49 protein-coding genes, 1 tRNA gene and 1 pseudogene are annotated in these 49641 nt (G+C 69.5%); 24 read left to right on the top strand and 27 right to left on the bottom strand.

Going from position 1 to position 49641, the window contains the following annotated elements:
- The coding region (locus GUI43_RS34705) for a WYL domain-containing protein (protein WP_249037846.1) at window positions 1-337 on the top strand (337 nt) is incomplete at its 5' end.
- Between the two features lie 24 nt (window positions 338-361).
- On the opposite strand, the gene GUI43_RS25275 is transcribed toward GUI43_RS34705, so the two are convergent.
- Window positions 362-598 carry a hypothetical protein gene (locus tag GUI43_RS25275; RefSeq protein WP_091395293.1) on the bottom strand — a complete coding sequence of 79 codons (237 nt, stop codon included), beginning with the start codon at window positions 596-598 and terminating at the stop codon, window positions 362-364.
- Window positions 599-694: 96 nt separating this feature from the next.
- Window positions 695-1573, bottom strand: a complete 879-nt coding sequence (locus GUI43_RS25270; protein WP_112602139.1) for a L,D-transpeptidase family protein — start codon at window positions 1571-1573, stop codon at window positions 695-697.
- Between the two features lie 172 nt (window positions 1574-1745).
- Between GUI43_RS25270 and GUI43_RS25265 the strand changes: the two genes are divergently transcribed.
- Window positions 1746-3425: a DNA repair helicase XPB gene (locus tag GUI43_RS25265; RefSeq protein WP_112699948.1), complete on the top strand. Its 1680-nt coding sequence runs from the start codon at window positions 1746-1748 to the stop codon at window positions 3423-3425.
- A 177-nt stretch (window positions 3426-3602) separates the two neighbouring features.
- Here GUI43_RS25265 and GUI43_RS35175 read toward each other — a convergent pair whose 3' ends face one another.
- From GUI43_RS35175 to GUI43_RS25245, 4 genes are all read right to left on the bottom strand, one after another.
- The gene (locus GUI43_RS35175) at window positions 3603-4643 is read right to left on the bottom strand and encodes a HEPN domain-containing protein (protein WP_112699947.1); all 1041 of its coding nucleotides are present in this window, start codon (window positions 4641-4643) and stop codon (window positions 3603-3605) included.
- Window positions 4644-4651: 8 nt separating this feature from the next.
- Window positions 4652-5956: a DUF262 domain-containing protein gene (locus GUI43_RS25255; protein ID WP_211326759.1), complete on the bottom strand. Its 1305-nt coding sequence runs from the start codon at window positions 5954-5956 to the stop codon at window positions 4652-4654.
- Between the two features lie 47 nt (window positions 5957-6003).
- A complete protein-coding gene (locus GUI43_RS25250) occupies window positions 6004-7137 on the bottom strand; it encodes a DNA methyltransferase (protein WP_211326758.1) in 1134 nt (377 codons plus the stop codon).
- Window positions 7138-7209: 72 nt separating this feature from the next.
- Window positions 7210-7416 (bottom strand): winged helix-turn-helix domain-containing protein, encoded by a 207-nt coding sequence (locus GUI43_RS25245; protein ID WP_112699945.1) that lies wholly within the window; start codon window positions 7414-7416, stop codon window positions 7210-7212.
- Between the two features lie 487 nt (window positions 7417-7903).
- On the opposite strand from GUI43_RS25245, the gene GUI43_RS25240 reads away from it, so the two are divergent.
- Complete coding sequence (locus GUI43_RS25240) at window positions 7904-8161, top strand: hypothetical protein (RefSeq protein ID WP_112699944.1); 258 nt, start codon at window positions 7904-7906, stop codon at window positions 8159-8161.
- Between the two features lie 10 nt (window positions 8162-8171).
- Here GUI43_RS25240 and GUI43_RS25235 read toward each other — a convergent pair whose 3' ends face one another.
- Window positions 8172-8744, bottom strand: coding sequence for a TetR/AcrR family transcriptional regulator (locus tag GUI43_RS25235; RefSeq protein WP_112699943.1), 573 nt, complete (start codon window positions 8742-8744; stop codon window positions 8172-8174).
- 89 nt (window positions 8745-8833) lie between these two features.
- On the opposite strand from GUI43_RS25235, the gene GUI43_RS25230 reads away from it, so the two are divergent.
- Window positions 8834-9205: a DUF4267 domain-containing protein gene (locus tag GUI43_RS25230; RefSeq protein WP_112699942.1), complete on the top strand. Its 372-nt coding sequence runs from the start codon at window positions 8834-8836 to the stop codon at window positions 9203-9205.
- A 551-nt stretch (window positions 9206-9756) separates the two neighbouring features.
- On the top strand, window positions 9757-13851 hold the full coding sequence (locus GUI43_RS25220) for a P-loop NTPase family protein (protein ID WP_146765953.1): 4095 nt from the start codon (window positions 9757-9759) through the stop codon (window positions 13849-13851).
- 83 nt (window positions 13852-13934) lie between these two features.
- Here GUI43_RS25220 and GUI43_RS25215 read toward each other — a convergent pair whose 3' ends face one another.
- From GUI43_RS25215 to GUI43_RS25205, 3 genes are all read right to left on the bottom strand, one after another.
- On the bottom strand, window positions 13935-14657 hold the full coding sequence (locus GUI43_RS25215) for a hypothetical protein (protein ID WP_112699940.1): 723 nt from the start codon (window positions 14655-14657) through the stop codon (window positions 13935-13937).
- A gap of 159 nt (window positions 14658-14816) precedes the next feature.
- Window positions 14817-15779 carry a zinc metalloprotease gene (locus GUI43_RS25210; protein WP_112699939.1) on the bottom strand — a complete coding sequence of 321 codons (963 nt, stop codon included), beginning with the start codon at window positions 15777-15779 and terminating at the stop codon, window positions 14817-14819.
- Window positions 15780-15938: 159 nt separating this feature from the next.
- Window positions 15939-16691: a TIGR03089 family protein gene (locus GUI43_RS25205; RefSeq protein ID WP_112699938.1), complete on the bottom strand. Its 753-nt coding sequence runs from the start codon at window positions 16689-16691 to the stop codon at window positions 15939-15941.
- 141 nt (window positions 16692-16832) lie between these two features.
- Here GUI43_RS25205 and GUI43_RS25200 point away from each other — a divergent pair, with 141 nt between their 5' ends.
- Window positions 16833-17936, top strand: coding sequence for a hypothetical protein (locus GUI43_RS25200; RefSeq protein WP_112699937.1), 1104 nt, complete (start codon window positions 16833-16835; stop codon window positions 17934-17936).
- On the opposite strand, the gene GUI43_RS25195 is transcribed toward GUI43_RS25200, so the two are convergent.
- The gene (locus GUI43_RS25195) at window positions 17899-18267 is read right to left on the bottom strand and encodes a MerR family transcriptional regulator (RefSeq protein ID WP_112585860.1); all 369 of its coding nucleotides are present in this window, start codon (window positions 18265-18267) and stop codon (window positions 17899-17901) included. The two genes, GUI43_RS25200 and GUI43_RS25195, sit on opposite strands and share 38 nt — an antisense overlap.
- A gap of 58 nt (window positions 18268-18325) precedes the next feature.
- Here GUI43_RS25195 and GUI43_RS25190 point away from each other — a divergent pair, with 58 nt between their 5' ends.
- The gene (locus tag GUI43_RS25190) at window positions 18326-19225 is read left to right on the top strand and encodes an NAD(P)-dependent oxidoreductase (RefSeq protein WP_112699936.1); all 900 of its coding nucleotides are present in this window, start codon (window positions 18326-18328) and stop codon (window positions 19223-19225) included.
- Between the two features lie 103 nt (window positions 19226-19328).
- On the opposite strand, the gene ligD (GUI43_RS25185) is transcribed toward GUI43_RS25190, so the two are convergent.
- Both ligD (GUI43_RS25185) and ligD (GUI43_RS25180) read right to left on the bottom strand, forming a co-directional pair.
- Window positions 19329-20240: a non-homologous end-joining DNA ligase gene (gene ligD, locus GUI43_RS25185; protein WP_112699935.1), complete on the bottom strand. Its 912-nt coding sequence runs from the start codon at window positions 20238-20240 to the stop codon at window positions 19329-19331.
- Window positions 20230-21171, bottom strand: a complete 942-nt coding sequence (gene ligD / locus GUI43_RS25180; RefSeq protein WP_112602127.1) for a non-homologous end-joining DNA ligase — start codon at window positions 21169-21171, stop codon at window positions 20230-20232. Before ligD (GUI43_RS25180) ends, ligD (GUI43_RS25185) begins: the two co-directional genes overlap by 11 nt.
- Window positions 21172-21256: 85 nt before the next feature.
- Here ligD (GUI43_RS25180) and ku point away from each other — a divergent pair, with 85 nt between their 5' ends.
- From ku to GUI43_RS25150, 6 genes are all read left to right on the top strand, one after another.
- Entirely contained in the window at window positions 21257-22285 is a 1029-nt protein-coding gene (gene ku, locus GUI43_RS25175; RefSeq protein WP_112699934.1) for a non-homologous end joining protein Ku, read from the top strand.
- Window positions 22286-22359: 74 nt separating this feature from the next.
- Window positions 22360-22998 carry a DUF4241 domain-containing protein gene (locus GUI43_RS25170; RefSeq protein ID WP_112699933.1) on the top strand — a complete coding sequence of 213 codons (639 nt, stop codon included), beginning with the start codon at window positions 22360-22362 and terminating at the stop codon, window positions 22996-22998.
- Between the two features lie 146 nt (window positions 22999-23144).
- Complete coding sequence (locus tag GUI43_RS25165) at window positions 23145-23816, top strand: FKBP-type peptidyl-prolyl cis-trans isomerase (RefSeq protein WP_112585811.1); 672 nt, start codon at window positions 23145-23147, stop codon at window positions 23814-23816.
- Window positions 23817-24005: 189 nt separating this feature from the next.
- Window positions 24006-24833: an SCO6745 family protein gene (locus GUI43_RS25160; protein ID WP_112585858.1), complete on the top strand. Its 828-nt coding sequence runs from the start codon at window positions 24006-24008 to the stop codon at window positions 24831-24833.
- Between the two features lie 32 nt (window positions 24834-24865).
- Window positions 24866-25519 carry an HAD family hydrolase gene (locus GUI43_RS25155; protein ID WP_112602124.1) on the top strand — a complete coding sequence of 218 codons (654 nt, stop codon included), beginning with the start codon at window positions 24866-24868 and terminating at the stop codon, window positions 25517-25519.
- Window positions 25520-25547: 28 nt separating this feature from the next.
- On the top strand, window positions 25548-26558 hold the full coding sequence (locus GUI43_RS25150; protein WP_112699932.1) for an NADPH:quinone reductase: 1011 nt from the start codon (window positions 25548-25550) through the stop codon (window positions 26556-26558).
- Window positions 26559-26741: 183 nt separating this feature from the next.
- Here GUI43_RS25150 and GUI43_RS25145 read toward each other — a convergent pair whose 3' ends face one another.
- Window positions 26742-28376: a fatty acid--CoA ligase gene (locus GUI43_RS25145; RefSeq protein ID WP_181562630.1), complete on the bottom strand. Its 1635-nt coding sequence runs from the start codon at window positions 28374-28376 to the stop codon at window positions 26742-26744.
- Window positions 28377-28447: 71 nt separating this feature from the next.
- Here GUI43_RS25145 and GUI43_RS25140 point away from each other — a divergent pair, with 71 nt between their 5' ends.
- A complete protein-coding gene (locus GUI43_RS25140) occupies window positions 28448-28939 on the top strand; it encodes an NUDIX domain-containing protein (protein WP_030334282.1) in 492 nt (163 codons plus the stop codon).
- Between the two features lie 35 nt (window positions 28940-28974).
- Here GUI43_RS25140 and GUI43_RS25135 read toward each other — a convergent pair whose 3' ends face one another.
- A complete protein-coding gene (locus tag GUI43_RS25135) occupies window positions 28975-30009 on the bottom strand; it encodes an aldo/keto reductase (protein WP_112699930.1) in 1035 nt (344 codons plus the stop codon).
- 125 nt (window positions 30010-30134) lie between these two features.
- On the opposite strand from GUI43_RS25135, the gene GUI43_RS25130 reads away from it, so the two are divergent.
- Complete coding sequence (locus GUI43_RS25130) at window positions 30135-30767, top strand: TetR/AcrR family transcriptional regulator (RefSeq protein WP_112585801.1); 633 nt, start codon at window positions 30135-30137, stop codon at window positions 30765-30767.
- 64 nt (window positions 30768-30831) lie between these two features.
- On the opposite strand, the gene GUI43_RS25125 is transcribed toward GUI43_RS25130, so the two are convergent.
- A complete protein-coding gene (locus tag GUI43_RS25125) occupies window positions 30832-32508 on the bottom strand; it encodes an MDR family MFS transporter (protein ID WP_112585799.1) in 1677 nt (558 codons plus the stop codon).
- A gap of 170 nt (window positions 32509-32678) precedes the next feature.
- Window positions 32679-33221, bottom strand: a complete 543-nt coding sequence (locus GUI43_RS25120; RefSeq protein ID WP_112677663.1) for a type 1 glutamine amidotransferase domain-containing protein — start codon at window positions 33219-33221, stop codon at window positions 32679-32681.
- Window positions 33222-33412: 191 nt separating this feature from the next.
- Between GUI43_RS25120 and rfaE2 the strand changes: the two genes are divergently transcribed.
- Window positions 33413-35248: a D-glycero-beta-D-manno-heptose 1-phosphate adenylyltransferase gene (gene rfaE2, locus GUI43_RS25115; RefSeq protein WP_112699929.1), complete on the top strand. Its 1836-nt coding sequence runs from the start codon at window positions 33413-33415 to the stop codon at window positions 35246-35248.
- Entirely contained in the window at window positions 35245-36123 is an 879-nt protein-coding gene (locus GUI43_RS25110) for a glycosyltransferase family 2 protein (protein WP_112585793.1), read from the top strand. The genes rfaE2 and GUI43_RS25110 overlap by 4 nt, the downstream gene beginning before the upstream one ends.
- Window position 36124: 1 nt before the next feature.
- Here the strand turns inward: GUI43_RS25110 and GUI43_RS25105 are convergent, their stop codons facing one another.
- From GUI43_RS25105 to GUI43_RS25095, 3 genes are read right to left on the bottom strand one after another with little or no spacing between them, the layout of a single operon-like run.
- The gene (locus GUI43_RS25105; RefSeq protein WP_112602119.1) at window positions 36125-37231 is read right to left on the bottom strand and encodes a glycosyltransferase family 9 protein; all 1107 of its coding nucleotides are present in this window, start codon (window positions 37229-37231) and stop codon (window positions 36125-36127) included.
- Between the two features lie 8 nt (window positions 37232-37239).
- Window positions 37240-37791, bottom strand: a complete 552-nt coding sequence (locus tag GUI43_RS25100; protein ID WP_112585789.1) for an Hsp20/alpha crystallin family protein — start codon at window positions 37789-37791, stop codon at window positions 37240-37242.
- On the bottom strand, window positions 37791-38294 hold the full coding sequence (locus GUI43_RS25095; RefSeq protein ID WP_091395370.1) for a DUF2231 domain-containing protein: 504 nt from the start codon (window positions 38292-38294) through the stop codon (window positions 37791-37793). The genes GUI43_RS25100 and GUI43_RS25095 overlap by 1 nt, the downstream gene beginning before the upstream one ends.
- Window positions 38295-38460: 166 nt before the next feature.
- Between GUI43_RS25095 and GUI43_RS25090 the strand changes: the two genes are divergently transcribed.
- Both GUI43_RS25090 and GUI43_RS25085 read left to right on the top strand, forming a co-directional pair.
- Window positions 38461-39078: a pyridoxamine 5'-phosphate oxidase family protein gene (locus tag GUI43_RS25090; protein ID WP_112585787.1), complete on the top strand. Its 618-nt coding sequence runs from the start codon at window positions 38461-38463 to the stop codon at window positions 39076-39078.
- A 104-nt stretch (window positions 39079-39182) separates the two neighbouring features.
- Window positions 39183-40067 carry a class I SAM-dependent methyltransferase gene (locus tag GUI43_RS25085; protein ID WP_112699928.1) on the top strand — a complete coding sequence of 295 codons (885 nt, stop codon included), beginning with the start codon at window positions 39183-39185 and terminating at the stop codon, window positions 40065-40067.
- Window positions 40068-40149: 82 nt separating this feature from the next.
- Here GUI43_RS25085 and GUI43_RS25080 read toward each other — a convergent pair whose 3' ends face one another.
- Together GUI43_RS25080 and GUI43_RS25075 are read right to left on the bottom strand one after the other, a co-directional pair.
- Window positions 40150-40701 (bottom strand): DUF4240 domain-containing protein, encoded by a 552-nt coding sequence (locus GUI43_RS25080; protein WP_244220431.1) that lies wholly within the window; start codon window positions 40699-40701, stop codon window positions 40150-40152.
- A gap of 31 nt (window positions 40702-40732) precedes the next feature.
- Entirely contained in the window at window positions 40733-41140 is a 408-nt protein-coding gene (locus GUI43_RS25075; protein WP_112699927.1) for a VOC family protein, read from the bottom strand.
- 71 nt (window positions 41141-41211) lie between these two features.
- On the opposite strand from GUI43_RS25075, the gene GUI43_RS25070 reads away from it, so the two are divergent.
- Complete coding sequence (locus GUI43_RS25070; protein WP_112699926.1) at window positions 41212-41856, top strand: class I SAM-dependent DNA methyltransferase; 645 nt, start codon at window positions 41212-41214, stop codon at window positions 41854-41856.
- A gap of 84 nt (window positions 41857-41940) precedes the next feature.
- A complete protein-coding gene (locus GUI43_RS25065; protein ID WP_112699925.1) occupies window positions 41941-42816 on the top strand; it encodes a patatin-like phospholipase family protein in 876 nt (291 codons plus the stop codon).
- A 596-nt stretch (window positions 42817-43412) separates the two neighbouring features.
- Here GUI43_RS25065 and GUI43_RS25060 read toward each other — a convergent pair.
- On the bottom strand, window positions 43413-44252 hold the full coding sequence (locus GUI43_RS25060; protein WP_146762999.1) for a hypothetical protein: 840 nt from the start codon (window positions 44250-44252) through the stop codon (window positions 43413-43415).
- Window positions 44253-44344: 92 nt separating this feature from the next.
- Window positions 44345-44719, bottom strand: coding sequence for a PadR family transcriptional regulator (locus GUI43_RS25055; protein WP_112699923.1), 375 nt, complete (start codon window positions 44717-44719; stop codon window positions 44345-44347).
- Between the two features lie 80 nt (window positions 44720-44799).
- Here GUI43_RS25055 and GUI43_RS33990 point away from each other — a divergent pair, with 80 nt between their 5' ends.
- On the top strand, window positions 44800-44940 hold the full coding sequence (locus GUI43_RS33990) for a hypothetical protein (protein ID WP_170158785.1): 141 nt from the start codon (window positions 44800-44802) through the stop codon (window positions 44938-44940).
- Window positions 44941-44970: 30 nt separating this feature from the next.
- Window positions 44971-45363 (top strand): annotated as a pseudogene (locus GUI43_RS34335) (tyrosine-type recombinase/integrase); the annotation flags it as partial.
- 186 nt (window positions 45364-45549) lie between these two features.
- Here the strand turns inward: GUI43_RS34335 and GUI43_RS25045 are convergent.
- Window positions 45550-45623 (bottom strand) — tRNA-Thr (locus tag GUI43_RS25045).
- A 144-nt stretch (window positions 45624-45767) separates the two neighbouring features.
- Between GUI43_RS25045 and GUI43_RS25040 the strand changes: the two genes are divergently transcribed.
- Window positions 45768-47522: a metallophosphoesterase family protein gene (locus GUI43_RS25040; RefSeq protein ID WP_346265202.1), complete on the top strand. Its 1755-nt coding sequence runs from the start codon at window positions 45768-45770 to the stop codon at window positions 47520-47522.
- A 133-nt stretch (window positions 47523-47655) separates the two neighbouring features.
- Here the strand turns inward: GUI43_RS25040 and GUI43_RS25035 are convergent, their stop codons facing one another.
- Complete coding sequence (locus tag GUI43_RS25035; protein ID WP_112585777.1) at window positions 47656-48495, bottom strand: PSP1 domain-containing protein; 840 nt, start codon at window positions 48493-48495, stop codon at window positions 47656-47658.
- Window positions 48496-48862: 367 nt separating this feature from the next.
- A complete protein-coding gene (locus GUI43_RS25030; RefSeq protein WP_112602142.1) occupies window positions 48863-49543 on the bottom strand; it encodes a hypothetical protein in 681 nt (226 codons plus the stop codon).
- Window positions 49544-49641: the final 98 nt, after the last annotated feature.

The raw sequence follows: 49641 nt of genomic DNA, 5'->3' as shown, positions 1-49641 counted from the left end.
CGGTGCCCGGGTGAACCTGCCCGTCGGGGTGCTCTCCGGCGGTGAGCGGCTGCGCGCCACCCTCGCCTGTGTGCTCTTGCGCGGCGGTGCGCCGGGGCTGGGCGGCGGCCCGGTGCCGGCGCACACCCACAGCGAGGCCCTGGCGGTGCTCCAGCAGGCGGTCCGGGACAAGGCGCTGGTCTGGGTGGGTTACGTCGACGCGCACGGGGCGACGGCGTCACGCCTGCTCAAGCCGGTCTCGATCGGTGCCGGCTACCTGCGGGCCGAGGACGAACGGACCGAGATGCTGCACACGTTCGCGCTGCACCGGATCACCGCGGCGGTGGTGGCGGACTGACCTCCACCGCGCGGGCGCCGTCGGTCAGCGGCGGCTGCGGCGTACGGTGCCGACCACCGAGATGATCAGCAGCAGCGCGAAGCCTGCGCCGGCGGATTCCCCGACAGAGTCCACGAAGCCCTGTTGGAGCACCAGCCAGCCGAAGAGGAACCACCCGAGGAGGAGCGTCGCCGCGACGGCGTACGCGATCACCGTTGCTCGGGACACCTCGTCGGGTGGTGCGTGCTCGTGCTCCGCGATCACGTCACGGTCGACCGTCATGCCCAGCCTCCCCGCCGGTCCGGCACTGGACTCCAAGGGTGACACTCGTTAGTCCGGTCGGACAGGGGGTTACCGCCGCGATTCGTTCCGTGTCACTCAGGTGCCGGGACGCCGGCCGATCAGCACCACCCGGGTGCCGACCTTGCCGAGCTCCCACATCCGGACGGCGTCGGCGTGCAGCAGGTTGACGCACCCGTGCGAGCCGATCGACTTGTCGTGCAGGTAGGTGGTGGTCTCGTGGAAGCCCATCCCCTGGGTGAAGTGCTGCCAGTACGGCAGCCACACCTCGTACGGGTTGGACCACTCCTTGGGGTTGCGGTAGTTGACTGCGTACGTGCCGGCCGGGGTGCGGTAGCCGGACATGCCGGTGCGGGTCACCGTCGGTGCCATGATCACCTTGCCGCCGCGGAGCGCCCAGACGGTCTGCCGGGTCAGGTCCACGCAGAACGTGGTGCCGGTGCCGGCCTTGCAGCGGGTCGTGTCGGTGGTGGCGAGGCGCTGGGCCACGTCGAGGGTGGTGGGTCCGGCGCGACCCTCGACGGGGCGAATGCCGTACCTCTTCTGGAACTTCTTGATAGCCGCGCAGTCGGCGGCGGACTGCCGGCCGTCCACGGTCACCGCCCCGAACCCGCCCAACCGGGCCAGGTGGGTCTCCACCGCCCGCTGGTGCTGCCCCTGGGGGCAGCCGGCGACGGTCGGCGTACCGGTGCCGGGGGTTTTCGTGGGTGCCGGGCGGGTCGGCTTCGGCGTGGGTTTCCGGGAGGGTTTCGGGGTGGGCGAGGCCGGGGTGGGCCGGCCGTGCTGGTCGGGCCCGGGTGTGTCGCCCGCCCCCGTTGCCTGTTCCGCGGCACCGGCTGGGGCGGCTCCCCCGCCACCACTCCCGCCGGACTGCGGATCGAACGCGCACGCTCCCGCGCCGACCAGCACGACCACCACGAGGGCAACCAGCCGGGAAGTGATCCGGACATGCTTCATGTGCCCTCCCCAGACAGTCGTCCCTTTACTAGACGTTCGTGAGTGCCGTCACGGTTGCGCCCGGTGAGCATCTTTCTTCCGCCGTCCCGCATCGTGCAACACTGGATGGTCGGCCAGCAGCGGGTATGCGACCCGTTCGGGCCGGTCGGCCAACCGAGGAGAGGACGCTGGCGTGAGCGGTGGACCACTGATCGTGCAGTCGGACAAGACCCTGCTGCTGGAGATCGACCACCCCGACGCGCAGGCCTGCCGGATGGCGATCGCGCCGTTCGCGGAGCTGGAACGCTCGCCGGAGCACGTGCACACCTACCGGCTGACCCCGCTGGGTCTGTGGAACGCCCGCGCGGCGGGCCACGACGCCGAGGGTGTCGTGGATTCGCTGCTCAAGTACTCGCGTTACCCGGTGCCGCACGCGCTGCTGGTGGACGTGGCCGAGACGATGGACCGGTACGGCCGGCTTCAGCTCGCCAACGACCCGGCGTACGGGCTGGTGCTGCGCGCACTGGACCGGCTGGTGCTGATCGAGGTGGCCAAGAGCAAGAAGCTCGCCGGGATGCTCGGCGACAAGATCGACGACGACACCATCCGGGTGCACCCGTCCGAGCGTGGCCGGCTCAAGCAGGCGCTGCTCAAGCTGGGTTGGCCGGCGGAGGACCTGGCCGGTTACGTCGACGGTGAGGCGCACCCGATCGAGCTGGCCGAGGCCGGCAAGGACGGGCGCAAGCCGTGGACGCTGCGGTCGTACCAGCGGGAGGCCGTCGAGGCGTTCTGGGCCGGCGGGTCGGGTGTGGTGGTGCTGCCCTGCGGCGCCGGCAAGACCCTGGTCGGCGCGGCGGCGATGGCCGAGGCGAAGGCGACCACCCTGATCCTGGTCACCAACACGGTCGCCGGCCGGCAGTGGAAGCGGGAGTTGATCGCCCGTACCTCGCTGACCGAGGAGGAGATCGGCGAGTACTCCGGCGAGCGCAAGGAGATCCGCCCGGTCACCATCGCCACGTACCAGGTGCTCACCTCGCGGCGCGGCGGCGCGTTCACCCACCTGGACCTCTTCGGGGCCCGCGACTGGGGCCTGGTCGTCTACGACGAGGTGCACCTGCTGCCCGCGCCGATCTTCCGGTTCACCGCGGACCTCCAGGCCCGCCGCCGGCTGGGCCTGACTGCGACTCTGGTACGCGAGGACGGCCGCGAGGGTGACGTGTTCAGCCTGATCGGGCCCAAGCGGTACGACGCGCCGTGGAAGGACATCGAGTCGCAGGGCTGGATCGCACCGGCCGAGTGCACCGAGGTCCGGGTGACGCTGACCGACGCCGAGCGGATGTCGTACGCGACGGCGGAGGCGGAGGAGCGCTACCGGATGGCGGCGACCGCCCGCACCAAGCTGCCGGTGGTCAAGGCGCTGGTCGACCGGCACCCGGACGACCAGGTGCTGGTGATCGGGGCGTACATCGACCAGCTGCACCAGCTCGGCGAGTACCTCGACGCGCCGATCATCCAGGGCTCGACCACCAACAAGGAGCGGGAACGGCTGTTCGACGCGTTCCGCACCGGTGAGATCCGCACCCTGGTCATCTCCAAGGTCGGCAACTTCTCCATCGACCTGCCCGAGGCGGCGGTGGCGATCCAGGTGTCGGGGACGTTCGGGTCACGCCAGGAGGAGGCGCAGCGGCTCGGTCGGGTGCTCCGGCCGAAGGCCGACGGCCGGCAGGCGCACTTCTACACCGTGGTGTCCCGGGACACGATCGACACCGAGTACGCGGCACACCGGCAGCGCTTCCTCGCCGAGCAGGGCTACGCGTACACGATCGTCGACGCCGACGACGTCCTCGGCCCGAAGCTACCGACCGTTGACTAACCGAACCAGCCCATGTCACTCCGGACCCGCAGGTGTTGAGGCAGCGCGGCACTGAAATAGCTTCCGCCACGCTCGGACCTGATAGCGAACACCACCCAGCCAATAGGAAGTTCTAACCGTCGCTTTCATGCGGCGACTTAGGAGCAGGGCAGACCTAACGACCGAGCGGATTCGTTGTCAAATTGCCCCGAACGGCCCTTGGCTCCCAAAGATTCCGTCAGGAGGGGAGGCTAGATCAGAATTGGGAGATTGCCAAAGGTGGAGGACGCTAGCCTTTCTTGGGACCGCGAAGTTAAGGAGCAGGCCGGCTTCTTCTCCAGCGGGCGCTCCCGCTACCCGCTTGTCCGCAACTCGGACTTCCAGTACGTGCCCCCACCGCATCGACCTCATACTAGGTGCCAACACGCAGGCTCCCTCAGAAATCGATAGGTTAAGAGACGGAATAACAACTACCCTACGGTTCTGATAGTACTCGGACGGGGTGCCTAGGGGGGCGCTATCACCGTTCCTGATCGACGCGTCTAGAAGCGGGCCAGCGAGACTTGCGATTAGCCCCAATGCAATCGCTTCTACATAGCTAACTTTTGCTAGCAGATGCTCATAAGAAAGAATTTCGTCAGGGATTGCCCGATGCGCGACCTCGTTCCGCCGCTCGACTAAGTCATCCAGCTCGTTCTTGAGGACTCCCATCAGCGTGCTCTCGCTCACATCTGGTGTGAGTGACATCCACTTTCTAACCGAATCCGAGTCCCGGATCTTGCTCAGCAGGTCCGGGATCGCCCACTGGAAGAGTTCTACCAACGATTCCAGGCGAAGGTTCGAATTATGGAGGGCAATCAACTCAAGCCGCAAATCAATAGAAGAGGTCGACTCGTCCAGGCACGACGCAAGGCTCTTGGCAACGTCTAGCTCAGTCACATCCCGGTATCTTCCGACCCCGAGGCTCTGTCCCAATAAAGCTGAAGCGTTGCGAACATAACGGCGACGCAGGCCTGAAATTTGCTCTGCGGAGCAGTTGGTCGGTTCCGCTAGTAGCATCTGGCCAAATCGGAATGCGACTCTCTCAGCGAAGTTCTCAAAGGACGAATATAGGGCGGACACACATGCAATGTAGGCGAATCTACGCTGGTCCGAGCTTTGCCTCTGCTCAGAGCTACTCGCAAGAAATCGTCGAATTCGTCCGAGGTCGGTTGCCAATTCGTTATATTGTAAGATCATGAGGTGACCTAACTCGGGCTAGCGCTCAGAGCTGAACTTAATGCGTCGATGGCGTGCCGGTTGCGCCGATTCGCATCCGCCGTATTCGTCCTACGTCCGCCGAAGATAGCGGCGTGGTTATTGTACATATCGCTAATTGCTGATTGAACCGCCTCAGGATTGTCCAGCAGGGCAGATTTTTGTTCCCTATTTAACGCCGAGCTCGCATACATGAGTGCGTCGTAGGCAATCTTACTGAAGTGGCGCTTGCTTCCCTTAACTTGGAAGGCTGTTGCTCCACCAATTCGGTACCAGAAATCAATGTTGTCCAAGAAGAGCTGTTTGTACTCCGCCAGGGTCACTTTATCGAGCCTGTTCCCCCTCACCAGAAACTCATCCAAGAAGTCTGAGATGCGGTTCAACCCCTGAGAGAATTTAGAAAGGTGCCGGTAAGCGTAGAACCGGAGCACAATCTCTACATCTTCCATCGACTCGAACATTTTGCGGCCCATCCGCGTGACCTCAACGCCTTCTGAGTCCCGCTCAGACATGACCGGCTCCGAGTCGTCCGACTCCTCGGCGTCATCCACAGATGAAGCCTCAACATCGAGGGGGGTGCCTAGCATTATGCGCAGCTCGGTGGTTCGAGACAATTCGAGGCAGAGGTCATTCAGTGGACCGTTGTAGACCGCATTGCGCGTCTCCTGCCCACTGAGCCGTACGCCGCCCGAGTTCAGTCTCTCAAAGACTAACTTCTTCAAAAAAGCAGCCTGCTCTTCAGTGGCAGCAGTCTCGTTCAGCAGGATGATCGACGATAGATATCGCCGATCAATTCCATCGCGAATCGAACTAGGTAGTGTGGAGTAAGTTCGACCGTTGAGTTCCGGCCAGTGCTGGAGGCCCGTCAATTCGAGCGAATTGTCATAGAAATCCATCAACGCAGTTAACCGCTGACGGCCGTCCATCACCTCGAAGCGGGCCAACTCGTACTCGTAGAGAAAGACGGGAGGTACCGGAACGTTCATCAAGAAAGACTCGATAAGCCTCGATTTGCGTCCGTTGTCCCAACGATGACGACGTTGGTATTCAGGGTCCCTCTTATACTTGGCCTCCCTGTTACCGGACCCTGTTACGAAGGTGTCCGTGAACATAGCCAGAATCTGGTTCAGAGGGTAGCGAGCCTGCTCGACGACAATACGGACGCCTTCTTTAACGTACCGCGTATTTAGCTCCGCATCAGAGACGCGCGGCCACTCCACCGGCTTTAAAGCATCGATGGCCTCCCCTGGGAGCAAGGCGACCTGTAGCGCGATCCGACTTTCCCGAGAGTCCACCCGTTGGTCCTGTCCGTGAGTGCTTCATGCTGGCAATGTCTGCTCGTTCATCTGCGCTCGGGCCCGGCCAGTTCGGCAACAACGTCAATCTCATCTATGGCAGTTCCAGCCTTACCGAACTGCTCAGCCTGGCGGGCTCGTTTGGGCGAGATTCCAGCCGCGTGGACCTCCTTAACGTCCCATCCGGCATCAGCTTTAAGTATCGAAGAAATGATCATTTGCTCGGGATCGGTGCGCGCGGAAGGTATAGCGCCGAAACGGATCGCCAGCCGGGCGCCTTGATGACAACGGCGTGCAACTGCAGCCCAAACATCCGCTAGAGCCTGAACAAAAGCAGCTTGATTCGGCTGCCGGGCAATCTGCCCGGTAGTGTTATAAGGAATATCTGGAAGACCGCTAAGAAACCACGATCGCAGCCACTGATCGGGCACATAGGTACGCATGCCGTAGTAAGGCGGGGAGGTGACGACTAGATCGAACTTCTGACGCAATCCTTGGAGGGTCTCAACAGAATCACCATGGTATACATGACCACCCTGGGTGGTCGGGGTTGACTTCAGAAGCCGGTCGGCCCGCCGCGCGATGACATCCAAAGCAGGGATGCGCACCGGCTCCATTGCGCGCGTTTTCCAGAACTTCACTGCATATGCAGGCTTTGAAGCGTAGGTTCGCGGCATCTGATTTGATAGGTAGGACGGCAGGCCCTTATTACGAGGACCGTGCAAGATGCCTAGTAAAACTGCGCGCAACATTGCCGCCGTTGGCGAGTTCATCGTCATTAGACTCGTGCGCAGAGTAACAATTTCGCGAAGCGTTACACCTTCGTAGCACCATTGCCAAAACTCACCCTCAGGCACTTCTCCCTGGAGGCCGCCATCAAGAATTTTCTTAGCTAAACGAACCACTGCACCAGAGGTAACCTGGGTAATCTTCGCTTGCGCGATGGCAACGGCAACGGGATTGATATCTATTCCTACCGATGGCAGTCCTGCAAGTCGTGCAGCATAAAGTGTCGTACCTCTACCGCAAAAAGGGTCTAAAACGCGCGTTGCTTCGGGCTTCGCAGCGAGTTGCGAAAGCGGGAAGTCGAGCGGAAACATTGTGTAGTACGGGCATATAACATTCAGTCGCAGTGCGTCCTCGGGCCATTTTTGGGCATAGTCCGCCACCGTCGCGTTCACGTGCACGACTCTACAGGCGGCCGCAGCCGAGTAAAGAGGACGCCTTGCTCCGGGCAGCTTGGCAGGCCCGGATCAGCGGCGCACCTCAACGACGAAGACGCCGCGACCAGGACGGCCGACCAACACGCCCTGTTTCCGCAGCTTCGCCACCGCACGACTGATCGTGGACTGCGAGACGTCATACTCGTCTGCCAGTGCGCGCCCGGACGGGAGCTGGGACCCAGGCGGATAGGTCCTGTCCTTGATCTTCTTCAAGAGATCGTCGAGCAGCTCGTCCATTGTGGGCGGGATCGGCACCTGGAGCCCCTTGCAGTCGGTTGGCCCGCCCAGTATTGATCAGCCGTTCCGACGCAGGCAACGTATGTAGCACGAGTGACATAGGTGGGTAGATGACTCGGAGACGTTCTTGACATAGGTGGTTCAGTATCGGTAGCGTCGCTCTCGGTGATGCGATGCTGCTGCGGTCGGTTGGCGCCTCTCGTACTGGTCTCGCACCGCCGCCGAGATCCGACCCGTCGAGACTCCATACGCCGCGCTCCCCCGGCGCGGCCCTGCTGCCGTACCTCCGGAACGGCCGCGGGACGGGCGGTCTCCGCCGAGCGCAACCGGCGGAGACCGCCCTCCACGTCGATTCCATCCGACGGAGGGCAGTCACCGTGCGCAACCTGATCCTTCGGCTGGCGAGCCGACGCGACGAACCATGGCCGACGAGAAGGCGGGACGAGTCGCCGCGGCCAGGGCAGCTCCTCGAACGGCGCCGCTACCAATGAGCGACCGTTGGGTGATCCACCTGCCGATCACCGCACCTGACCTGCTGCGCGCCCGGATCTTCGCGCGTACCGCCGCTCGGGTGTTGGTCCGGCTCAGCGCGCGGGTCGAGCCGGGCGGGGTGACGGTCTCGGCGGAGGACCAGCAGGGCGTACGACATTGGGTTTTCTGTGATCGACCACTGCCCGGCGGCGCCCGGTGCGCCCTTCCCACCGACCACCTCGCGCCGTGCGCGCGACGACCAGGTCAGCCCTGACCGACGACGCTCACCGGGAGAAGCGGTCCACCAGCACCGCCAGCCGGCGGTCGTGGCCGGGGCGGCGGAGCCGGCCGCTGCGCATCAGCGTGACCAGCCCGTGCAGGCCGCTCCAGAACGTCTCGGTGAACGTCTCCAGGTCGTTGTCCCCGGCGACCGGGCGCACCGTCTCGGCCAGTTCGGCGAAGCCTCGGGCCAGGTCCGTCGGGACGTCCTGGGTGGCGAACGGCAGGTCCACGGCGAGGGTGAACATCGCGTCGTAGATCGCGGGACGTTGCTGGGCGAACGCGACGTATGCCGCCGCGACGTCGGCGACCGCCTGCCGGGGACTGGCGGCCGAGGTCCGGGCCGCGGCGAGGGCGTTGGCCAGTTCGGCGAAGCCCTCGACGGCCACCGCCGCCATGATGGCGTCCTTGCCCTTGAAGTGGCTGTAGAGGACGGGCTGGCTGTACTCGATCTCGGCGGCGAGCCGGCGGGTGGTCACCGCGTCCCAGCCTTCCGCCAACGCCAGGTCGCGTGCCGCGGCGATGATCGCCTGCTCCCGTTCCGCCCGCTCGCGCTCCCGGCGCCCCTGTGTCGACATGACAGCAATCCTAGCACCGCTAGCGTTCCTGTCGACGCTCTGCTAGCGTCGCTCTCACATCTAGCAGCGCTAGGAATTGGAGCAGACTCATGCTGGCACCCCTCGCCTACGGGCTCGCCGTCGTACTCAGCCTCTTCGTCGCCTTCATCGGCGCGCGGTTCCTGCTGGTGCCCCAGGCTGCGGCCGCCGGATACGGCGTGCCGGCCAGGCCGGACGGTGACCCCGCCTACCTGACGGTCAAGGGGCTGAAAGACCTCACCTTCGGGCTGCTCGGCCTCGCCCTGATCGCCTTCACGACCGCCGACGCGGTCGCGTGGTTCATGCTTGTCGTCGCGCTCGTCCCGCTGGGCGACACCCTCATCGTGCTGCGGAACGGCGGGACGAAGGCCGTCGCCTTCGGCATCCACTTCGCCACCGCCCTCGTCGTCCTCCTGAACGCCGCCCTGCTGTTCGCCCTGTAACCGACCCGGCCCCAAACCTGACCCCGCCCGTGTTGATCAAGAGGTTTCCGTCATCGATCGGCCTGCTGACGACGCAAACCTCTTGATCAACGCAGTCGGTGGCGGGTGCGCGTGGGACAGGCCCGTCGGATCCTGTCCATTTGATGTCGAGGAGCGCATGATGTGAGGGTGACTGCGCGGCGGGTAGCCCTCCTGGTGACGTGTCTGGTGGTAGGAGCGCTCGGAGCAACCTTCGCGTTGAACCAGTGGGACCAGGCAGATCGAATCGCTACCGTGGCGTCGGCCCTGGCCGCCGTAGCGGCGCTAGGTGTGGCGGTGTGGGCGGCGTTGCCGGGCAATAGCCCAGGCCACCGTGCCGGCAACACCGGCAGGGCCACCGCGCGTGGGCTGGGCAGCCGAGCGAACAGTGGGGTGACGGGCTCGTCCACGATCGCAGGGCCAGCAGTAGCGGATCGCACCGGTGACGCTCAGGCCAGCAATGGCGGCAGCGCCAACAGCGGCCTGAACCTTCACCCCTGACATCGAGGCCCTGCGCGGCGGAAGGGCTCGCGGTGAGCTTGAGACGATTGCCCGACGCATTGGCCCGCGAGACCGGCAACGCGACAGCTCACGGCGGCGGATTCGCCAACACCGGCGTGATCAAGGGGTCAGTCACCATCGCTTCGCGGCCTGTTGCCCGGTCGGCCTACCGCCAGCAGGTGCACCGCGTCGCCCCGTCGGATCTACTGGACCGGGAACAGGAACTGGCCGAGCTCACGGCGTTTTGCACGCTGCCTGATGCCGCCAACTACCGGTGGTGGCGTGCGGACGCGTGGGCTGGCAAGTCGGCGTTGATGTCCTGGTTCGTTCTGCACCCGCCGAACGGGATACGACTCGTCTCGTTCTTCATCACGGCCCGATGGGCCGGACAGAGCGACAGGGTCGCCTTCACGGACGTGGTCATCGAGCAACTGGCCGAACTGCTTGGTGAGCCCATGCCGGCCCACTACACGGACGCGACTCGCGACCAGAGCTTTCTCGATCTACTCGACCGTGCAGCCGAGGCCTGCCAGACACGAGGTGAGCGGCTGATCCTGCTCATCGACGGCTTGGATGAGGATCGCGGATCGGACGCCCACAGCATCGCCGCACTGCTGCCCGCAACGCCGCCGGCCGGAATGCGCATCGTCGTTTCTGGTCGGCCGAACCCCCCGATCCCCACCGACGTGCCGGACAGGCATCCGTTACGCGATCCCCGGATTGTTCGACTACTGAACAGATCGCCGCAGGCGGAGGTGAACAGGGCAGACATGCTGCGGGAGTTGGCCCGGCTGCTGTCGGGCGCTCCAGCCGAACAGGACCTGCTAGGTCTTCTCACGGCCGCCGGGGGCGGCCTCAGCGCCAACGACCTTGCCGAGTTGACCGGCTGGCCGGAATGGCAGGTTGCGGACCACCTCAGTACCGTCGCCGGTCGCTCGTTCACTCAACGTCCGAGCCGCTGGCAGCCCAACACGGGACCCGACTTGTACGTACTCGGTCACGAAGAACTGCAGAATGCCGCAGTCGAGCGCCTTGGCCAGGCGCGACTGCGGGGCTACCGGCAGCGTCTACACGTCTGGGCCGAGACCTTTCGCGAGCAACGATGGCCGGCCGGTACCCCCGAATATCTGCTGCGTGGCTACTACCGGATGCTGCTTGCCACCGGCGATGTATCCAGGATGATCGCCTGCGCCGTGGACCCTCACCGACACGACCGGATGCTCGACATCACCGGGGGCGACACTGCTGCCCTCACTGAAATCACCACCGCTCAGGACGTCATTCTCGCCCAGCCCGAGCCTGACCTGGTGGTCATGGCTCGCCTTGCGATTCACCGAGACAACCTCGCGGAACGCAACGCCACCATTCCGACCGTGCTACCCGCGGTCTGGGCATCCCTCGGCCAGCCTGTTCGGGCCGAGGCATTGGCACGCTCCATCGACCAACCCGGTCGGCGGGCGTTGGCGTTGGCTGACCTCGCGATGACGGTCGCCAACGATGGCGACATCGAGCGGGCTGGCGTGCTGGCCGACCGCGCCGAGGCGCTGATTCACTCCGTCGCTGATCCGCACCGGCGGGTGCAGGTATGGATCGCCCTGGCCGGGGCAGTTGCCCAGGCAGGCGACGCTGAGCGGGTTGGCAGGCTGGCTGACCGCGTCGAGGAGCTGGTTCGCGCGGCCGACCGCGCTGACTGGCAGGCGTGGGCGCTGACTGGCCTGGTCGTGGCGGTGGCCGGAGCAGGCGACACCGCGCGGGCTGGCGGGCTGGCTGACCGCGTCGAGGAGCTGGTTCGCGCGATTGACAGTGCGGAGAGGCGTGCGCGGGCGTTGGCCGGACTGGCGGCGGCAGTGGCAGCGGCGGGCGACAGTCATCGCTCCTACACCCTGGCCTGCTCGATTGGTCTACCTGAGCCGAGGGCGCGCGCATTGATCGCCGTGGTGAGGGCGGTGGCCGCAACGGGCGACGGCGAGCGGGCTGGTGCGTTGACTGATCAGGCCGAGGATCTGATTCGCTCGCTTCCTGATCCACACCAGCGGGCGCAGGTATGGATCGTCCTCGCCGGGGCAGTCGCCCAGGCAGGCGACGCCAAGCGGGCTGGGGCGCTGGTCGAGGGTGCTGGGAACCTGATTCATTCGATGGACCCGACTGACCGAGCGCAGGCGTTGATTGGCATGGTCGCGGCAGCTGGCGGAGCTTACGACTCCGAGCGGACGATTGTGCTGGCCGACCGGGCCGAGAGGGCAGTCAACTCGATGGTTCGCCCGGACAGAAAAGCGTGGGCGCTCAGTGAGTTGGCGAGGGCTGTCGCGGAGGCTGGCGACGCGGAGCGTGCCGTTGCGCTGGCTAACCACGCCGAGGAACTGGCTCGTTCGGTCAGCGACCCGGACCGGCGGGGGCGGACGTTGGCCGCTCTGGCCCCGGCGCTGGCTGCGGCCGGCGACTTCGATCGGGCAGAGACACTGGTGCGATCGATCAGCGGTGGAAGGCTGGAGGCAGAAGCCTGGGCATCCCTGGTGCGAGTGATGGCTGCGGCAGGCGAAATCGAGCGGGCCGAAGGGCTGGTGCGTTCGATCAGCGGCCGTGACCGCCAGGAGCGGGCACTATGTGCGCTCGCGCCGGCGATGGCCACGGCGGGCGACATTGAGCGGGCAGAGATGTTGGTCCGTTCGATCGCGAACCGCGACCGACAGGAGCAGGCGCTGTCTGCGCTGGTGCCGGCGATGGCCACAGCGGGCGACATTGAGCGGGCGGAGAGCCTGGCTGGTTCGATCACCAACCAGAGTTGCAGGGAGTGGGCCCTGAGCGCGCTTGTGCCGGCGATGGCCGCAGCGGGCGACATTGAGCGGGCAGAGATGTTGGCCCGCTCAATTGGTCGCCGTCAGGGGCGGGCCAGAGCGATGACCGCGATCGAGGAGACGGCGGCAGGCATGGCGGAGACCGCGGCCGCCGACGGCAACACGAAGCGGGCGGAGGCGATCATCCGATCGATCAGGAGCCCCGACCGGCAGGCGTCAGTGGTGACCGCTCTTGCCCGACGGATCGCTGCGGCTGGCCAGATCGAACAGGCAGAAGCGTTGGTGCGGTCCGTTCAGCGTCCCAAGCAGCAGGCCGAGGCGCTCAGCGCAATGGCGGAGGCGGTGGCTGCAGGGGGCGACGCGGAGCGAGCGGAAGCGTTGGTCTCGTCGATTGACCGCCTCGACTGGCAGTTGCCGGCGTTGGCGGCTCTGGTAACGACGGTCGCCAACGCTGGTGATCCAGAGAAGGCGGGCGCCCTGGCCGACCGGGCGGAAGAGTTGGCTCGGTCGATCAACCATCTGGACCGGCGTGCCCGGGCGATGGGCGTGCTGGTTGCGGCGGTTGCTGGGACCGGTGACATCGATCGGGCCACCAGGCTCGCCCAAATGATCGACAACCCGGAGAGCCGGGCGAGAGCCTGGACCGCAATCGTGATGTCGACGGCCGGGGCAGGGCGGACCGAGCCCGTCCGGGCGCTTGCTCACCGGGCCGAGGAGCTGGTCCACCTCATTGAACGTCCGGACAGCCGGGCGCGGGCGTTGGCACGGCTGGCAGTGGCAATGGCGGTGGTCGGCGACGCTGAGCGGGCCCGTGCGCTGGCCGACCAAGCCGAGGAAACGGTTCGTTCAATCAGCAACCGGGACCAGCGTGCACAGGTCTCCTTCACGCTCGCGGAGATGGTTGTGGCAGGCGGCAAGGTCGAGTGGGCGCAGAAGCTGGTCCGTTCGAATGGTCGCCCGGATCTGCAGGCGTCCATCTTGGCCGCGTTGGCAAGGACGGCGATGGAAGCCGGGAACGTCGAGTCGGCCAAGGAGTTGGCCCAGTCGATACGGAATCAGGAGCGGCAGGCGTCGGTGCTGACCGGGCTCGCCAAGACAGCGATGGCCAGCGGCGACACCGAGAGTGCCGAGAAATTGGCCCGCTCGATCGGAAATTCGGAGCGACAGGCAGCGGCGCTGGCCACGTTGGCAGAAATGGACCCTGCCCGTGGACGGATGCTCATCGTGTGGGCGTTCCGTCTAGGAAGCTGGACTACTCCGTTGAGGGCTCTGGTTCACGTCCAGCCAGCTGCACTGACGGCGATCGCTGACGAATTCCTGGACCTCGCCTGAAGGACCAGAAGTGGCGCCGAGCCCAAGTCACCACAAGGAGCGGACGCGAGTCGATCAAGGTGGAAGGCGTGCGGCGGGACGCGCTACGACGTGGGGGGTGGGCAGCGGTCGGGGAGGGTGACCTCGCCGGGGCGGTGCTCGAAGGTGTCCATGGTGAACCATTCGTCCAGCTCCGGGTCGAAGAGGTTCTGCAGACCGAACTGCAACACCTGCCACCACCGGCTCGGGTCGTGCTGGTCAACGTAGATGTCGCCGAGCGCGATCGGGAACCGGAAGAACTCCCCCGGCACTGTGGAACCGCCGACGACCCCCACCCGCCAGTGGTCCACGTGCCTGTCCTTCTCACCTTGCAGGATCTCCGGCCCCACGTAGCGAGCGGTCTTCAACTTGTCGTTGAAGATCTGCCGGTTGAAGAACCCCGGGATTTTGCTGCACGCGCGGGGCGGAAACAGCGGAATGTTCGGCCACCTGTAGGTGAGCGTGTAGAGCGTGTTCTCGTAGATCAGGTTCGTGAACCAGATCGGATGGTCCGGGCCGCCAGCGGTCATCTGGCTGTTGCCGTCGCGGCCCTGCCAGGAGAACGGCACGTCGATGCCGAGGTCCCGCACGATGTACCGGCCGGTGCCCTGAAAGTCGGCGGGGAGCAGCGGTGGGCGCGGCTCGCGCGGCTCGGGAACTGTCGGGTTGTCGGCCTGGGCCGCGCGGGGCGGTGGCGCTGCCGCCGGGCCGGGCGCGACCACACCGAGGGCGAACAGTCCACCGGCGACCACCGCCACCAGTGTCCGACGTGTACGCCCCGACGCCATGTGTCCTCCGCCGATGAAAGTGCCAGATGCCTTCGGCGAAGCGTAGGAGCAGGCAGAACGTGAGGATCGGCGGAACGAGCGGGCTCCACCGGAAGGGTGAAGCGATCGGGGCCGGCGGTTCGCCGCAGAGCGACCCGCCGGCCCCCGACCTCCAGTGGGCTATCCGGCCCCGCCGGCGCGGAACGCCACCCAGGCGTCGCTCATCCGGTCGGCCTGCCCGGCGGTGAACATGTTCATGCAGGAGTCCTGCGTGTAGTCCATGAAGTTGTGGATCGGGTCGAGCCCGGGCGCGGTGCAGGAGTCCGCGCCCACCGGGCAGTCGAACTGCGGCGCCGCCTCGCGCGGGGTGTCCGCGACGAAGTCGCCGGAGGCGGAGCAGCCGTGCGCGAAGGTGTGCTCCAGCATCAGCCAGTGCCCGACCTCGTGCGTCAGCGTGTCACCCAGGGCGTACTTGCCGGCCGTACCGCCCGGCATCGACTCGTCGAGCATCACCACGCCGTCGATGTAGTCGCGCCCGTTGTTGTAGCCCTTCGGGAAGTACGCCCAGCCGAGCAGCCCGCCGCCGATGTTGGCCGCGTACACGTTCAGGGTCTCCGAGTCGCCGGTGTACAGCGCCTTCTTCATGTCCCGCTCGTTCTTGCCCGGCACGACCGTGTACCAGGCGCTGTTCACCGTCCACGTCGTGTCGACGAGCGAGAACCGGAACGGAGTGTTGGCGGCGTCTCCAGCCGTGCGGCCCGCGAACGAGTCGTTGAGCACCGTCATCTGCGCGGCGATCAGGGTGTTCCACCTGGTCGTCTCGGCTGCGGTGAGCGGATGGTCGGAGATCATGTGGAAGACCGTCGGCACTGTGACACTGCCGTTCGGCAGGCGCGGCGCGTCCTTGATCACGCCGTAGGCGTTGGCTTCGTTAGTGGAGTACAGCTCCGGTTCCTGGGCGGTGGCGCCCTCGGCCAGTCGGGCGGCGCTGTGCGCGTCGGCGCCTGGCTCACACGCGGTGACGCCCGAGGAGGCGGTCGCTGGCGCGGCCGTGGCGAGCGCCCCGGAGGCACCGCCGGACGCCAGGAACGTCGCGGCGGTGGCGGTGAGGACCGCCAGTCGGAAGGTTTGTCTTCTGCGCATCGGTGCACCTTTCGATGAGGGAGGCGGTGCGGGGTCGATGACGTCGCTGTTCGGGTATGAGAACACGCCGACGGCATCGACAAAAGACCCTCTGAACAGGGCAGATGGCGATGTAACGGAACCGGACCGACCAGCGCTGTTTGGGCGCTCCGGCGGAGGTCAGAGAACCCGGGTCACCTGTTCGGCGGCGACCACCGCGTCCCGCCGCGCCGGGTCAAGGTTGGCGCTGATGACCACTGACGCGCCGGCCGAGAGCGGCGCGAGCAACCACTTCAGCGGCTGCTCGGTCTCGGCGGCGTCGACCAGCAGCCGGTCGCCGGCGCGCAGGTCCAGCATCGTGGCGAACTCCTGGGCGAGCGCACCCCACTGACCGTAGGTGGTGCCGTCCGCCGTGGCCGGGTCGGACGGGTGGATGGCGGTGTGGTCGGGCGCGCCGTCGCCGTGCCGAAGCACCTCGGCGGACCAGTCCAACCAGCCCAACGGCACGTCGTCCAGCCGCCCCGGCCCGGTGCCGACGAGATAGCGGTGCGGCGCGTCCGGCACGTCCTCCAGCCAGTCGTCCTGCCGCTCCGGCGTCACGAAGACCGCATCGAACGGCCGGTCGCCGCCCGGTTCGAGCACCGCCAGGCCCGCGGTGGCGCGCGGTCGGAACGACACCGCCAGGCCCGAGGCCCAGGCGCCCAACAACACCGCTGCGGTACGCCAGTGCGGCGGCAGCAGGACCGCTACGCGGCTGCCGGGGCCGAGACCGCAGCCGTCCCGCAGCAGGCTCGCGCTGCGTGCCGCCCACTGGCCGACCTGCTGTGCGGTCAGGTCGACGCGCTCGCCGGTCGCCTCGTCGCGGTAGCTGAGCAGCGGACGCTCGGCCTCGACGGGCCGGGCCGCCAGGTCGGCCGTGACGGTTGGCTGCATCTCCACGCTCCCCGGGTCGACGTCGGCACCACAGTACTCAACGACTTTGGTCGCACCGGTCGTCGGCCGATGGCCGTATCGGCTGACCGGGTGGCCCGCGCACGGTGCAGGGAACCCCCGAAACGCCGCCGAGGAGCGCCCATGCCGACCGGACCCGAACCCGTCACCGCCGACCCTCCCGCCGCCCGTCTGCCTCTGCGCCGACGGCTTCTGCCGGTCATCGCGTTGCTGCTGCTCGCGCCGTGGGCGGCCGAGTGCTCGTGGGGTGGCTTCGCCATCGACGATTTCCTCCCGGTGCTGATCTTCCTGGGCCCGATGTACGGCGGCGCGGCGATCCTCATCCGGGAGACCGCCCGGCACCTCGGCGCGGGCTGGCCGACCATAGTGCTGCTCGCCGCCGCGTTCGGCGTACTCCAGGCCGGGCTGGTCGACCAGTCGTTGTTCAACCCCGACTTCCTCGACGACACCCAGTACGCCGACACCCGTGCCGCCGCCGAGGCGACGCTGGTGCCGGGGCTCGAATTCAGCCTCCGGCAGGCGTTCGACTACGTGGGCAACCACATCGTGCTGACCATCTGCGCGCCGATCGTGCTCATCGAGTCGTTCCTCGGGCCGGAGCGGCGGCTGCGGCCCTGGCTGAGCCGGCCCGGGTTGGTGGTGGTCGCCGTGGTCTACCTGCTCGGCAGCCTGCTGGTCTTCACCTCCTCGGAGGGCCGGAAGAATTTCCTGGCCAGCCCGCTTCAGCTCGCCTTCGCCGGCACGGTGATCATCGTCCTCATCGGTGCCGCTCTGCTTCCCTGCTGGCGGAAGCCACGGCCGCGGCCCACCGATCCGTCGAGCGTCGGGGCGACCCGGCGCTCCCGTAGGGCACCCCACCCGCTCTGGGTGGGTCTGCTGGTCGTCGTCGTCCGCTTCGGCGCTGACCTGACACCTGGTTGGCCGGGGGTGGCCATCGCGCTGACGCTCGCCGCCGCCGCCGGAGGGCTGATCGCGTACTGGTCGTCGCGCAGCGGTTGGGGGGAGCGGCACGTGCTCGTTGCGGGCACTGCGGGCCTGGTCACCGCCGCGGCGTTCGCGTACCTGGTGCCGCCGTACTCCCCGGCGAGCCCGGCGGCGGCCCTGGCCGGCGACATCGCGGTCAGCGTCGTCACCGTGGCCCTGGTGGGTGGCGCCTGGTGGCGGCTGGCCGCGCCTCACCGGACGGTGATCAGGGCTGGTCGCGGGCCCCAGAGCCGGCCTGGATGAGCCGGTCCAGGACAGCACGAGCGGCGGCGAGCCGGTCGATGGACGTGGTGATCCGGTTGCGCTCCACCGCGAGCGCGTCGAGGAGTTCGGGGCAGGTGGGGGCCAGCACGGTCACGTCATCGGGGATGCAGGGAAGGATCTCGGCGATCGCCGTGGTGTTCAAACCGGCGGACAGCAACAGTTGGATGTGCCGCACCGTGCCCACCGCCTGCGGCTCGTAGTGGCGGTAGCCGCTCGCGAGACGGGCCGGTCGCAACAGCCCCTGCTCCTCGTAGTAGCGCAGGGCCCGTGGGGTGGTGCCGGCCTGCCGCGCCAGTTCACTGATCCGCACACCCAGAGCAGACCAGCGCTTGACCTTCACGTCAACGGCAAGGTTTAGCGTCGTCGCTGTGACTCACCGCAATCATGAGGACAACCAGTCCGCCACCGTCGCCGTCCTGGGGCTCGGCCCGATGGGTCGGGCGCTGGCCGCCGCGTCGCTCGCCGCCGGTCACCCCACCGTGGTCTGGAACCGCACACCCGGCCGGGCGGCCGCGCTCGTGGCCGCCGGAGCGGTGCTCGCTCCGACGGTGGCCGATGCGGCACGCCGGGCATCGGTCGTCATCGCCTGCGTCATCAACTACCGGGCAGCTCGCGCCGTCCTGTCGGGCCTCGAAAGCCCGCCGAGAGGACCACTCGTCAACCTCGGCAGCGGGCATGCAGCCGAGGCGCGGGGCATGGCGACCTGGGCCGCTCAGCGGGGCATCAACTACCTGGACGGTGCCATCCTGACGCCCGCGCCAACCATCGGGACTCCGGCCGCGACGATTCTCTACAGCGGTCCGCGGGCCCTCTTCGACGACAGCCTTCCGTCGTTGGAGAGCTTCGGCGGCTCCAGCGTCTACCTCGGTTCGGACGCCGGCACGGCAGCAGCGTACGAAATGGCGTTGCTCGACCTGTTCACCATGTCCGTCGGCGGACTCGCGCACGCCTTCGCCCTGGCCCGCACCGAGGGCATCCCGCCGGCCGCGTTCGCCCGTTTCGCCAGAGGAATCGGTGGCCTGTTGCCCGACATGGCCGACCGGTTCGCCGAGCAACTCACGTCCGGAACCTTCACCGCCGACGTTTCCAGCATCGCGTCGGCGGGCTCGGCGGTCACCCACGTCGTCGACGCCGCCGCCGCGCGCGGCGTCGAGACCGCACCGCTGCGTGCCGTGCAATCGATCATCGACCGGGCCGTCGCGGCAGGCCACGGCGGCGACAGCTACGCCCGGCTCGCCGAATCGCTCGTGCCAGCCGATCAGGCGTAGGACGAGTAATTCCCAACCCTGGCTGGGGCGGTGGGCAGCCAAAGCGGATGGCCAGCGCCCTTCGCCGCAACCCCAGCCCCGTCTTGAGTCAGGACTTACTCGTTCAGTCCGGCAGTTCGGGCCCACCGTCGAGCAGTGCGGCCAGCAGGTCCCCGTCCTCCTCGACCCGGGCCAGGACCTCGGCGGCGGTGAACTGGCGGACGGCCGGCTTTCGGCCCCGCGCGCCGGCCTCGACCTCGTCCCAGGTCAGCGGCGTCGACACCGACGGCACCGACTGGGCCCGCAGCGAGTACGGCGCGACTGTGGTCTTCGCCGCGTTGTTCTGGCTCCAGTCGATGAAGACCTTGCCCGGTCGGAGGTTCTTCGCCATCTTCGACACGATCAGCTTCGGGTGGGCCTTCTCCAACTCCTGGGCGATCCGCCGGGCGTAGTCGGAGACGAGGTCGGACGGCTGGGTGCCGGCGATCGGGCAGCAGAGCTGCATGCCCTTCTTGCCGGAGGTCTTCGGGTACGACTCGATGCCGTCGTCCGCGAGCCGGTCGCGCATCAGCACCGCCACCGGGCAGCACTCGGCGAGCCCGGCCGGCGGCCCCGGGTCCAGGTCGACGACCATCATGTCCGGGTGTTCGCCGACCTTCCACTGCGGTGTGTGCAGCTCCAACGCGGCCAGGTTGGCCAGCCAGACCAGGGTGGGCAGGTCGTCGGCGACCACGTAGTCGATCGTCTCCCGGCCCTTCGTCGACCCGGGCGCCGGCAGGTTTTCCACCCGCACCCAGTCCGGGGTCGCGGCAGGCGTGTTCTTCTCGAAGAACGACTTGTCGTCCACCCCGTTGGGGAAGCGGATCCGGGTGAGCGGTCGGTCGCGCAGGTGCGGCAGCAGCACCGGGGAGATCCGGGTGTAGTAGTCGATCACCTCGCCCTTGGTGAACCCGGCCGCCGGGTAGAGCACCTTGTCCAGGTTGGACAGCTCCAGCGCGCGACCCTCGACGTCCACCCGTAGCCGTTCACCCGGCATCGTCGACCTCCTCCGGAGGCTTGTCCGGGCGCAACCTCAGCACCCGGGGGAAGCGCAGCCGGCCGTCGGGGGTGCGCTGGCCGTACTTCACCTCCACCACCACCTGGGGTGTTACCCAGATGGCACCCCGCGCATCCTCGCGCGGCACACCCGGCGCGAACGGTGACACACCGGAGCGCAGCGGCTCCAGCTCGGCGAGGAGCTGCCGCTCGATGGCCGCGCCGATCCCGCCGCCGACCCGACCCCGGTAGATCAGTCGGCCGTCCGGGCCGGGCACCCCGACCAGCAGCCCGCCGATCCGGCGGGCTCCCGGCCGCCAACCGCCGATGACGAAGTCACCGGTCACCTCCAGCTTGACCTTCACCCAGTCCGGCGAGCGCACCCCCGGGCGGTAGACGGCCCCGATCCGCTTGGCCATCACCCCCTCCAAACCGTGCTCTCCGGCCGCCTCGTAGGTGGCCGGCCCGTCGGCGAACATCGGCGGCACCGCCCACCGGAGGCCACCGAGCGCAAGCGCGTCGAGGGCCTCCCGGCGGCGCTCGTACGGCCAGCCGGTCAGGTCGTCGCCGTTGAGCCGGAGCAGGTCGAAGATCATGTACGTCACCGGCATGACCGCCGCCAACCGGGCCGCCTTGGCCCGGTCCCGGACGTGCATCCGCTCGGCCAGCGCGGTGAACGACGGCTGCCCGCCCTGGCCGAGCAGCACCACCTCACCGTCGAGCAGCGCGTCGTCGACCTGCTCGGGCAGGGTGGCCAACTCCGGGTACGCGGCGGTGATCTCCACGCCGGAACGGGCATACAGGTGCTGACCGCCACCTGAGATGTCGGCCAGAGCGCGGACGCCGTCCCACTTGAACTCGTAGGCCCAGCCGTCACCCGCCGGGAGCGGCCCGGTCATCGCGAGCATCGGCTTGAGCGGCGCGCCGGGCACGACCCGACTGTAGTAGCAGCCCGAACACCTCGCGTCCGGTTCTTTCGGATGCGAGCATGGTCGATACCGGGGAAGGGAGCGCAGGATGCGTGCCATCTGGAAGGGAGCCGTGTCGTTCGGGCTCGTCTCGATCGGGGTGAAGCTCTACTCCGCGACCGAGGAGAAGGACATTCGGTTCCACCAGGTGCACCGCGAGGACGGCGGCCGGATCCGCTACAAGCGCACCTGCTCGGTCTGCGGCGAAGAGGTCACCTACGACGACATCGCCAAGGGCTACGACATCGGCGGCGGCGAAATGGTGATCCTCACCGACGAGGACTTCGCCGACCTGCCGCTGACCAGCTCCCGTGCCATCGACGTGCTGGAGTTCGTGCCGGCCGAACAGGTCGACCCGATCCTCTACAACAAGGCGTACTTTCTCGAGCCGGAGGGCGCGGCGACCAAGCCGTACGTGCTGCTGCGCGACGCGCTCATCGACTCGGAGCGGGTGGCCATCGTCAAGGTGGCGCTGCGCCAGCGGGAGCAGCTGGCCACGCTGCGGGTCCGCGAGGGTGTGCTGCTGCTCAACACCATGCTCTGGCCGGACGAGATCCGTACCCCGGACTTCGGTTTCCTCGACGAGGACCTCAAGGTGCGCCCGCCGGAGCTGGCCATGGCCAGCTCACTGATCGACTCGATGACCGGCGAGTTCGAGCCGGACGTCTTCACCGACGACTACCGGGCCGCGTTGCAGGAGGTCATCGACGCCAAGGTGGAGGGTCGGGAGGTCGTCCAGCCCGAGGAGGTCGAGGAGGCACCGGCCGCGGCGGTGGACCTGATGGCGGCGTTGAAGGCCTCGGTGGAGCGCGCCAAGGCGGCTCGCGGCGAGCAGCCGGCCCGCGGCGGCGGTGGCGGCGGCGAGCCGACGCCCATCTCGTCGGCCCGGTCGGCGCAGAAGGCAGCCGAGAAGAAGGCGGCCAAGGCACCCGCGAAGAAGACCGCGGCGAAGAAGACGGCCGAGAAGAAGACGGCCGAGCCCGCGAAGAAGACCGCCGCCAAGAAGACCGCCGCGAAGAAGGCGGAGCCGGCGAAGAAGACCGCCGCGCGCAAGACCGCACCCCGCAAGAGCGCCTGACCGTACGGCAGCGGCGGCGGTGTCCGCCTCGCCGGGTACGCTCCGCCGGCCGCTGGCGACCGGAGGAGCCCCCCATGCCGTACACCCCTGATCTGGACCGGTTACTGACACCCGGCGCCCGCTTCACCGACCAGCACGGCGGATACCTGATCGAGGCCCACCCGGCGGGCGACGTCGTGCTGCCCACCGGCCAGGTGGTCGGGTGTGACCCGCTGGTCTGCCCGGAGGCCGAGCCGTTCACGGTCACGGTGCCGCCGGGGCGGTATGCCGCCCGCGCCTGGGTGGCCGTGGTGCTCCGGGAGGACGCCGAGGTGGACCGGCGGATGGCCGCGTTTCAGCTGGTGATCTCCGATGAGCCGACCACCCACTGGGAGCCGGCCGTCGCGGGCGACCAGGACGTCGCCACGCTCGGCGCGGACGACTACTTCGGCTACGGGGTGGACGCCGGCGTCGGCACCCTCGCCGACCCGACCGCGCTCGCCGTCCTGGAGAGCTGGGACTCCGACCGGGTCGAGGAGGTCTTCATCCCGACCGAGCTGCCCTCGTCCCCGGTCCCGGGGCTGATCAGCGCCGTGTTGGACGAGGCCAGCGGCGCCAACGTCGTCACCGTGTCCACGGGCTGGGGCGACGGCTGCTACGGCACCTGGATCGGCCGTGCCGCCGACGGCCGGGTCACCTCCTTCGTGACCGACTTCATGGTCGTCCCGGAATAACCGCCCGGGAAAGCCCCGGAACTGTCGCACTGGGCGATCCGAGGCGTCCGCGGCGGGCACGGTAGGCCGCGGTGCGGGTACCGTGTGCGTCGGCTTTCCCCCCGGCACCGGGTGCCGGCCACACTTCGCAGCAGGGAGTCGACGACGTGAGCGAGCGGACGCAGCAGACGGGCCCGGACCAGAGCCCGGCAACCAAGTCGGGGCGCCGCCTGGCCGCCCAGTTGGCGGAGAAGAAGGCCGCCGACGCGAGGCGCAAGCGCAACGCGTGGGCCAGCGGCCTCGCCGCCGTCGCCGTGGTCGGGGTGCTGATCGGCGTCTTCGTGACGATCGGTGGGGGCGACGACAAGCCCAAGACCCAGGCCGACGCGACCCCGTCCGCCTCCGCCCCAGCCCCCGACGAGGCCGGCGCGCCCCCCGCTCCGCAGCTGCCCGAGGGCGCCGACCCGGCGCTGGGCACCAAGCCGGCGGTGACACCGGGCACTGGCGACCTCAAGAAGCTCACTGTCACCCCGCTGATCAAGGGCAAGGGCCCGGCCGTGCAGAAGGGCCAGAACATCACCACCAACTACGTGGGGGTGTTCTACAAGGACGGCAAGGAGTTCGACTCCTCCTGGAAGGCCGGGCAGCCGGCCACCTTCCCGATCGGCGTCGGCCAGGTCATCCCCGGCTGGGACCAGGGTCTGGTCGGCGTGACAGTGGGCAGCCGGGTGCAGCTCGACATCCCGGGCGAGCTGGCGTACGGCAACGACGAGGCCGCCGCCGGTGGACGTCCGACCGGGCCGCTGCGCTTCGTGGTGGACGTGCTCGCCGCCCAGTGACCTGTCCGGGTCGTCCCGGTTGTCGCCGGGACGCGATGGAGTTGTTCACATGGGGCTTCCGGCCCGTCACCCTGCGGCAGTAGGTTCGGCGTCACCCCGGGCGGTTCGCCGCCCGGGGTGAGCATCCGGAACCGGGACGCGGAGGTGCATGTGACGGCGCTGGACGAGCCTGGGCGGACCGCCCGGTCGATGTGGGCGTACTTCGAGCCGGTGCACACTGTCACCTACCTGCACCCCCGGGCCCGGGCCGCGTACGAGGCGGTCGGGCTGCGCGGCTACTGGCGCGGTTACTTCGCCGGCCGGGCCGCGCCGCTGGGAGCCGCCGAGGCGGCCCCGGTGATCGCCGCCTTCTTCAACTTCGCGCCGCCGATGGTGGCCCGCGCGCTGCCTGCGGTGTGGCGGTTGGCCACCCCGCAGGAGGCGCTGCGCGCCCGTCTGACCGGTGCCGTGCAGGCGCTCGCCGAGCTGACCTACGAGCTTCCGGAGTCGCACCTCGTGGAGGCCGCCGACCTGCTGGAGCGGGCCGCCGCGGCGGCGCAGACCGCCGGCCGGGTGCTCGGCGCTGCCAACGCGGCCCTCCCGGCGGGTGAATACCCGCTGGCGCGACTTTGGCAGGCCGCCACCACGCTGCGCGAGCACCGGGGGGACGGGCACGTGGCGGCGCTGGTGGCCGCCGGCCTCGACCCGGTGGAGACGCTCACCGGGCGGGTCGCGCTGGACGGTTCGCCGCCGCAGTACCTGCTGGGCCGGGGCTGGTCCGAGGAGCAGTGGCAGGCCGCCCGCGAGCGGCTCACCGAGCGGGGCTGGCTGACCGGGGACGGCGCGGCCACCGACCACGCCCGGGCCGAGTTCCAGGCCATCGAGGACGCCACCGACCGGGCCGCCGCGCACCCGTGGCAGGCGCTCGGCGCCCACGACACGGACCGGCTCCGGGAGCTGCTGGAGCCGATCGCCCGGTCCGGTCACACCCTGCTCCCCGAGGGCAGCCCGCTCGGTCTGCCCGCGTTGCCCGGCTGACCGGGCACCCACCGGTCGGGCAGGATGGGCCCGTGACTGATGCGGTGGTCTTCGACCTGGACGGCGTGATCGTGGATTCCGAGCCGGTGTGGGAGGAGGTCCGTCGGGCGTACGTGGCGGCCCACGGCGGGGCGTGGCAACCGGACACGCAACGCCGGCTCATGGGGATGAGCACCGGTGAGTGGGCCCGCTACCTCAGCGGAGAGCTGGGCGTCGACCGCACCGCCGAGCAGGTCGCCGTCGAGGTGGTCGAGGAGATGACCCGACGCTACCGGGACCACGTACCCCTCATCGACGGCGCCGACCAGGTCGTCCGCCGGCTGGCCGCGCGGTGGCCGCTCGGGTTGGCCAGTTCGTCGCCGACGCGGCTGATCGAGGCGGCGCTGGCGGCGACCGGCCTGACCGACGCGTTCGGCGCGACCCTCTCCACCGAGCAGACCGAGCGGGGCAAGCCCGCACCGGACGTGTACCTGAGCGTGGCGCAGCGTCTCGGCGTCGACCCGACCCGCTGTGTGGCGGTGGAGGACTCGTCCAACGGGGTGCGCTCCGCCGCGGCGGCGGGGATGCGGGTGGTGGCGGTGCCGCACGGCTCGTACCCGCTCGATCCGGACGCCGCCGGGCTGGCGGTGGCCACGCTGAACGCGATCGGTGAGCTGACCCCGGAGCTGGTGGATCAGCTGGGTTGACCCGGGTCGAGCCGGGTAGAGACCACGGATGAAGGCCATCGTGTACGAGCGCAACGGCGACCCTTCGGTGCTCGATCTGGTCGATCGCCCGGTGCCGGAGCCGGGTGCGGGCGAGGTATTGGTGCGGATGGCGGTCTCCGGGGTGAACCCGACCGACTGGAAGTCCCGCCGCAACGCCCCGCCGAACGGGTGGCAGATCCCCGGGCAGGACGGCGCGGGGGTGGTCGAGGCGGTCGGCGATGGGGTCGACCCCGACCTGATCGGTGAGCGGGTGTGGATCTGGGAGGCTGCCTGGCAGCGACAGTGGGGCACGACGGCGGAGTACACGCTGGTGCCGGTCCGGCAGGCGGTACGCCTCGGCGCCGCTCCGTTCGAGCTGGGCGCCGCGCTGGGCATCCCGTTCCTCACCGCGCACCGCTGTCTGACCGCTGGCGAGTTCATGCCGGACACGCTGCGGGCCGGCGCGCTGGCGGATCACACGGTGCTGGTGCAGGGCGGCGCGGGAGCGGTCGGCAATGCCGCGATCCAGCTCGCCCGTTGGGCCGACGCCACGGTGATCGCCACTGTGAGCAGCGCGGAGAAGGCCCAGCTCGCGGCCTCGGCCGGTGCCTCCTTCGTGATCAACTATCGGGAGCAGGACGTGGTCAAGGAGGTCCACAAGATCGCCCCCGACGGGGTCCACACGGTCGTTGAGGTCTCCCCCGCCCGCAACGCCTCGGTCGACGCACGGGTGCTGCGGCACGGCGGCGCGGTCTGCATGTACGCCGACAACGGCGGGGACGAGGTGAGCATCCCGATCCGGGCGATGATGGCGCCGAACGCCCGCTGGCAGTTCGTCCTGGTCTACACGGAGCCGAAGTCGGCCAAGGCGCAGGGCGTGAAGGACGTGGCGGCGGCGGCCAGCCAGGGTGGCATCCGGGTCGGCGCGGACGCCGGTCTGCCGCTGCACTACTACCCACTGGCGGAGGCGGCCGCGGCGCATCAGGCGGTGGAGGACTCGACTGTGGGCAAGGTGCTCATCAGCACCAGCGACGCCTGATCGGGTCGCCGACCACCCGATTTCCCCGTCAGCAGGACAGAAGCGAATAACTTTCGCAACAATGACGGTGCGGGTCACCCCGCGTGGAGCGGGCGGCCCCGGCGCGGTGCGAACGCCGGGGCCGCCCCTGGGGAGGGTTCAGGAGTACTCCCACCCCAACAGGCGACAGTGCCGGGGAAAACGTTACGGGGCTGTCAGCTCCCGGACACTCAGCTCGCCCCCGGCGTACCGCGAACGGACGACCTTCTTGTCGAACTTGCCGACGCTCGTCTTCGGCACCGTGTCGATGAACGCCCAGCGCTCGGGCAACTGCCAGCGCGCCACCGACCCGGCCAGGAAGTCCCGCAACTCCTCGGCGGTCACCGAAGCGCCCTCCCGGACCACCACGGTGGCCAGCGGGCGTTCGTCCCATCGCTCGTCCGGGACCCCCACCACGCACGCCTCCAGCACCGCCGGGTGGGCCATCAGCGCGTTCTCCAACTCCACCGACGAGATCCACTCACCACCGGACTTGATCACGTCCTTGGCGCGGTCGGTCAGGTTGATGTACCCGTCCGGCGAGAGGGTGCCCACGTCGCCGGTACGCAGCCAGCCGTCGCGGAACTTCTCCTCGTCCGGGGCGCCGTCACCGACGTACCGGGCGGTCACCCACGGCCCTCGGACCTCCAGCTCACCCACTGCCGTGCCGTCGGCGGGCATCGGGTCGCCCGACGGGCCGACGATCCGCGCCTGCACTCCCGCCGGCACCCGCCCCTGGGTGTAGCGGTAGCGCCAGGCCTGCTCACCGGTCGCACCGGCGGGCGGACGCGAGACCGACCCCAGCGGGGACATCTCGGTCATCCCCCAGGCGTGGATGACATCGATTCCGTGCCGCTCGTCGAATGCGTGCATCAGCGCCGGCGGGCACGCCGAGCCGCCGACGATCACCTCACCGAGCGAGGAGGTGTCCACGTCGTGGGTGTCCAGGTAGGCCAGCAGGTCGGTCCAGATGGTCGGCACCGCACCGGCCAGGGTGGGCCGCTCGGCGGCGATCATCTCGGCGATCGGCGCGGCCTGGAGGAACCGGTCCGGCATGATCAGCGACGCGCCGGAGAGGAAGGCCGCGTAGGGCAGGCCCCAGGACATGGCGTGGAACATCGGCACGATGGCCAACTCGCGGTCGGTCGGGCCGAGGCCGAAACCCTCCGGCATGCAGACCTGCAACGAGTGCAGATAGATCGACCGGTGCGAGTAGGCCACGCCCTTCGGGTTGCCGGTGGTGCCCGAGGTGTAGCAGAGGGCGGCGGCGTCGCGCTCGTCCACCTCGGGCCAGTCGTACGTGTCGGGCCGGTCGGCGAGCAACGCGTCCCAGTGGTGCACAGTGATCCGGTCGCCGGCCGCCGCCACCAGCGGCGCCGGGTCACCACCGCCGACCACCACGACGTGCCGCACAGTGGTCAGCTCACCGATCACCCGGGCCAGCAGCGGGATGAGCGTGCTGTCGACAAGGACCACCCGGTCCTCGGCGTGGTTGGCGATGTAGACGACCTGGTCGGGGAAGAGCCGGATGTTGAGCGTGTGCAGCACCGCGCCCATGCTCGGCACCGCGAAGTAGGCGACCAGGTGCTCGTTGTTGTTCCACATGAAGGTCGCGACCCGCTCGTCGCCGGTCACCCCACACTCGTCGCGCAGCCCGTGTGCCAGCCGGGCGGCGGCCCGGCCCACCTCGGCGTACGTCATCCGGCGGGGTTCGGCGCCCGTCCAGGTGACCACCTCGGCCGTGCCGTGCACCAGTGCACCGTGGTCGAGGATCCGGGAGATCTGCAGAGGGGCGTCCATCATCGTGCTACGCATGGGTAACAAGCTAGTGTCGGCGGTCACACGTTGGGAACCCCCGTAAGTTGTCGCAGGTGAGCATCTCCTGGGCCGACTCATACGTGGGGCAGTTGCGCGCGCTCGCCGGGGACCGGACGCTGATGTTCGTCGGCGCCCGTGCCGTGGTCAACGACGACGCCGGACGCATTCTGCTGATCAAACGCTCGGACAACGGCCAGTGGGCCATGCCGGCCGGCGCGATGGAACTGGGCGAGTCGATCGCCGACTGCGCCGTACGCGAGGTCCGTGAGGAGACCGGGCTGCGCGCGCTGCGGGTCTGCGCGTTCGCCCTCTACACCGGCCCGGACCGGACGAGCACAAACATGTACGGCCACACGTACCAGGTGTTCACGACGGCGTTCAAGGTGGAGGAGTGGGACGGGCAGTTGGCCCGGGTCACCGACGAGACCACGGACGCCGGCTTCTTCGCCCGCGACCGGTTTCCCGCCCCACTCTCCACCTCGGTCATCGAGACCCTTGCCGACCTGGACGTCTTCGAGCAGACGAACCGGCTCATCCTCAAGTAGGGCGGCCCCGGGGCCACCGGCCCCGGGGCCGTGCCTCACTGCGGCAGGCGGAGCCCGGCGAAGAACCCTTCCTGGATCCAGTTCGGGTACGCGACCGGCAGCTTGGTGGCCTCGTCCAGCTCGGTGAGGTCCTGCTCGGTCAGCGTGAGATCCGAGGCGGCGATGTTGTCGACCAACTGCTCGTGCTTGCGGGCACCGACGATCACGCTGGTCACGGCCGGTCGGGACAGCAGCCAGGCGACCGCCACCCGGGCCGGGCTCACCTCGTGCCGCTCGGCGACACCCTTGAGCACGTCGACCACGCCGAAGGCGTGCTCCGGGTCGAACGGGGTGAAGCTGGCGTACCCGGGCTGGGCGCTCCGCGCGCCACTGTCGGCGACGGCACCGTCCCGGCTGACCTTGCCGGAGAGGAAACCACCGGCGAGCGGGCTCCAGACGGTCAGCCCGACACCCTCGTTGAGCGCCATCGGCACCACGTCGCGCTCCACGTCCCGGCCCAGCAGCGAGTAGTACTCCTGCACCGAGACGAACCCGGCCAACTTCTCCCGGGCGGAGATACCCAGCGCCTTGGAGATCTGCCAGGCGGCGAAGTTGGCGGCGCCGATGTAGCGCACCTTGCCCTGCCGGACCGCGTCGTCGAGCGCGCGCAGCATCTCCTCCATGGGAGTGATCTGGTCGAAGTTGTGGATCTGGTACAGATCGATGTGATCGGTGCCCAGCCGGCGCAGGCTGTCCTCCAGGTTCTGCATGATGTGCAGCCGGGAGGTGCCGACGTCGTTCGGGCCGGGGCCCGTCCGGGAGTGCACCTTCGTCGCCAGTACGACGTCGCGACGCCGCTTGCCGAGCGCCTTGCCGAGCAGCTCCTCGCTCTCGCCGTCGCTGTAGCCGTCGGCGGTGTCGACGAAGTTGACGCCCGCGTCCAGCGCGGTGTCCACCAGCCGCTGCACCTCGGGCAGCGCCAGCCCACCCAGGGTGCCCCAGAGCGGGTGCCCGCTGCCGCCGAAGGTCATCGCGCCGAGCGAGATCTCCGAGACGTACACCCCGGTGGTGCCCAGCAGTCGGTACTTCACGTGTGTTGCTCCTCGTGGTGGGTCGGAGGCCGAGGTCAGGCACTCCGTGGTCACTATGTCGGACACTGTGTCCGGCAACGAGCGTACGTCGCCGAGCCGACCCCCGGCCACCTAGGATTCCGGCTATGCCCTCGATCACCCGCCGCCGCCCGCGCAACCCCGACGGACGCGCGGCCGTCGAAGCGCGGGTGCTGGCGGCCACCGAACGGCTCCTGAAGGAGGGGATCCGCTTCACCGACCTCGGCGTGCAGCGGATCGCCGCCGAGGCCGGCGTGGCGCGGTCGACCTTCTACACCCACTTCCGGGACAAGACCGAGCTGCTCATGCGCCTCGCCGGCACCATGCGGGAGAGTTCGTTCGACCGCACCGGCGAGTGGGACCCGGGCGGCCCCGGCGACCCGCTCACGCGGCTGACCGAGGCCTTCGCCGACGTGATCCGGATATACCGGACATACGCCCCGGTGCTGGCCGCGGTCAGCGAGGTCGCCGCGTACGACGAGGCGGTCCGGGAGTACTGGGCGGCCGGGCTGGAGCAGTTCGTGGCCCGCACCGTGGACGCGCTCCGGATCGAGCAGCAGGCCGGACGTACCCCCGCCGACCTGGACGTGACGACGGCCAGCCGGCTGATCGTGGTCGGCGGCGACCGCTTCCTCGCCGACCACGTCAGCACGACCTCGGCCGACCCCGAGACCGACGCGGCAGCCGCCCGGGAGTTGGCCGCGACCTGGTGGTACGGCGCCTACCGCCGCCCCGCCTGACCACCTGGACCCGGCCGACACCGACCGCCCCGGGGCGGTCCCGGGGCGGTCGGTGTCGAGACGCTCAGATCATCGTCTGCGACTTGGCCTCCATGTCGGCGGCGGCCTCCTCCTTCGACTCGCGGGTCAACGGCTTGCCGCCCGGAGCCGGGGCCTCCCCGCCGAGCGGGTCGGCACCACCGGTGGCACCCTGCGGGCCGGCACCCCGAAGCTGCGTGTTGGGCAGCGTCAGGGTGACCACCACCGCCACGATCGCGATCAGGCCGGCGGTCAGGAAGACCATGTCCAGCGCGTCGACGAAGGCGCCCTGGATGGCCGCACGGACCGGCCCCGGCAGGGCCAGGATGGTGGCCGGATCGTTGATCGAGATGTTGGCGCCGCCACTCGCCGCCACCGCGGCCTGCTCCTGCGGCGGGAGCTGCGCGATCGCGCCGGGCAACCGGTCGGCGAGTCCGCTGGTCAGCCGGGACGAGAGCACAGTGCCGAGAATCGCCACCCCGAACGAACCGCCAAGCGACCGGAAGAAGGTCGCCGAGGAGGTGCCAGCACCCAGGTCGCGTACCGAGACCGCGTTCTGCACAGCCAGGATCAGCGACTGCATACACAGACCCAGCCCGACGCCGATCACCACCATGTACCCGAACGCCACCCAGAGTGAGGTGGCCACCTCCAACTGGGTGAAGAGGAACATGCCGACCAGGAGGGTCGCCGAACCGGCCACCGGGAACCACTTGTAGCGGCCGATCCGGGTCATCGCGCGGCCGGTCAGGATGGAGGTGATGATGATGCCGGCCATCATCGGCAGCATCAGCAGACCGCTACGGGTCGGCGAGGCGCCCTTCACGATCTGCAGATACAGCGGAATGAAGATGATCGAACCGAACATCACCAGACCGATGATGAGCAGGGCCGAGTTGGCCAGCGCGAAGGTGGCGCTCCGGAACAGCCGCAGCGGCAGGATCGGCTCGGCCACCCGGGCCTCCTGGAGGACGAAGAGCACCCCCAGCACCACGCCGGCCACGAAGAGCCCGATGATCACTCCGGAACCCCAGGCGTACTCGTTGCCACCCCAGCTCAGCGCGAGCAGCAGCGAACTCACCCCGGCCACCAGCAGGCCGGCACCGAGCCAGTCGATCGAGTGGTCCCGACGTTCGAACGGGATCAACCGCATCACGTGGTAGCAGACGACGATGGCCAGGATCGCCAGCGGCACGTTGATGTAGAAGATCCACCGCCAGTCGGTCTCCGCAAAGTAACCGCCCACCAGCGGCCCGGCGACCGACGAGATCCCGAAGACCGCGCCGAACAGGCCCTGGTACCGACCACGCTCCCGGGGTGACACCACGTCCGAGATGATGGTGAACGCGAGCGTCAGCAGACCACCGGCGCCGAGACCCTGGATACCCCGGGTGACGATCAGCTGGGTCATGTTCTGCGACAGCCCGGCCAGCAACGACCCGAGCAGGAACGTGCCGATCGAGAAGAGGAAGACCGGCCGACGCCCGTACAGGTCGGCCATCTTGCCGTAGAGCGGCGTCGACGCGGTCGAGGCGAGCAGGTACGCGGTGACCACCCAGGAGTAGTGGTTGATCCCGCCCAACTCGCCCACGATGGTCGGCAGCGCCGTACCGACGATGGTCTGGTCGAGTGCGGCCAGCAGCATGCCGGTCATCAGGCCCAACATGAGCAGCCGGATCTGCTGACGGTTCAGCACCGGCGCATCTGAGGCTTCGGTGGTCATGTGGCCTTCTATCCCGCGAGCCGCAGAACATGCGCCGAACCACCAAAAAACCAACCCGGTACCGCACCCGCTCCGCGCTCCCGCCTCCTGGCGTTGATCAAGAGGTTTGCGTCATGACGCACCGCGTTCCTGACGCAAACCTCTTGATCACCGGGAAAGGGCTGGGGGCGTTAGGGGGTGGTGAAGGTTTTGGTGATTGCTGCGCAGAAGGCGGGGAGATCGTCGGGTTTGCGGCTGCTGGTCAGGTTGCCGTCGGTGACGCACTCCTCGTCCACCCAGGTGGCTCCGGCGTTGGTCAGGTCGGTACGCAGTGTCGGCCAGGAGGTGATCCGCCGGCCCCGCACCACGTCCGCCTCGATCAGCGTCCACGGGCCGTGACAGATCACGCCGACGGGCTTGCCAGCGTCGAAGAACGCCTTCACGAACCGCACCGCGTCCGGGTCGCCCCGCAGGAAGTCCGGGTTCGCCACCCCTCCGGGCAGCACCAGCGCGTCGTAGCCGGCGGCGTCGGCCTTGTCGACTGTGACGTCCACGTCGTACGTCTTGGAGTGGTCCAGGTGGTTGAAGGACTGGATGGAACCGGGCTTCAGCGAGACCAGCTCGGCCGTCGCGCCAGCGTTCTCGACCGCCTCGCGTGGCTGGACGTACTCGACCTCCTCGACGCCGTCGGCGGCCAGGAAGGCGATCCGCTTGCCCTGCAATGTCGCTGCCATCTCGGTACATCTCCTTTCCGAGGGGTACCTCAATCCCCTTCCCGCCCTCGAACGCCCGAAACAGGTCGGACAGGTTCGGACAGGTTCGGACCGGTGAGGACCGGTCAGGAGCCGCCGAAGACCGCCTGACCAGCGGCGGGACCGGTCGGCGCGCAGGTTTGTCCGCCAGACCGCTGGGGACCCCGGGAGGCATGGCAGGAGCAGCAGCGGAGCAGCGCCGGTTCGCCACCGTCGTGGAGAGCTGGCTCGGACGCCCAGTCCTGATCGTCGGTGACGCCATGTTGGACGAATGGCGGTTCGCCGACTCCGACCGGCTCTGCCGGGAGGCGCCCGCCCCGGTCCTCACCCTGCGCCGGCGGATCTCCGCCGCCGGTGGGGCCGCGAACACCGCCGTCAACGTCGCCGCCCTCGGCGGCCGGGCGGTGCTGGTGGCACCGGTCGGCGCCGACGTCGCAGGGGACGAACTGCACGACTGCCTGGACCGCGCGAGCGTCTGGGACCGCACTGTCAACCAGCCCGGGCGACCCACACCGGTCAAGCGGCGGATGTTGGCCGGCAACCAGATCCTGCTGCGTGAGGACTCCGGCGACCCGGAGGACGCGCTGGACCACGACGGGGTGAGCCGGCTGCTCACCGCCCTGAGCTGCGCCACCGAGGAGTTGCGCGCCGCCGCCGGTGGGGAGGCGCCGACCCTGGTGGTCTGCGACTACGGCCTGGGCGCGCTGCCCGCGCCGGTCCGCGCGTGGCTGGTTGAGAACCGCCAGCGGTACGCCACTGTCGCGCTGGACGCCCACGACCTGGCCGACTGGCGGGGCCTCGCGCCGACAGTGGTCACCCCCAGCTTCGCCGAGGCGACCCGGCTGTTGGCCCGCGCGGGCGGTACGACCCGACCGACCGGCGGGACCGAACTGCACCTGGAACACCCGGACGGCGACCCGGTCGACGGACCGTCCGAGATGACCGTCGGCGCGGCCCCGGGGGCGGTACGCGCCGACGACACCGCCGCCGAGCTGACCCGGGCCGACCGCCCGGGGCCGCTCGGCGAGCCCACCCCGGGTGAGGGACGGGTCGCCCTCACCGGTGACGGGCTCAGCGTCACCGGCACCGGCGTCACAGTGAACACCCGGGCCGGAGAGGGCGTCGACCGGGCCGTCCTGGCCAGGTCACGGCTGGCCGAACTGCGTGCGCACACCGGTGCCGACGTGGTGGCGGTGACCCTGGACACCGAGGGCGCGGTGGTCGGCGGCGCCGACGGGGAGCCACGACGCAGCCACAGCACTCCGGTGCCGGCAAGCCACGCCGTGGGTGCCGGCGACGCGTACCTGGCGGCGATGACGTTGGCCCTGGCGGCCGACGCGCCCCTGCCCACCGCCGCCCAACTCGCCCAACTCGCGGCCACCATCACCGTCTCGGACACCGGCACCTGCGTCTGCCGACGGGACGACCTGCTCGCCGCGCTGGACCAGCCAACCGAGACCACGAGCCACCCCGCGCTGGTCAGCGGCGACGAGTTGGACGCGATCGTCGCCGAGTACCGCGAGGCGGGACGGTCGGTGGTCTTCACCAACGGCTGCTTCGACGTGCTACATCGCGGGCACGTGCGCTACCTGGAGCAGGCCCGCGCGTTGGGCGACCTACTCATCGTGGCGGTCAACTCGGACGGCAGCGTACGACGGCTGAAGGGCCCGGACCGGCCGGTCAACCCGGTCGAGGACCGGGGTGCCCTGCTCGCCGCACTCGCCTGCGTTGACCACGTGGTGGTCTTCGAGGAGGACTCACCGGCCGCGCTGATCGAGGCGGTCCGACCGGACGTGTACGTCAAGGGCGGCGACTATCCGCCGGAGCTGGTGCCGGAGGCGCCGCTGGTGCGCCGGCTCGGCGGCCAGGTGCGCACCCTGGGGTACGTGCCGGACCGGTCCACCTCCGCGATCATCGAGCGGATCCGGTCGCACAGCCAGGACCCGTCGCCGCACACCAACGACCGGGAGCCCGACCCGTCGCTGCGCACCCGCACCCAGGCGTCGTGAACCGCCCCCTCGACCTCGGCACCCCGGAGGAGTTCCGCGCCGACCGGCTGGTCGACGTGCTGATTCCGACCCGGAACCGGCCCGCCGAGCTGGCCGTCACCCTGGGCGGGCTCGCCGCCCAGGACGGGGTACCCGGCTTCGGCGTGGTCGTCAGCGACCAGTCCGACGGGGACCCGGCGTACACGCATCCCGCCGCGGCAACCATGGTCCGGGCGCTGCGCCACCGGGGCCACCCGGTGCTGCTGACCCGCCGGCTGCCTCGACGGGGGTTGGCCGAACACCGGGCGTACCTGCTCGCCGCCTCGGCCGCCCGGTACGTCCTCAGCCTCGACGACGACATCTGGCTGGAACCGGGTGCGATGCACCGACTGGTCACCGCGATCGGTGAGCTGGGCTGCGGGTTCGTCGGCAACGGTGTACACGGGCTCTCGTACACCGACGACGTACGGCCGGAATCGCACGGCCACTACGAGGAGTGGGCCGGCCCGCCCACACCGGAGCGGATCCGACCCGACACCCCGGAGTGGAACCGGGCCCGGATCCACTCGGCCGCGAACCTGCTGCACATCACCGAGCAGTTGGCGCTGCCGCCGGGCGCGTGGCGGGCGTACAAGGTCTCCTGGATCGGCGGGTGCGTGCTCTACGACCGGGCCAAGCTCGTCGACGCCGGCGGCTTCGACTTCTGGCGTCGGGTGCAGGAGAAGCACCAGGGCGAGGACGTGGCCGCGCAGCTCGCCGTGTTGTCCCGCCACGGCGGCGCGGGCATCCTGCCCAGCGGCGCGTACCACCTGGAGTCCCCCACCACGGTCACCGACCGGGACGTGGAGGCTTGGGAGGTCGTCCTCGCCGACGAGGACACCCCGCAGCCGGCCTGACCTACGGGGTGAGCAACTCCCGGGCGGCTTCCAGCACCTCGATCACCGGTACGTCGGTCACGAACGAGTCCCGGTGCGGGCACTCACCGTCGCCGGGCCGGTGCGGATAGATGCCCGGTGTGCAGTCGACCCCGCAGACCGGGCAGTGCACGGTCCACGAGCTGATCGGTCGGTGCCGACCCCGCAGCGGGCTGGCCCCGTTGATCAGGTTGCCGACCCAGAAGATGCCCACAGTGGGCGCGCCCACCGCGGCGGCCAGGTGCAGCGGGCCGGTGTCGTTCGAGACGACCAACGCGCAGTCGGCGTAGCAACCGACCAGCCCGCCCAGGCTGAGCGTGCCCACCTGTGGGCGCACCGGCACCTGCGCCGCAGCGACGACCCGGTCCACCACCTCCTGCTCGGAGGGCGTGCCGGTGACCAGCACCTCGTAGCCGTCCTCGTGCAGCGCACGGGCCACCTCGGCGAAGCGCTCGGCGGGCCAGCGGCGGCGGGTGTCGGTGGCACCCGGATGCAACGCCACCCGGGGGCGGCTTGCCGGGCCGAGCACCTGGGCGGCCTCGGCCCGGTCGGCGTCGGTCACCGCCAGCGTCGGCGTGATGGTGGTGGCCGGCGCTCCCGCCAGCGCCACCACCTCCAGGTAGCGGATCACCTCATGCTGGTAGTAGACGTAGCGCAGCCACCGGTCCAGCGGCGGCGCGTCGTCGGTGCGCAGGCCGACGGTCAACCGGGCACCGAGCCGACCGATCAGCGGGTTGGAGTTGGCACCCCCGCCGTGGATCTGCACCGCCAGGTCGAATTCCGCACCGGCGGCAGCGGCCACGAAGTCGTCCATCGACGACTCCGGCTCGCCCGGCTCCGGCGTACGGATGCCGGCTGCCGGCGGCACCACCAGCACCCGGTCCACCGGGCCGGGCCGGTCGCGCCAGAGCTTCGCGTGCCACGGCGCCCCGAGCAGCACGATCTCCGCCGAGGGGTACGCGCTGCGCAACGCGTCCAACGCCGGCAGGGCGAAGATGAAGTCACCGAGCGCGTTGGCGCGCAGCACGGCGATCCGCCGCACGTCGGGAAGGCGCTCGGCGGTCGGACCGAGCACGGACGGGGTGACCACCCGACCCGCTACGGCCGGTCGATCTCGCCAGCGGTGTCCGGGCGGTGCAGCTCCCGGTCCGCTGCGGGATCGGCTGGCATCGGCGTACCCGTGGAGAGGTCGCCGGAGCGCGGCCCGGTGCGGCCGACGGTGATGGTGCGCGGCGCGGGCCGGGTCGCCCGTGGCAGCCGGACCCGGAGCAGGCCGTGGTCCATCACCGCGTCGATGGTGTCCGGGTCGACCCGCGCCGGCAGGTTGACCCGGTACTCGAAGCCGCGCGTCTCGAAGCCGCCGGGGATGCCCTGGTCGGCGTTGACCTCTGCCTCGGACCGGGCCCGCACGCACAACTCCCGGTCGTCCAACTCGACGGCCACCTCCTCCGGCGCCACTCCGGGCAGCCGGACGACGACCTCCCAGCCGTCCGAGGTCTCGGTCAACTCGACGTCGGACGTCCCGCCGCGACCACCCACCAGGCGACTCAACTCGGAGCGCAGCGACTGCAACTCCCCCATCGGGTCCCAGCCCTGCTGCCGGCTGCCGCGCCACCCCCGGCCGAAGCCGCCAAACTGCTGCTCGCTCATCACACCTCTCCGATCCGCTGGGTGGCCGCCGGCGGCCGTAGTGAGCTGGGCGCGTCCAGGCCGGCGTCACTGTCGACGCCCACACCGAGCCGGTCGACCAACTCACCACCGAGCCAGGCGCTGATGCCGAGAATCGCCAGCGCGACCACCTCGATGGCGACGAGTGCCCCGCCGGCGGCCCGGGAATCCGCGTTGAGCCGCACCGCCCACACGGCGGCGAAGAGCAGGATCACCGCGACGTTGGCGCCCGCGTGCAGCAGACCCACCCGCTTGGCGCGGGTGCCGGTCGGGATCGCCAGCAGGTCGAACGAGCCGGCCGCCGCGGCGAGCAGGCCGCCGATCAGGCCGACGGTGATGTTCCAGTACGCGACCTCGCCGAGGAAGTCGGGACCGCCGACGGTGTCCACCACGTCGAACAGCACCGCCGTGGCCAGCAGCGCGACCGGGAACATCACCAGCATCGGATGGACCGGGTGGCCCAGTACCTTGAGTCGGCTCTCCATCTCCCGGCCTCCACTGGTCGGCGTCCTGCGGAACGGTCTCGTGCGGCGAGCGCGTCGGGTGAGGCCGTACCCCCGGCAACCAGGCACAAACCTCGCGCTGGTCACGGCGGCCTAGGCTGACGACGGTGGTGCCCGCCACCGGGTCAACGGCTGAGGGAGGATCAACGTGACGGTGGAGATCACCTCGCACGAGGAGTTGCGCGAGCTTCTTGGCGTACCGAACGCGCGGGCCGCCAGCAAGGAACGCCCCCGGCTGCACGAACGGGACCGCGAGTGGCTCGGCGCCTCGCCGTTCTGTCTGATGGCCACGGCCGGCGCGGACGGCAGCTGCGACGTCTCGCCCAAGGGCGACCCGGCCGGGTTCGCCCTGGTGCTGGACGACACGACCATCGCGCTGCCCGAGCGGCCCGGCAACAGGCGGGCCGACGGCTACACAAACATCCTCGACAACCCGCACATCGGGTTGCTCTTCCTGATCCCCGGGCGGACCGACACGCTGCGGATCAACGGGCGGGCCCGCCTGGTCAGTGACGCGCCCTGGTTCGACGACATGGTGGTCAAGGGGCACCGGCCGGTGCTCGCCGTGGTGGTGGAGATCGAGCAGATCTTCTACCACTGCGCAAAGGCATTCCTGCGATCGGCGCTGTGGCGGCCGGAGACCTGGCAGCCGGAGGCACTGCCGTCCCGGGCACGCCTGATCAAGGAGGTCGAGGCCCCGACGGAGAGCCTCGAAGACCTGGAACGGCACTACGGCCCGGCGTACGCCACGAAGATCTACGTCTGACCCGCGCGGCGCGACAGGAACACCGTGCCGCCGGACGACATCGATTCGTCAACCTACGCTTACGGAAAGTCACGGCCCCGGAGGCCGCCTGATAGCTTTCGTCGATGGGCTCGGTAACTGAGCAGGATGCTTCTGGCCACGTTGATCGCGTCGCCGACTACTACGACGACAACACGCGTCGGTTCCTCCTGGTTGCCGAGAGCCCAGGCAGTGACGCCATCCATCGTGGCGTGTGGACGCCGGACGTCGCGAACACAGCAGCGGCCATGGACACCGTCAACCGCCTCATGATCGAGCGTTTGCGCGGGCACGTTCCTGCGGGAAGCGCAAGGGTGCTTGACCTTGGCTGTGGTGTCGGCGGGACGATGGTTCGCTTGGCCCGCGAGGTGGACGGGTTCGTCTCCGGGGTGACCATCAGCCGAGTGCAGGCCGAGATCGCAGCGAAGCGGTTCGCCCGCGAAGGACTGACCGACCGCTGTGACGTGATCTGTGCCGACTTCGCCGAGCTGCCCGCGGAACCGCACTACGACGCCATGGTCGCCGTGGAGGCGGTCGTTCACTCGCCGTCGCTGGAGAACCTGATCCCGTCCCTGGTGGCTCGGTTGCGCCCTGGAGGCCGCCTCATCCTGTGCGACGACTGGGCGACCGAGAAGGATCGAGGGCTCGCCGCTCGGGAGCGCTGTCTCGACCAGTTCCGCGCCGGCTGGCGCGTCGGAAGCTTGAATACCGTGGCTGAGCTGGTCGCCATGTCCGAGCGCGCCGGCTTGCGCTTGGTCGAGGACCTGGATCTCACCCCGTACCTGCACCTCGGTCGGCCCCGTGACCGCCTGATCAAGCTGGCTGTCGGCGCCACAGCGGTACTTCCACGGCTTCGCAACCGTCTTGTCGAGATGCCGTTCTGGGCCAACATGATTGGCGGTTCAGCGCTGCAGGCTGGATTGTCACGGCGTTGGCTGGAGTACCACTTGATCGTGCTTCAGAAGGCGTGAGGCTCTTGTGGCGCATCGAGCTGCCGCGACGGCGGCAGCCCACCTCGGCAACACGACAGTGACTGATTCGCCGGGCTCCCGGTCAGGCCGACCAGCCGGCCGGGTTGCCGAACGACTCGCGGGAGATCCCCGAGCCGGTCTCCGGCCACGAACCGAACCGGTCGTTGTGCAGGTGCGCGAAGAAGTAGCACATGCCTTCGCAGTCGGCGTCCAGCAACGCCATCGCGGGGTCGGCGCGAACCGCCTCGTAGTACGACCGCCCCAGGGCCACGATGAAGCCACGGGCGTAGAGGAAGCCGTCGTCCGACCCGTCGGTCACCTCGTGGATGTCCTCCCGATCAATGTCGTGCAGCTTGCGCTCCACCACCCGGTCGAGATCCGTCAACTCCTGCCCGGTCAGCTCGACGGTCAACTGCCCGAGGTGGTCCAGGAAGGCATCAAGCCAGGCGTCGATCGCGTAGGAGGGACCGTCGTCGTCGCCGTTGTCGCCGGCGGGGTCGCGCTCGACGAGGGCCTGCCTCAGCGCCAAGGGCTCGGCGCCCAACTCGGCCCAGGCCGCCTCGATGAGTGCCCACAGCCGGGCCTCGTCGGCGGGGGTGGGCAGCGTCCCAGGGGCATCAGTGGTCACGGTCACCGTCGGACCGTAACCACCACCACCGACGGTTTCAGGACCCCGAATCGGCGGACACCATCCACAAGTGACCGTCAGGGTCTGCGAAGACGCCCGCGTACGCCCAGGGTTGGTCTGCCGTCTCGGTGATGATCTCGGCGCCGGCAGCGCGCGCCCGCTCGACGAACGCGTCCACTTCGGCCGGCGCAGCGACACCAAGGTTGAGCAGGCATTCGCTCTGACCCCTCGGGGCGACCTCGTGTCGGCCGATAACCCAACCGAAGCCGCCGGTCGGGATGAGCATCAGCCGCAGCCCGTCGTTGACCACGAACTGCAACGGCTCCGGGATGCCATCGTCGGCCAACTCGCCCACGGCGTCCAGGCCGAGCCCGTCGCGATAGAAGCGGTAGGAGGTAGCCCGATCGGCGATGGGCAGACTCACGGTCACCGTTGCGGAAGTCATGGGTAGACGCCTCCAAACTGTCGGTCCGGCAAGATCAGGCATCAGTGTGTCGCTGAATTAGCGTTGGACTTGTGACCGTAGACGATTGGTTGACAGCGACCCGCACCTCCTACGACACGGTCGCGGTCAGCTACGCGCACCTGGTACGTGACCTCCTGGCGGAGGCACCGTACGAACGAGCCGCCCTGGCATCGTTCGCCGAGCTCGTGCAGGGTGCCGGCGGCGGGCCGGTCGCGGATGTGGGCTGCGGGACGGGGCGAATCACCGCCCACCTGCACACGCTCGGCGTCGACGCCTTCGGGGTCGATCTCTCGCCCGGAATGATCGCCGTGGCCCGCCGTGACCACCCGGAGCTGAGGTTCGAGGTCGGCTCGATGACCGACCTCCAACTGGCCGACGGTTCGGTCGCCGGCCTGGTCGCGTGGTACTCCCTCATCCACATCCCCGACGACCAGATCGACGTCGTGTTAGCCCACTTCCGGCGGGTGGTGCGCCCCGGTGGCCCGCTGCTGCTCGGCTTCCACGTGGGCGACGAAACGACCCTCAAGACAGAGGGCTACGGCGGGCATCCGATGAACGTGCACGTCCATCGTCGGCAGCCAGCCCAGGTGGCCGCCTGGCTGCGCCAGAGCGGATTCACTGTCGACTCGCAGACCACCGTTGTCTCGCCGGAGAGCCGGCTCGGCGGCATCCTCGTCGGGCGGCGCGAGCCCTGATAGCTCGTTGTCGATCCTTCCTCGCCACTGTTAGCCTAAACCGCGTACAGCGTTTGCAGTATTCGACTTCGAACGGGGCGACCGATGACGGACGACGCGCGGCCCGTCTGGGTGCTCGGTGGCGGTGGAGTGGCCGGCATCGCCTGGGAGGTCGGCATCCTCACGGGGCTCGCCGACGAGGGAGTGACAGTGGCCCCGGAGGCCGTCCTCATCGGCACCAGCTCCGGTGCCGTTGTCGGCGCTCAGCTCGCCAGTGGCACCCCACTGGCGGAACTCTTCGAGCGCCAGCGCGGCGGTCTCGCCCACGAAACCTCATCCGCACCGGGCCTTCTCCACCTGCTTCGGCTCGCGCGGGCACAACTGTTCGCGCGCAGCCCCGAGCGGGCCGCTCGCCGCCTCGGCCGACTCGCCCTCGCCGCCCGCATCGACGACCCGTCCCGGCAGCGTCGGACAGCCGAAGCCCGACTGCCCAACCACGCCTGGCCGGACGACGTGGACCTTCGCATCGTGGTCGTCGACACCGGGACCGGCGCCAGCCGCACCATCACCCGGCACGACGGCGTCCCAATGGTGGACGCCGTCGCCGCGAGCTGCGCCATGCCGATCTCCGCGGCCCCGGTCAGCATCGGCGACCGCCGCTACATGGACGGCGGCATGCGGTCGACCCTCAACCTCGACCTCGCCCCCGGAAACGGCCCGGTCATCGCCCTCGCGCCGAGCACCGCCGCGATCGGGCCCTGGGCGCGCATCGACAAGCAGCGAGCCGCGCTGGGAACGGGTCGCCGGGTGGAGCTACTGCTCCGGGACCCGGCCTCCAAACGAGCGCAGGGGACCACCGTGATGGACCGCTCCGTCGTGCCGGCGCTCGTGGCCGCAGCCCGCGAGCAGGGCCGACGCGAGGCGCCCCGGGTGGCCGCCGCACTTGCGGAGACAACGCCGGGACGGGAAGCGCGAGGCTGAGACCCCAAGCCTTCGCGTGCCGTCGTTCCGTACACGACAGGCACGGTGGCGGTTCCCAGCATCGGCGCCGCGCCTACCGCGGGCCATCGCCCACCGGGTTCAGCCGTTGGGCTTGTAGTGGTACGTGCGCCCACCGACCCCCTGGGTGAAGCCTTCCGGCCACAGGTCAAGCGACAACGCGGTGTCAACGACGATGGCCATGGCGATCCCGGTCGGCTCGACAGGTACTGGCGTGCCCCCAGGCGACAGGTCGTCGGGCACCCAAAGGTCTACCTGATGACCCGAACCTGCGCGCCGACGTAGTTCGTCGCACAACGCCTCAACCGACTGCGGCACACTCATGCGCAGATGACATCACGGGCGGTGTCCGGGCACCCGGGGAGTCCTCGCCTGCCTCGTGGTGCTGTCCTGCGTTCCGGTGGCGGCGCCGTGATCGACCTCAGGCAGGTGTACGACGGGAGCCCGGGACGAGGACGGGCAGAACCTGGCAAAAGACGCTGCGGGGATGCCGCAGGGGGCGAGTGGTCAGTCGCTCTCGCGGACGGCCCCTACTCGCGACCCACCCGCCGACGTCGGGCCGAGGCGTACCGGTGGTTCTACTGCTCGATTTGCGCCGCCCGCCGCCGGGCGCGCTGGGTCTGCCAGATCACCGCGACAAGCAGCGCGGCCACCGCCACCACCAGTGACATCGCGGCCCATTCGAGTGCCCCGCGCCTGCTGTCGTACATGGCCTCCATACCGGTCTTCGGCCCGAGCAGCAGCACTGGCCCGAGTAGCAGGATGGCAGGCCACCAGGCCCGCCGGTCTCGCCGGGCGGCGAGGACCACCCCGGTGACGATGAGCGCCAGGAGCAGCATCATGCCGAGAAGTACGTCGTACCGAAGGCCGTATCGCGATCCGACCAGCACCATCGTCGCTCCAGCCGCGATGACGGAAGCGGTGACCGCGGCGCTTCGGTAGCCGTAGCGGGGGGGCATCGCCAGCGCGAACAGGCCGAGCGCGATCTGCGGCACAAGCACGAACAGGTTCGGCTCGTGGAGTGAGGTCAACTCTGTTGCCGGGACCACCACGACGACCACGGCCACGCCGATCGTCACGACGGTCGCGACCGCGACCGCCCATCGGCCGAACCCGGCGAGCCCGGCCGGCAGCACGAGGATCCAGGCGATCCACGCCAGCGCGCCGAGAGTGTGGAACGGCCCCAGCATCGGGGCCTCGACACCGTACTGATCAGGATTCGGGAACACCTCCGTGAGGATCAACCCCACGGTGGCCATCATCATGGCCGTGACCAGAGCGATGGTGCCGGTGAGCGGCAGGGCGTCGACGAGGCCGCCGGCGTTGCGAGCCCGGAGACGTTGGCGCAGGCCACCGGCGACCAGGTCGGCGACATCACCGGGACGCGGCCAACGCTGGCCGGCAGGTGAGAGTTCCATGTACGTCTCCACAATCTCGACGCCCCGGTCGCGTCGGTCGGCGGCGGGGTACCAGCACAGGAGTTTGGTGTAGCGATGACGCAACACGGACGTCACGCGACACCGCCGGCGAGGTTCGGACCGAGCGGTGCGGTCAGGGGTTGCGCGGCCGCACGACCATTGAGGCGGCTGGTTGCCGCCTCAACGGCCCGGCGCATGCGTTCCGTCTCGGCACGCAGCAATGAGAACCCCTCCTTGGTGAGGCGGTAGTACTTGCGGGCGCGGCCATCGACGATCTCGTTCCGGTCCACTGTCACCAGCCCGTCGTCGGCCAGCCGGTCAAGGGAGCCGTACAGCGTGCCGGGCCGGATCGACAACCGACCCTGCGACAACTCGGTCACCTTCAGGATCAGCCCGTAACCGTGCATAGGTCCCTCCGCCAGGGCGGTCAGGATCAAAAAAGTGGGCTCCTGTAGCGGTGTCTTCATGCGCCGACCTTATGCGCGCGAAGATATCTTCGCAACGAAGGTATTAGGTAGGCTGGCTGGCGTCATCAGGGCCGGCGGACGTGGCCGCCCTGCTCCACCCGCGCGTCGGCACGGTCAAGGCCACCCGCCACAAGGCGTTGCGCAAGATGCGCCTGGAACTTCAGGGCACACCGATCGACGGTCTGCCGACCGCGGCGCGGGAAGGGATCCAGAGCCGATGAAGGCCGAGACGGATCTGCACCAGGCGATGGATGCCGTCGCCGCCACCACACTGTCGCTGGACACAGCCACCCTGCTGGCCCGAGGCAAGCGGGACCGCACCCGCCGGAGGGCTCTGCTCACGGGAACTGTTGGAGGGCATGCCGAAGAACCATCAGCGTCGGTCGGTACCGATTCCGCGGCTCCTCGTCGACGAGTTGGCCGCGCACGTAGCTGGGAAGCGGCGCGAGGATTTGGTGTTCACCGCCCCGAGCGGCGGGCCGCTGCGCAACACGAACTTCCAGCCTCGGATCTTCGCGCCGGCTGCGGCATCGGTTGGGATGGCCGGTCTGACTCCGCACGACCTCCGGCACACGGCGGCGAGTCTGGCCGTGACGGCGGGCGCCAACGTCAAGGCGGTGCAGCGGATGCTCAGGCAGGCCTCGGCGTCGATGACGGTAGACGTGCACGCCGGGCTCTTCAGTGGCGGTCTGGACGCGGTCGCCAACCGGCTGGACGAGGCGGTCGCGGCGCGGGATGCGGACTGTTCGCGGACTGGCACGTCCGGCGGCGCTGTAGTGGACCTTGAGCAACGGCAGAAGCCCAGGCCAATGACCTGGGCTTCTGTACCGAGCCGCCTGACGGAATCGAACCGTCGACCTACGCATTACGAGTGCGTCGCTCTAGCCGACTGAGCTAAGGCGGCAACGATCAGCAAGTGTACGGCACCCCGGCGGCACCGACCGAACGGGATACCCCCGTCGCACCAGCCAGCACCAACCGGACATCGGCCGCCATCTGGACGCTTACCGGACAGCGGATGATCGGGTCCGGGACTACGCTGCGGCGGGTGAGCGACGAACGCGACCATCCCGAACGTCAGGTCGAGCCCACCGAACGCCCTGGCCGTGCGCCGGCCGGTGAACGCGCCGCCCATCGGCCGCGTAGCACCGACCCCCTGGAGCTGGGCTTCACACCGCGCAAGCCGGTGCCGTGGCTGGCGCCGTTCCTGCTTATCAGCACCGGCATCCGGACGCTGCTGGCGGTGCTCTTCGGGGCGTACCTCGACAAGCGCGAGTTGCAGAACGCGTTCGGCGACGGCGTCTTCCACCAGGTCGGGCCGGACGGCGGCCTGTGGCTCGACTACGTGGCCGACCTCGGTGACGGCTTCAACGCCACCTACTCGGTGGCGTACCTGCTGGCGCAACCCGAGCTGACCGTCGACGGGCACCGCCTACCCCGCGCGCAGACCCTGGTGATGGGCGGCGACCAGGTGTACCCGTCGGCGGCCTACGCCGCGTACGAGGACCGGTGCAAGGGCCCGTACCAGGCCGCCCTGCCGGTGGCGCCGGCCGAGAAGCCGACGCTCTTCGCGGTGCCGGGCAACCACGACTGGTACGACGGTCTCACCGCTTTCCTGCGGTTGTTCGTCCGCTCCCGTGACCGCAACTTCGCTGGCTGGGGCACCGGGCAGTCCCGCTCGTACTTCGCTGTGGAGTTGCCGGCCGACTGGTGGTTGCTCGGCGTGGACGACCAGTCCGGCTCGTACCTGGACGACCCGCAGCTGGCCTACTTCGACGAGGTGGCCCGGCGGCTCGGGCCGGAGTCCAAGGTGATCATCGCGGCGCCTGCGCCGACCTGGGTCAAGGCCGCCGACAACCCCACGGCGTACGACTCGATCGACTACTTCATCCGCACGATCATCGACCCGACCGGGGCGCGGGTGCGGCTGTTGCTCTCGGGCGACCTGCACCACTACGCCCGCTACTCCGGGCCGGACCGGGAGCTGATCACCTGCGGTGGCGGCGGCGCGTACCTCTACCCCACGCACAAGCTGCCGGAGCGCATCGAGGTGCCACCGCGGGACACGCTGGCCCGCAAGGCCAGCTCCGCCCAGCCGTACGACCTGGTGGCCCGTTACCCGGACGCCGCGCGGTCGCGCCGCTACGGCTGGGGCATCTTCCCCCGGTTGCCGTTGCGCAATCCCGGCTTCACGACGCTGCTCGGCACCCTGCACACCCTGCTGATGCTGGCCATGGCCGGTGCGACGGCGAACTGGGCCGACAGCACCAACCAGCGGCTGTTCAGCGTCCCGCTGGTGGTGATGGTGCTCGTGACGGTGATCGCGGCAGCGCTGTTCGCCAAGCCGCCGAGCGCGAGCGGCAAACGCCACGCGCGGCACTGGATCCTCGGCGTCGGCCACGGCGTGGCGCAGGTCGCCCTGGGGGCTGCCGGCACCTGGGTCTGGTTGGCGCTGCCGTTCTACGACTGGCCGTGGCCGCTGCCGGCGGTCGCCGCCGCGGTGCTCTACGGCCCGGTGATCGGGCTGGTCGCCAGCCAGCTGGTCGCGGCGTACCTGCTGGTGGCCGGCTCTTTCGGAGTGAACGTCAATGAACTCTTCGCCGGCCAGGGCATCGAGGACTCCAAGTCGTTCCTGCGCTTGCGCATCGACCCGGACGGCACGCTGACCATCTACCCGGTGGGGGTGGACCGGGTCGCCCGCGACTGGCAGGTGAACCCCGACCAGTCCCCCACCCAAAGTTGGCTGACCCCGAAGTCCCCCCTGACCCCCCACCTAACCGAGCCCCCCACAGTCCTCCGCTAACCCACCCCACCCCACCCCACCCCACCCCACCCCACCCAAGTTGATCAAGAAGTTTGCGTCACGACGGACCCGAATCCTGACGCAGACCTCTTGATCAACTGGGCTGGGCGGGACGGGCGGGAGCCGGGCGGGGTTAGGGGGTGTAGTGCTGGTCGTGGGCTTGGCGGGGGGCGCAGACGGAGGCTCGGGAGCAGGAGCAGCGGGAGCCGTCGGCGTCGAGGCGAACCGTCACCGCGTCTCTCGGGACGCTGTGGCCGACGACCCGGCCGTCACCCTCGGGGGTGGAGACCCGGCTGCCGACCGCCGGGGCGGTCTCCTGAAAGCGCTGGTACAGCGGGTGCTCGTACTTCAGGCAGCACATCAGCCGACCGCACGCGCCGGAGATGCGCAACGGGTTGAGCGGTAGGTCCTGGTCCTTCGCCATCCGGATGGTCACCGGCTCGAAGTCGGTGAGGAACGTGGCGCAGCACAGGTCCCGACCGCAGGAGCCGATGCCGCCCTGCACCCGCGCGGAGTCGCGTGCGGAGAGCTGACGCAGCTCCACCCGACAGTGCAGGGTCGCGCCCAGGTCGCGGACCAGGGACCGGAAGTCCACCCGGTGCGGGGCGGTGAAGTACACGGTGCTGCGCTCGCCGCCGCTCTCGGCGGAGCCGAGCACATGGTCGACCGCCACCACCTTCATCGGCAGGCCGTGCGAGCGGATCAGCCGTTTCGCGGCCACCTTCGCCTCGGCCTTGCGCCGACGCAACGCCTCGTCCCGGCGGAGGTCGTCGTCGCCGGCCAGCCCGACCAGGCGGGGGAAGCCGTCGGTTTCCTCGGTCACCCACTGCGCGGCCCACACGCACTCCGCCACCTCGGGCCCGTCATCGGTGGGCACCAGCACCCGGTCGCCCACCTGCGGACGCAACTCGCCCGGGTCGAGGTAGTAGAGCCGCCCGTACCGGTTGAAGCTGACCGCGCAGAGCATGCCCATCCCCCCACCCTACGACGGGTCACGGCGCAAGGCGCACCGGCCGGCTACGCCCCGCTGGCATTCATGACGGTCGACTTGACCTATTGCCGGGCGTCCCGTCGTGCCGTTGCTGCTCGCCCGGACGGTTGAATCCGGGGCCGGGCAGGAGACAAGACGGGCCTCGGCGGCGTTGAGTGGAGGCAGACCTGCGGGGGGTGCAGGGGGAAGACCACGGCGTCGCCGTGGGCGCCGGCTCAGGTCAGGCGCCCGCGAGCGACGCCGTGGGCTGTCCGAGGCAACGCAGCCACGGCCGGAAGCCGAATCCGAGGTGACGCGACCGCAGCCAGAGGTCCCGGGGACCCGGGCACGACCGGAGGGCCGGGCTCGGTTACCAGCCGACCCGGGTGGGCTGGTCGTAACGGGGTCGTCCGTCCGTTGGCGGACGCCACGCGGACTCGGCCAGGCTCGGCGCCCACTGACGCAGCAGCGTCTCCGCACCGTCGTACGCGACGCAGAGCACCGCCAGCACCCGTGCGCCGATCTCGGCGGCGTCGGCCGCACCGGGCCCGACCGGCCCGGGGCGCATCGACGCACCGGTGGCGGTGGCGGCGACCACGGCGACGGCTTCGGCCGAGCGGAGCACGTCGGCCAGGGTGCGGGCCAGCGCGAGACGGCTGCCCTCCACCCAGTCGGCGAGGGCGTCGGCGTAACCGGCTGTGGATTCGAGTCGCCCGACCAGGCTGTCCGGCCCCTCGTCGAGGTGACGCAGCAGCGCCGCCCGCTGTTGCCCGTACGCCGTGGCGGCCGGACCGGACCAGAGCACCGAGTCGGTGAGCGCGGCGGAGACGTCGTCGTACCCCCGGACGAGCCGGCGCACCGCGTGGCCGGCGCTGGCGAGCGGCACCGGGTGCAGGTCGAGGAAGCCGCGGACCGCGTCGCCCGGCAGCACCTGCATGCGGCGCAGCAGCGGCCAGACCCGGTGCCCCTCGGGGACGCCGGCCGCGATCAGCCTGTCCACCCGGCGGAGCAGGTCGAGGCCGGGCTCGGCGAGCCGGTCCAGCGCATCCATCACGGTTCCCCGGTGAGCCGGCGGCGGGCCGCCCGGTCGACCTCGGCGTAGCGGTCGGCGGCCTCCCGCACGGCCGCCGCGGCGGCGGCCAGTCGACC

Origin of the sequence: Micromonospora noduli (genome assembly GCF_003264365.1) — a bacterium.
Classification (GTDB): Bacteria; Actinomycetota; Actinomycetes; order Mycobacteriales; family Micromonosporaceae; genus Micromonospora; species Micromonospora noduli.
Note: the sequence above shows the minus strand (reverse complement) of the source record. Positions and strands in the feature narration are given on the sequence as shown.

Coding starts and splice junctions, on each gene's coding strand:
- GUI43_RS25275 (WP_091395293.1), bottom strand. CDS start 598: ATGACGGTCGACCGTGACGTGATCGCGGAGCACGAGCACGCACCACCC.
- GUI43_RS25270 (WP_112602139.1), bottom strand. CDS start 1,573: ATGAAGCATGTCCGGATCACTTCCCGGCTGGTTGCCCTCGTGGTGGTC.
- GUI43_RS35175 (WP_112699947.1), bottom strand. CDS start 4,643: ATGATCTTACAATATAACGAATTGGCAACCGACCTCGGACGAATTCGA.
- GUI43_RS25245 (WP_112699945.1), bottom strand. CDS start 7,416: ATGGACGAGCTGCTCGACGATCTCTTGAAGAAGATCAAGGACAGGACC.
- GUI43_RS25240 (WP_112699944.1), top strand. CDS start 7,904: ATGAGCGACCGTTGGGTGATCCACCTGCCGATCACCGCACCTGACCTG.
- GUI43_RS25235 (WP_112699943.1), bottom strand. CDS start 8,744: ATGTCGACACAGGGGCGCCGGGAGCGCGAGCGGGCGGAACGGGAGCAG.
- GUI43_RS25230 (WP_112699942.1), top strand. CDS start 8,834: ATGCTGGCACCCCTCGCCTACGGGCTCGCCGTCGTACTCAGCCTCTTC.
- GUI43_RS25215 (WP_112699940.1), bottom strand. CDS start 14,657: ATGGCGTCGGGGCGTACACGTCGGACACTGGTGGCGGTGGTCGCCGGT.
- GUI43_RS25210 (WP_112699939.1), bottom strand. CDS start 15,779: ATGCGCAGAAGACAAACCTTCCGACTGGCGGTCCTCACCGCCACCGCC.
- GUI43_RS25205 (WP_112699938.1), bottom strand. CDS start 16,691: ATGCAGCCAACCGTCACGGCCGACCTGGCGGCCCGGCCCGTCGAGGCC.
- GUI43_RS25200 (WP_112699937.1), top strand. CDS start 16,833: ATGCCGACCGGACCCGAACCCGTCACCGCCGACCCTCCCGCCGCCCGT.
- ligD (WP_112699935.1), bottom strand. CDS start 20,240: ATGCCGGGTGAACGGCTACGGGTGGACGTCGAGGGTCGCGCGCTGGAG.
- ku (WP_112699934.1), top strand. CDS start 21,257: ATGCGTGCCATCTGGAAGGGAGCCGTGTCGTTCGGGCTCGTCTCGATC.
- GUI43_RS25170 (WP_112699933.1), top strand. CDS start 22,360: ATGCCGTACACCCCTGATCTGGACCGGTTACTGACACCCGGCGCCCGC.
- GUI43_RS25160 (WP_112585858.1), top strand. CDS start 24,006: ATGTGGGCGTACTTCGAGCCGGTGCACACTGTCACCTACCTGCACCCC.
- GUI43_RS25150 (WP_112699932.1), top strand. CDS start 25,548: ATGAAGGCCATCGTGTACGAGCGCAACGGCGACCCTTCGGTGCTCGAT.
- GUI43_RS25145 (WP_181562630.1), bottom strand. CDS start 28,376: ATGGACGCCCCTCTGCAGATCTCCCGGATCCTCGACCACGGTGCACTG.
- GUI43_RS25130 (WP_112585801.1), top strand. CDS start 30,135: ATGCCCTCGATCACCCGCCGCCGCCCGCGCAACCCCGACGGACGCGCG.
- GUI43_RS25125 (WP_112585799.1), bottom strand. CDS start 32,508: ATGACCACCGAAGCCTCAGATGCGCCGGTGCTGAACCGTCAGCAGATC.
- GUI43_RS25120 (WP_112677663.1), bottom strand. CDS start 33,221: ATGGCAGCGACATTGCAGGGCAAGCGGATCGCCTTCCTGGCCGCCGAC.
- rfaE2 (WP_112699929.1), top strand. CDS start 33,413: ATGGCAGGAGCAGCAGCGGAGCAGCGCCGGTTCGCCACCGTCGTGGAG.
- GUI43_RS25100 (WP_112585789.1), bottom strand. CDS start 37,791: ATGAGCGAGCAGCAGTTTGGCGGCTTCGGCCGGGGGTGGCGCGGCAGC.
- GUI43_RS25095 (WP_091395370.1), bottom strand. CDS start 38,294: ATGGAGAGCCGACTCAAGGTACTGGGCCACCCGGTCCATCCGATGCTG.
- GUI43_RS25085 (WP_112699928.1), top strand. CDS start 39,183: ATGGGCTCGGTAACTGAGCAGGATGCTTCTGGCCACGTTGATCGCGTC.
- GUI43_RS25075 (WP_112699927.1), bottom strand. CDS start 41,140: ATGACTTCCGCAACGGTGACCGTGAGTCTGCCCATCGCCGATCGGGCT.
- GUI43_RS25065 (WP_112699925.1), top strand. CDS start 41,941: ATGACGGACGACGCGCGGCCCGTCTGGGTGCTCGGTGGCGGTGGAGTG.
- GUI43_RS25060 (WP_146762999.1), bottom strand. CDS start 44,252: ATGGAACTCTCACCTGCCGGCCAGCGTTGGCCGCGTCCCGGTGATGTC.
- GUI43_RS25055 (WP_112699923.1), bottom strand. CDS start 44,719: ATGAAGACACCGCTACAGGAGCCCACTTTTTTGATCCTGACCGCCCTG.
- GUI43_RS25035 (WP_112585777.1), bottom strand. CDS start 48,495: ATGGGCATGCTCTGCGCGGTCAGCTTCAACCGGTACGGGCGGCTCTAC.
- GUI43_RS25030 (WP_112602142.1), bottom strand. CDS start 49,543: ATGGATGCGCTGGACCGGCTCGCCGAGCCCGGCCTCGACCTGCTCCGC.